A 50,057-nucleotide genomic window follows, 5' to 3' on the forward strand; every position below is an offset into this window, starting at 1 on the left:
CTTTTTTGTGAAGATTATTTCTTCACAAAATTTGTAAGAAAATTTTGACAAAGTAAATTTAATATTTTATAATTATACATATTGTATGTGCTTAGGTAGCTCAATGGTGGAGCACCCGGCTGTTAACCGGTAGGTTGTGGGTTCGAGCCCCACCCTGAGCGCCAAATGCCGGGGTGGCGGAACTGGCAGACGCACAGGACTTAAAATCCTGCGGTGGTCAAACACCGTATCGGTTCGATTCCGATTCTCGGCACCAATAACGCGGGATGGAGCAGCTTGGTGGCTCGTCGGGCTCATAACCCGGAGGTCGTAGGTTCAAATCCTACTCCCGCAACCATACTTTTTTAAAAATAATATTATATATGGCCCTATGGTCAAGCGGTTAAGACATCGCCCTTTCACGGCGGTATCCCGGGTTCAAATCCCGGTAGGGTCACCAAATGGAAGTATAGCTCAGTTGGGAGAGCATCTGCCTTACAAGCAGGGGGTCACAGGTTCGAGCCCTGTTACTTCCACCATAATATTTTTTATTAGGCTATTTTAATTATGGCTTAGTAGTTCAGCTGGTTAGAATGCCGCCCTGTCACGGCGGAGGTCGTGGGTTCGAGTCCCATCTAAGTCGCCATTTGGATTTCAATAGAGATCCAATGTGCTGATGTAGCTCAATTGGTAGAGCAATTGATTTGTAATCAATAGGTTGTAGGTTCAAGTCCTATCATCAGCTCCAATTTTATTGTGATATAAAATTGAATAAATATATAGTTTATGCTATAATGTGTTACTATGAAATACAAATTTTGGGGAAGTTCCAGAGTTGGCCAAATGGGACGGACTGTAAATCCGTTAGCTTAGCTTTCAGTGGTTCGAATCCGCTCTTCCCCACCAATTTGCGGGTGTAGCTCAGTGGTAGAGCCCCAGCCTTCCAAGCTGGTTGCGAGGGTCCGATTCCCTTCACCCGCTCCAATATGCGCCTGTAGCTCAGCTGGATAGAGCAACGGACTTCTAATCCGTGTGTCAGAGGTTCGACTCCTCTCAGGCGCGCCATGTTGGGATATAGCCAAGTCGGTAAGGCACCAGACTTTGACTCTGGTATGCGTAGGTTCGAGTCCTGCTATCCCAGCCAATTTTGATCCATTAGCTCAGTCGGTAGAGCACTTGACTTTTAATCAAGGTGTCCGGAGTTCGAATCTCCGATGGGTCACCATTAATATTTTTTAAATATTATTTAGTGGTTATACTGGCAAGCTAAATAGGCAAGAAAGGCAAATTTTTAGCCACTGTATTTCTAGATTGATCCATTAGCTCAGTCGGTAGAGCACTTGACTTTTAATCAAGGTGTCCGGAGTTCGAATCTCCGATGGGTCACCACAATTTGGAGAGGTACCGAAGCGGTCATAACGGGGCGGTCTTGAAAACCGTTAGAGTCTTACGGCTCACAAGGGTTCGAATCCCTTCCTCTCCGCCAAATAAAAAATCAATTTCTATATTGATTTTTGGAGAAGTACTCAAGTGGCTGAAGAGGCTCCCCTGCTAAGGGAGTAGATCCTTTCAAAAGGGATGCGAGGGTTCAAATCCCTCCTTCTCCGCCATATGCCCAGATAGCTCAGTCGGTAGAGCAGGGGACTGAAAATCCCCGTGTCGGTGGTTCGATTCCGCCTCTGGGCACCAAAATAGCCCGTCTAATTTATGAAGATTATTTGGTTTTCATATATAGGACATTATCATTTATTTTATTTTTTAGGATATTTGATTTAATAGGGGTTTAGTTCAGTTGGTAGAACGTCGGTCTCCAAAACCGGATGTCACGGGTTCAAGTCCTGTAACCCCTGCCATTTAAATTTTATATATGGACCTGTAGCTCAGCAGGTTAGAGCGCACGCCTGATAAGCGTGAGGTCGGTAGTTCGAGTCTACTCAGGTCCACCAAAAACAAACCTAATTATGAATTTATTTCATAAAATTTTTTTATTAAAAATTATAAGGTTTTGTTTGGGCCTCTAGCTCAGTCGGTTAGAGCGCCCGGCTCATAACCGGTAGGTCCAGGGTTCGAGTCCCTGGAGGCCCACCAGATTTAACACCAATCTTTTGATTGGTGTTTTTCTTATGAAAAAATATTTTTTTGAATTTGGATTGTAATTTTTATGAGTCTATAATAAATCGTGTTGGTAAGAGTTTATGATATTTTTCTGATGTGATTTTACTAAGAACATTTTTATCTATAATTATGTCTTTGGTATTTTTTAATTTTTATTGGCTATATGATCTTAAATATTTTCTATTTATATATGTATTTTAAAATGTTTAGCTGATAGGTTAAGGATTTTATATTTTAATATTTATAGATTTTGAAAATTTATTTGTTTACGTGTAAAGATAAATCTAAATGAATTGATTTTTGATTTCGAAAGTTTTTATTTTTTAGTTTAAGCATCTGTTATTTTAATTTCCTGTATTCTAATGTTATAATATTTTCTATTTTTTAATTATATATTTTTTTATTTTCCATAACTTTGACAAATTTACTTTGTTTTTTTTTCTAGTTATTATACAATGTTATTAGGTATTTCTACCTTTAGGAGGATTTATGAATGTTATTATTGTAGGTGCTGGTAAGGTTGGTTCTTATCTTACTAGCAAGCTCTCTGATGAGGGGCACAATATTTTAGTTATAGAGAAAAACAAGGATGTTTTGGAAAGATTGTTGGCTTCTAATGATGTTATGGGAATTTTGGGCGATGGTCGTGATCTTTCTGTTCTTGATGAGGCTAATGTGGATGAATGTGATGCTTTTATTGCAATGACTTTTAATGATGATGTAAATTTGATTTCGTCTATGATTGCTAAGAAAAAGGGTGCAAAATCTACTATTGTTAGGCTTCGTGATCCTAGATATATTAAATATGATGAATTTATGAGAAAAACCATGGGTGTTGATAGGCTTGTAAATCCTGAGTATTATGCTGCTAAGGAAATTCAAAGGACTTTGAAATATACTTATGCTGTTAATGTGGAAAATTTCTTGGATTCTAAGGTTATTTTGATCGAACTTGAAATTGATGAAAATTCTAAACTTGCTAATAAGTCTTTGATGGATCTTAATGCTGAGGGACTTTTGGGAAATACGATTATTGTTATTGGGGAGAAAGATGATCAGGTTGTTATTCCTAATGGTAATCATATTCTTGAAGTTGGCGAAAAAATTTATGTTGCAGGTCCTAGGGAAGATATTGATAAATTTTATAAAAGACAGGTTGATAATAAGAAGTCTATCAAAAATGTTTTGATTGTTGGTGGAGGTTCTATTGCTCTTTATCTTTCTGAGCTTTTGCTTAAAAGAAATTTCAATGTTACTGTTTTGGAAATTGATAAGGAAAGGGCGATTGATTTTTCTGAAAGACTTCCTGAATGTGAAGTAATCAATGCTGATGGCTCTGATCCTGAAATTCTTGATGAGGTAAGAATTGAAAATTATGATGCTGTGGTTGCTCTTACTGGAATTGATGAGGAAAATATTTTAATTTCTCTTCTTGCTAAAAAAAGAGGGATTGATAAAATCATTGCTAAGGTAAATAGGACTCAACTTCTTAAAATTACAGGTATTCTTGATGTTGATACGACTGTTACTCCAAAAAAATCTGCTTCTTTTTTTGTTTCTAGACTTTTGAGATCTAAGGAAAATTCTAGGGGAGAATCTATTTCTAATTTGTTTAGATTGTCTGATGACAGGGTTGAGGCTATTGATTTTACTGTAATTGAAAATTCTAGGGTTACTGGCAAGAAATTGAAGGATTTAAATGTAAAGGCTAATACTTTGATTGTTGGTATATCAAGGCAAAATTTGGGTGGAAAAATCGAAGTTGCAAACGGAGAAAGTACAATTGAACTTGGCGATAGGGTTATGGTTGTAACTAAAAATAAAGATTTTAAAGAAATTGACGATATATTGGAGTAGGCATGAATTTAAAAATTGTAAAATATTCACTTGGAAAACTTTTAATAGTTCTTGCAGGACTTTTGGTTTTACCATTGATTGTAGCTTTTATTTATGGGGAAAGCTTTGCGGATAAAATTAATTTTGTAATTCCTATTATTGTATCTTTAATTTTTGGAATTATTCTTAGCAAAAGAGGAGATAATAAATCCCACCTTTATACAAAGGAGGCTATGTTTATAACTGCATCAACTTGGGTTTTGTTTTCTTTGATAGGAGCTGTTCCTTTGTTTTTGACAAAATCTAATTATAATGGCTACATAGATGCTTTTTTTGAAATGGTATCGGGTTTTACAACTTCTGGGGCATCAGTTGCTATAAATGTGGAACTTTTGCCACATTCTATAATTTTTTGGAGGTCTTTGTCCCACTTTGTTGGAGGTATGGGAATTTTGGTATTTACCTTGGCAATTTTGCCAAATTCAAACAAAGAATCATCTCTTTTGATGCAAAGCGAAGTTCCTGGTCCAACTTTTGGAAAAATTACCCCAAAACTTTCTGATACAGCTAGAAATTTGTATGGAATGTATATAGTTTTGACAATTATTACAGTAATATTTCTTCTTTTTGGTGGAATGAATTTGTTTGAATCAATAATTCACGCCTTTGGAGCTGCAGGAACTGGTGGATTTTCTAATAAAGGAATTTCAATAGGAGCTTATAATTCTAGATATATAGAAATTGTTCTTGCAATTATGATGGCGGTTTTTGGTGTGAATTTTAATATATATTTTTATGCTGTAACAAAAAATGTAAGAGAAGCAGTTAAAAGTGAAGAACTAAAATGGTATATAGCAATTATTTTGATAGCATCAGGACTTATTTTTGCAAATATAGTTACTATTTATAAAGATGTCTTTTATTCGTTTGTAAATTCTATTTTTACTGTATCTTCAATAATTACAACAACAGGATATGTTTCAGCAGATTTTGGAACTTGGCCCTTGTTTTCTAAATCTGTAATAATAATGCTAATGTTTATAGGCGGATGTGCAGGTTCAACTGCAGGAGGACTCAAGGTTTCAAGATTTGTAATTCTTGTAAAAGGCGGAATTAATCAAATAAAAGAGTCCATGAATCCAAAAAAAATAACAATAAACAGGATGGATAGAAAAAAAGTTGATAGTGAAACAGAAAGATCAGTTTTAAAATATTTGGTAATATATATAATGATTTTTATTGTTTTGTTTATGATAGTATCATTAGATATGGATGATTTTGAAACAGCTTTTGCAGCAGTTTCAACAACTTTCAATAACGTAGGGCCAGGACTTGGAGCATTTGGTCCAATAACGACCTTTGCCGAAATGACAAATTTATCAAAATTTGTTCTAACCATAGCCATGCTTTTGGGAAGATTAGAAATATTCCCAATGCTTTTACTTTTGTATCCATCAACCTATAGAAAATTGAGAAATAAATAAAAAAAGAATCCTATTTTGTGTAAGTGCAAAATAGGATTTTTTATTTAATCAATCAAAATAAAGCTGTGATTAGTCCATAAATAATAGGAATCAAAATAGCAGGAATAGAATTTACTATTTTAATATCAACTAAGTCCAACATTGAAAGTCCAATGGCAATTATGCTAAGACCGCCAACACCTGAAATATTATCAAGAATTTCCTTGGTTAAAATTGGAGAAATAAGACCTGATAAAATTACTATTAGCCCTTGGTAAACTAGGATAGGAATTGCACCAAAAGCAACGCCAAGTCCCAGACTTTGTGCCATAAAAAATACAGTAACACCATCAATCATCGACTTTAGCAAAAGAATTTCGTTATTAGAATTAACAGAAGCCTCAATTGCTCCGATAATTCCCATACTACCAACACACAAAATTAAAGTTGCATTGATAAAAGCCTTTGGAAAAGTAGATCTTTTATTTTCAGAAAAAAGTCTGCCCAAAAAATAAGCAAAACTATTTAATTTATCGTCCAATTTTAAATAATTTCCAATAATTAAACCGATAACTATAGAAATAATTACAACCAAACTATCTCCTTTTCTTGCAGAATTCATACCAGTAACCATTATTAAAATTGCAAGAAATTTCATCATATCATTTTTTAATCTATCAGAAAAATGATTTCCAGTTTTTGCTCCCAAAAAACCTAAAATTAAAACAGAAATAGCGTTAATAAAAACTCCAAACATAAAAAACCTTCTTTACATATTATTCTGTTAAATTATATCAAAGCTCTGAAATAATTGCAAAAAAGCCATAAAAGGGCTAAAGAAAATTGACAAAATTACGCCTTTGACCTATGATAAGAAAAGAAAAATCTATAAAATAATTAATTGATATAAAAATTTTTTTATTTTTATATAGAAAAATAATTAGATAAAAACGATTTATTATTTAGGTTTCTACGATTATTTGAAAAATAAAATATGAAATAATATTCATTTTTGACAAAAGAAAGGAAAAATTATGAAAATTGGATTGACCATAGCAGGAAGTGACTCATCAGGTGGAGCCGGAATTCAAGCTGACATAAAAACTATGACACTAAACGGAGTGTATGCAGAAAGTGCGATCACTGCCCTAACTGCCCAAAATACCACAGGAGTTTTGTCGGTTTTAGACTCAAGCCCTCAATTTTTAAAAGACCAGCTGGATATGATATTTGATGATATTTACCCAGATAGCGTAAAAATTGGAATGGTTTCAAATTCTGATTTAATTTTAGTTATAGCAGAAAAATTAAAAGAAAAAAAAGCAAAAAATATTGTAATAGACCCAGTAATGGTTGCAACAAGCGGAGCAAAATTATTAAAAGATGAAGCAATAAAAGTTTTAAAAAATGAACTTTTGCCATTGGCAGATCTTATAACACCAAATATTCCTGAAGGCGAAATTTTATCGGGGATAAAAATAAATGATGAAAAAGATATGCAAAAAGCAGGAAAAATTATCTCTGAAAAATACAATTGTGCTTGCCTATTAAAAGGCGGACATAAAATAAATGATGCAAATGATTATTTATATGAAAATAAAAAAGGAGTTTGGTTTAAAGGAAAAAGAATAAAAAATAAAAATACCCACGGAACAGGTTGTACCCTATCATCAGCCATTGCAGCAAATCTTGCTAAAGGCTATGATATGGAAGATTCAATAAAAATGGCAAAAGAATTTTTATCAAATGCTCTTTTGGATATGCTGGATTTGGGAAAGGGATCTGGTCCAATGAACCATGCCTTTGACATAAAAGATTCCTACAAAAAATTATGTGAAAAGTAAAAGTGGATTTGATTTTGTGTTTTTGTTAAAAAGTTTTACCTTTTTTATTGGTAAATTAAAATTAAAGAATAAAAAAGGTAAAACTTATTTTTTATCAAGTATTATATTTTTCATAATAGCTCTTGGCTTTTTCAAATTTATTTATTAAATTATAATTTTTAGCAAGGCTTGCTATTAAAATTGCCTTGTCATAGTCTTCTTTATAATCCATATTTTCAAGTCTTTTGTACAAAGCTCTTGTGAAATACAAAATAGGATTAGGAATTTTATTTCTAATTAAAAAATAAGAAATAGCATCATTTATTATTTCTGGACATTTTTCATAATCTTCTACAATTATATAAGCGCTGGCTAAATTTATGCTGATAATAGGATATAATGATGAGTCTTTGTTGGTATTATCATATACAAAATTAAGTAACTCAAGATATTTTTTGTTATCAATATTTGCATAAGTCATGCCTATATCCATTAAAATTCTCAATTCAAATATAGAAAAAGATTGTATTTGGAAATTATCATATTTATTAGTAAAAGAATTTAAAGCTTTTATAAGAAATTCTCTTTCCTCTGATTCATTCAAATCATCATTCATTGATTTAAGAAATAAAATAACTTGTTTACATGAAGTTTTGATATATTCAATATCAGTAAAGTCTTTAATATAAACAATTATTTTTTCTTCATCATCAAAAGGTAATTTATTTTCTACTTTGTCAATTATTTTTTCAAAAGTTTCATTAAAAATCAAGTAATCTTTTAGGCTAGAGTGCAAATAATCTTTTATAAAATCGTGATTTAAGATATATGATATTTTATAAAGGGTAGAAAAAGAAGGCTCATTAACGCCATTTTCTATACGACTTATAGTTTTTCTGTCTATACCAGCTTCAACAGATAAGTCTAGTTGACTTATATTTCTGTTTTTTCTAACTTCTTTTATTTTTTTAGCTAATAGTATTAACTTATCCTTTTCCAAAATTTCCTCCAAATGTACCATATATGCCGTTGTTTTGATTTTATTATAGATAATATAATTAAGTTAATCAAATCCAAAGGAGGAAAAAATGAAAAGAAAAGTCTTGATTGTATTTCTAATTTTAATGCAACTATCGTGTTTTCAAAAAAAGCAAGAAGTAAAAGTTGTAGAAAACAATAATAAAATAATTATAAAGATAAAAAATTATAAGTACAATTATAATATTTAAATTAATTCTAGGAGAAAAAAATGAAAAAAAGGAATTTGATTATTATTTTATCTTTAATAGTATTTATACTTATAGGGATTTTTAGCCAAAAAGCCAAAGAGAAAGCTGAAAAAGAAAGAGAAATAAAAAATTATGAGTCTAGTGTTTCGAAATATGAAGAAATAACAGACTTACAATTCCTAAATAATGATAAAACTCTAGAAGGTTTTGTATTTATAGGAAGAAAAACTTGCTCATCATGTCGAATGTTTGTAAAAGTTATCAATGAAATTACTTTTGAAAAAGAAATAAATATAAAATATTTTGATACAGATAAATATAGAAATTCAAAATATTATGATGAAATATTAGAAAAATATCAAATAGACCAAGTGCCTTATATGGTATTAGTAAAAGAAGATGGTAGTTTTGAAACTTTTGACAAAAAAAATATTGATAAAGGCGAATTATTTAAAGATTGGTTAATAAAAAATAGGGAGAAATAAAATTAAAAAAATTCCAATTTAAAAAGGCGAAAAAATAGACAAAAAGCTTGACAAAAACACGATTTCGGTGTATTATAATTTGGTATGAAAAAAGTTCCTAATACTTTTGACATAATCGCAGATCCTGAGGGCGATTCATAAATGTCAGGACGAGTAAAGCCGCCACCTATCCGAGCGGTTTCTAAATTGATAGGCAAAATATTTAAGGAGGAACTTGATGAAAAATCAAAAGACATATGTACCAACAAAGTCAACAATTGAACCAAAATGGTATGTAGTTGATGCAACTGACATGGTTTTAGGTAGACTTGCAAGCCAAGTTGCAGCAATTATTAGAGGAAAACACAAACCAACATTTACTCCAAACATGGACACAGGTGACTATGTAATAGTAGTAAATGCTGAAAAAGTCGTTCTTACTGGAAACAAAGAATACCAAAAAGAATACAAAAGATATTCTGGATATGCAGGTGGATTAAAAACTACAACTTACCAAGATATGATGGACAAACATCCAGAAAGAATTGTAGAACATGCTGTAGTAGGTATGCTTCCACACAACAAATTAGGTAGACAAATGGCCAAAAAACTTAGGGTTTATGTAGGTGAAAATCACAATCACGAAGCTCAAAACCCAGAAGTTTTGGACTTAAAGTAAGGAGGACTTAGATGGCAGATATTATATATCAAGCTACAGGTAGAAGAAAAACTTCAGTAGCAAGAGTTACAATGAAACCAGGTAGCGGAGAATTAAAAGTTAATGGAAGAGATCTTGATGATTATTTTTCTTATGATACATTAAAAATCATAGCAAAAGCACCATTAAAATTAACAGAAAATGAATCAACTTATGACATTAAAGTTAATGTACAAGGTGGAGGATTTAACGGACAAGCTGGAGCAATCAGACACGCTATAGCAAGAGCTTTACTAGAAGTAAATCCTGATTATAGACAAGCTCTTAAAAGAGCAGGTTTTCTTACAAGAGACCCAAGAAAAAAAGAAAGATACAAATACGGTCAAAAGAAAGCAAGAAAATCTTCACAATTCTCAAAAAGATAAGAAGTATTTTACAAACAAGGAATTTTTATTCCTTGTTTTTTTGTGGAAAAAATCAAAAGATAATTTTAAAAAGGGATTTTGTTAGTAAAATAATTTTAATTTAGACTTGCCAAATAAAAGTAAAAGATTTAATTAATTTATTTTATAAAATAAATTCGGAGCGTAGACAAACCCTCAAGCACGAATATCTGACTCCAAAAATTGTTGATTTCTAAATTTTAAAATTCTAAAATCGCAAACTCGCTAACGCTCGAACAGTGCGATTTTTAACGAATTTTTAAATTTGAAATCAAATCAATTTTTTCCGTATGATATTCTTAGCATGAGGATTTGTATACTTTGGCAACAGTATGACAAGGAATTTTTATTCCTTGTTTTTTTGTGGGAAAAATTATTTTTTTGGAAAAGAAATTATATATTTATTTTCAAAAATTTTCACTCAAAAAAATCTATAGTAAAATGTAAGAAGAAAGGACTTTAGTATGGATTTTAAAAAGTTGTTTAAATTATTTTTGCACACACTTTATTTGTCTGCTTTTACTTTTGGCGGAGGTTATGTGATTTTATCTTTGATGGAATCTACTTTTGTAAAAAAATTGGGATGGATTAATAAGGAAGAGATGCTTGATATGACGGCTATTGCTCAATCTGCCCCTGGGGCTGTAGCTATTAACGCATCAATTTCTGTTGGTTATAAATTATTTGGTTTTGTTGGTGCCTTGGTTGCAACTTTGGGGACTCTTATTCCGCCTCTTGTAATTATTTCTGTAATTTCTTATTTTTATAATGCTTTTATTTCGAATAAATATATAGCTTTGATTTTAAAAGGAATGCAGGCGGGCGTTGGGGCTTTGATTATTAATGTTGTGATTGATATGACAAAAGATGTGATTATTGGCAAGGGATTTTTGATTTATGGAATATTTTTTATTTCTTTTGTCTTGAATGTTTTCTTTGATGCAAATATTATTTATATTATCACTGGACTTATCTTATTTGGTCTTATTTACTCTTTTGTTGAAAGGAAAAAATATGCTAATTAAATTATTTATAAGTTTTTTTAAGGTCGGACTTTTTTCTTTTGGAGGTGGCTATGCTGCTCTTCCTCTTATTCAAGAAGAGGTTGTGAATTTAAATTCTTGGCTTAGTATAAGTGAATTTAATAATTTAATTACAATCAGTCAAATGACTCCAGGTCCAATTGCTATTAACTCTGCATCTTTTGTTGGTACAAGGGTTTATGGTTTAAGTGGGGCGATTGTTGCAAGTCTTGGTTGCGTGACTCCTTCTTTTATAATTGTAGGAACTATTTCTTATTTTTATAATAAGTATAGAAATCTTGATACGATGCAAAGTGTTTTGGGATTTTTGAGACCTGCTGTTGTGTCTATGATTTTGGCAGCAGGAATTGATATTTTGAAGACTGCTTTTTTTGATGTAAATAAAATTTCTTTTGAAAATCTTGATATTAGTATGGTTATTTTGTTTTTTTTGATGCTTTTTGCTATTAGAAAGACAAAAATCGACCCTATAATTTTGATGCTTGGTTCTGGTTTTATATATCTTTGTATAAATTTAATTTTGTGAGGTTTTATGGGAAAAATTAATTATAATTTGAAAATGGAAGAGATAATTAAAAGTATAAAAAAAGAGGATAAAAGACCAAGACTTTTACTTCAAGTTTGCTGTGCTCCGTGTTCTTCAAGTGTTTTAACACGATTGAGAGAATATTTTGACATAGATATTTACTATTATAATCCAAATATTTATCCGGCAAATGAGCTTAACAAAAGAGTTGAAACTGTAAAAGAACTTGTTGATGAAATGAATCTTGATTCAAAGGTTATTTTCCCAGAAAATAATCCCGAAGATTTTTATAAATTTGTGGAAAATCGAAAAAATGATCATGAAGGCGGAGATTCTTGTTATAAGTGTTACCAATTAAGGCTTGAAAAATCTGCCAAGTATGCCAAAGAAAATTCTTTTGATTATTTTACGACAACTCTTTCGATTTCTCCTTACAAAAATTCAACTTGGCTTAATGAAATTGGAGAAAAATTAGAAGAAAAATATGAAATAAAATATTTGTATTCAGACTTTAAGAAGAAAAATGGCTACAAGGATTCAATAGATCTTTCTAAAAAATATAATTTATACAGGCAAGATTATTGTGGTTGTGTATTTTCATTTAAAGAAATGCAGGAGAAAAAACACGAAAAATAAATGTTATTTTTATCTTACTTTGGGTAATTTTATATAAGGAGAGATAATTATGGCTGATGTATTACTGATAAAAAATTTAAATGAAGACCAATTAAATAGTAAAAGTCTAATACCTGTAACATTTCAAACGAATATAAGCGATAAAGACAAGCTTGTAAATATTTTTAATGTTTTGAAGGACAAAAAATTAGTCGAAAATAAAAAACTAGGGATAAAAAAATCTTCAATTACCCTAGAATTATTCTCTTCAAATATAACAGAAGTAATAAAAGAATTGATAAAAAATGATTTTATGATATATGGGGTATATATATTGTATGATAATTATTTAGGAGGAAAATAATGAGTGAAAAATTACTAGATATGATTAACGAACAAATGAATTTTGAATTACAATCAGCTTATGAATACAAAGCAATGCAAATTTATGCTGATGATGAAGAATTCGAAGGATTTGCACATTGGTATGGTCATCAAGTTAGAGAAGAAATTGAACATGCAGAAAAAATGACCAAATTCTTACAAGAAGTAGGATACAAACCAGTTTATAAAACACTAGAAGCACCAAATACAGAATTCAAAGATCTTCTAGACGTTGCAAAACAAGCTTTAGCACACGAAAAAGAAGTTACAAAAAGAATTCATGAAATAGCAAAAGCTGCAAGAGAAGAAGGAGATGAAAGAGTAATTTCATTTATCAGATGGTATGTAGATGAACAAATCGAAGAAGAAGATACCTTCAACAAATTAATCACAAGACTAGAAAGAATAAATGGAAATTACGGTGGCCTTTACCTACTTGATGGCCAACTTGCACACAGAGGATAAAAAACAAGGCCAAGTTTAAGCTTGGTCTTTTTTTGTAAGAAAAAATAATATGAAAATAAATTTAAAAGAAAAAAATATGGAGCTTACAGTAAATACCTATGGGGCCTACATAGAAAAATTTACCAAAGAAAAAAAGCCTATATTTTTCCCAAAACTTCTTATAAAAATCAAAAACGAATTAAAAACAAGAGGCGGTATGCATCCATGCCTTCCAAATTTTGGAAAAAGTGAAATAAAAAAATTAGACCAACATGGATTTGGAAGAATTTCATTTTGGGATATAGAAGAAAAAACTGAAAATTCAGTAAAATTAAAATTAGAAGGTAAAGGAGAATATGAAAAATCCATCTATTATATAAAATACAAATTAATAGATACATCACTATTGGTAGAATTAGAAATAATAAATAATTCAAAGGAAAATTTACCAATAGCTCCCGGCTTTCATCCGTATTTTTACGTAGACAAAAATTTTAAAATAAAAAATCTAGACTTAGAAAAAATAGATTTAGAAAAAACATATTTTTTAAAAGAAAAAAAAGCAAGCATAGAAAGCAAATACTACAATATAGATATAGAAAACAATAATTTCCAAGAATTTGCAATATGGACAGATTTTCACGGAGATTATTTGTGCCTAGAACCTTGCTTAAACGGTCCGAGTTTTACAAAAAAAATAAACAATCCCTATATCCTAAAAGCAAAAGAAAAATTCGAAGAAAATTTTACAATAACAATAAAAGAAAAATAGCCAGCTAGGCTATTTTTTTATTTTTGAAAAAATAGATAAAATAAAGATTTATAACAAAAATAAATATAAATCAATAAAATCAAAGCAAAAAATCAAATAAATTAAAATAAAACTTGAAAAATATAAAAAGGAAGTATAATAAAAATAAGATGGGAGGAAATTATGAACCAACAAGCAGAAAGAGTACTAAGAGTTTTTGTATTAGCCATAATAGCAACAATTATATTAAAACTTTTGGGAGTAGCAATAAAAATAATTTGGTCAGTAGTAATACCCTTATTTGTTATATATTTCCTATACAAAGTTTTGATAAAAAAAGAAGACATATTTAGATAAAGGTAAAAAAATGAAAGATAAAAATCAAATTATAAAAATAATCCTAGGAATTTTAGGCATAATACTAGGGTTTAAAATTTTAAAAATAATATTTTCAATAATATTTGCCCTACTAATACCAGTTTTTATAGGAGGAGGACTAATCCTTATCCCAATCTTACTTTTAATAATTCCTCTAGGAATATTATCAGCAATAGGATATGCCATCTACAAATTTTTCCTAAAAGAAAAATCTGTGTGGTAAAAAATACCCCAAAATCAAAAAAAAGATTTTGGGGTATTTTTTTAAATTTATATTTCATTTAAAACAAATTTTTCTATCGCCTCGCCTACTGCGCCTTGGTTGTTTGTTGCTTTTGTTGTGTATTTTGATATGTCTTTTAATAAAAGATGGGCGTTTTGGACTGCGGCGGAATAGCCTGCTTCTTCTAGCATTTCTTTGTCGTTGTAATTATCTCCTATTGTTAGGACGTTTTCCATTCCTATTCCATAGTGAGCGCACAATTTTTCTAGGGCTTTTGCCTTGTTTACATTTTTTCTGTTTATTTCCATGAAGGTATCTGATGAGTAGGATATTGAAATATCCCAATTACATATTCTTGCTATATCTTCTTCTAGGCTCATTAAATAGTTTAGATTTGAATTTTTTATTATTACTTTTACTATTATTTCTTTGTCTAGATTTTTAATATCTTTTGCTTTTTGGACAAATTTATATATATTTTTGTCGTAATTTCCTTCTACTTCATTTCCGTTTACAAAAACGTAGCAATGTTTATCAGTATAAATTTCAAAATGTACTCCTACTTCCTTGCAATAATCAGAAATTTCAACTGCTTTTTTGTAATCTATTGGGGATGCTTCTACAACTTTTTTTGTTACATTGTCCATTATTATCCCACCATTACAAAGAATTGAAAATCTATCTTCTTTTACATTATCGATTTGCTCTAGTATATCAAATAGTTGGTAGGGTCCACGACCTGTTGCTGTTGTAATTATTATTCCCATTTCTTGGGCTTTTTTTATAGCGTCTATATTTCTTTTGTGAATGGTCTTATCGTCTGATAAGAGGGTTTCATCGCAATCTGTTGCTATTAATTTTATCATAAACTCTCCTTTCTAATTTTATACCCAAAGTCTTTTTTTATTTTGTAATTTTCAAATATAAAAAAACGTGCATTTAAAACACACGCCTAAAAATTTATTTATTTTTTAAAAATTCAATTATATCATTTGATTCGTACATGTATTCTCCATCATGGAAAAGACATGGTACTTGTCTTTTGCCGCCTTTTTCGATTAATTCTTTCATAGCGTCTCTATCTTCATTTATATTTACTATTTGAATTTCTATATTATTTTCTTCCATAAAATTTTCAACTTTCCTACAGTGAGGACAAGCTGTTCCTACAAACAATTTATATTCTGACATATATTCTCCTTAAAATAAATTTCAAAATTTTTCCATTTTATATTATTATACTAATAGAAAGGAAGTTTTAAAGGTGAAAAAATGAAAGATAAGATTTTAAAATTTATAAGGCTTATTCTTGTTATAGTTATAATTGTATGTTTATTTCTTCTTGGTAGAAGGGGATATGACTATTATAAAAATTATAAGAATAACAAACACATATCAGATATAGTAAAAAATGTTGAGAAAGATCAAAGTAAAAATGACTCAAATGATAATTTAGATGATTTTGAAAAATTAGAAAAGAAATATATGGCTATTTTGAAAAAGTTGCAAAAAGAAAATTCGGATATTGTAGCTTTTTTGGAAATTCCTGGAACTTATATTTCGTATCCGATTTTTCAAGCTAAGGACAATAATTTTTATTTAAGAAAGGGCATAGATAAAAATTATGATATAGCTGGTTCTATTTTTATGGATTATATGAATGATCCTAAGATGAATGATGACAATAGTGTAATATATGGGCATCATTTAGATGATATAAAATCAATGTTTACAGGTCTTGATGGCTACAGAAAAAATGACTTTGCTCAAAGCCATAGAACTATATATGTTACAACAAATGAAGGGCTTAGAGAATATCAAGTTTTCGCAGCTTATGGTATTCCATCAAATTATGATTATAGGACTTTGGATTTTGAAGATAAAGAGGAAAAACTTAAATATTTTGACAAGTTAAAATCTAATTCTGAAAATGAACTTGAAACTCGTGATTTTAAGGAAGATGACACGATAATTACCCTATCAACTTGCCAATATGATTATAAAGATCAAAGACTTGCAGTCCACGCCCTAAGAATAAAGTAAGGAAAAAAATGAATAGATATATAGAAGAAAATAAAAATAAATTAAATTTAAAAAATGAAAAGGGTCAATTGATTTTTTATCACGAATCTTTTGACCCAAAAGATATTTTTACCTGCGGCCAATGTTTTAATTTTTTTGAGGAAGAAGATGGATCATTTACTGCAGTTTTTTTGGGAAAAATTATAAATCTCAAAAAAGAAGGCGACAAGATAATTATAGAAAATGTAAGTGAAGAAGAATTTTATGATATTTTCTACGATTATTTTGACCTTGGAGTAAATTATGAAGATATAAAAGAAAAGATTTCTTTAGATAAAACTTTAAAAGAGGCTACAGAATATGGTTCTGGAATTAGGATTTTAAACCAAGAATTTTTTGAAACCCTAATTTCATTTATAATTTCAGCCAACAACCAAATCCCAAGAATAAAAAAAGCTGTAAGAATAATTTCAGAAATGTATGGAGATTATATTGGAGAATATAGAGGAAGAAAATATTATTCTTTCCCTAATCCTGAACAATTATCCAAAGCAAGGCCGGAAGATTTAAGAGAAAAAGCAAGAGTTGGTTTTCGTGATAAAAGAATAGTCCAAACGGCAAAAATAATTAATGATGGATTTTTTGATTTTGAAAAAGATATAAAAATGCCTACAGAAGATTTAAGGAAAAAACTCCAAGAGCTTCCTGGAGTGGGACCAAAAGTTGCCGATTGCATTTTGCTTTTTGCCTTTCACAAAAGAGAAACCTTCCCGGTTGATGTTTGGATAAAAAGAGTTATGGAATTTTTATTTATAAAAGAGGAAGTTCCAAAAAAACAAATTTCTGCCTATGCCGACAAATATTTTGGGGAAAATGCAGGTTATGTCCAACAATATTTATTCTATTATGGAAGAGAAAACGCAATCGGCAAATAAAACTTGCATTATTTTAAAATACTTGTATATTCATATTAGATGTTAGCAGTCAAATACGAAGAGTGCTAAAAGGAGGAATAAAATGAACTTAAAACCAATCGGTGAAAGAGTAGTTATAAAAAAATTAGAAGCAGAAAAGAAAACCCAATCTGGCATAGTTTTACCAGAATCTGCCCAAGAAAAACCACAATATGCAGAAGTTGTTGCAATAAGCAATGATATTTTAAATGACCAAGACAAAAAAGATTCCTTAAAAGAAGGAGATAAGGTTATTTATTCTCAATATGCAGGAACTGATGTGAAAATTGACGGCGAAAATTACGTGGTTTTAGCATACAAAGACGTATTAGCAGTAGTAGAATAGGAGAAAATTATGGCAAAAGATATAAATTATGGAAAAAGTGCAAGAGATGGTCTTGAAAGAGGAATTGATAAATTAGCAAATGCTGTAAAAGTTACACTTGGACCAAAAGGAAGAAATGTAGTTTTAGATAAATCTTACGGAGCACCAACAATCACAAATGATGGTGTAACAATTGCCCAAGAAATCGAACTTGAAGATAGGTTTGAAAATATGGGTGCCCAACTTGTAAAAGAAGTTGCAACAAAAACAAATGATGTAGCAGGAGATGGAACAACAACAGCAACAGTTCTTGCCCAAGCAATTATAAAAGAAGGACTAAAAAACCTAGCTGCAGGAGCAAATCCAGTAGTATTAAATAAGGGATTAAAAAAAGCAAGCAGTGAAGTTGTAGCTTATATCAAAGAATCTTCAAAAGAAGTAGAAGATAAAAAAGCAATCGAACAAGTAGGAACAATCTCATCAGCAGATCCAGAAATTGGAAAATTTATTGCAGATGCTATGGAGAAAGTAGGAAATGATGGAGTAATCACAGTAGAAGAATCCAAAACAACCGACACCTACCTTGATGTAGTAGAAGGAATGCAATTTGACAAGGGATATTTGTCCCCATATATGGCAACCGACAATGAAAAAATGGTAGCAGACCTTGATGACCCATATATACTTGTAACAGATAAGAAAATTTCAAATATTCAAGAAATCCTACCACTACTTGAAGAAATTGTTCAATCATCAAAACCACTTTTAATAATTGCAGATGATGTAGACGGAGAAGCTTTAACAACACTTGTTTTAAATAAATTAAGAGGAACCTTCAACGTAGTTGCAGTAAAAGCACCAGGCTATGGAGATAGAAGAAAAGAAATGCTTGAAGATATAGCAATTCTTACAGGTTCAAAAGTAATTTCAGAAGACTTATCAATGGAATTAAAAGAAGCTACAATTGAAGATCTTGGATCAGCTAAAAAAGTTAAAGTTGACAAAGATCACACAGTAATTGTAGAAGGAAAAGGCGACAAAGAAGCCCTAACAGAAAGAGTAGAAAAAATCAAAGGTCAAATTGAAGCAAGCGATTCAGAATATGACAAAGAAAAATACCAAGAAAGAGTAGCTAAACTTGCAGGCGGAGTTGCAGTAATAAACGTAGGAGCTGCAACAGAAACAGAAATGCAAGATAAAAAATACAGAATTGAAGACGCCCTATCAGCAACCAGAGCCGCAGTAGAAGAAGGAATAGTTGCAGGCGGTGGAACAGTTCTAATAGAAGCAATCAAAAAAGTAGAAGCTCTAGAAGAAAAATTAGAAAATGACGAAAAAACAGGAGCAAAAATAATAGAAAAAGCTCTAGAAGCACCACTAAGACAAATCGTAGAAAATGCAGGAATGGATGGATCAGTTGTACTTGAAAATGTAAAAAAATCAGACAAAAACAACGGTTACGATGCCTACGATGATGAATACGTAAATATGTTTGAAAAAGGAATCGTAGAACCAACAAAAGTAACAAGATCAGCCCTAGAAAATGCAGTAAGTATAGCAAGCATGATTCTAACAACAGAAGCAGCAGTGGCAGATATAAAAGAAGAAAAACCAGAAATGCCACCACAAATGCCAATGGGATATTAATAAAAAATTTGCTCTTGCAAGACAATAATATTGTTTTGCAAGAGTTTTTTTATTTTTAAAATTAAATTTATAATTTTTTAAGCATTAAAATAAAATGATTTTTGAAATTTAAAGCTTATAATTTATAATTAATTTATATTTATTAACAATACTATAATAAGTAAAAAAAATAATTTAATAAGCTAATTATCTAGTATAAAAAAGTTTCAAAATATGATATAATTTTGTAAATGAACAAAATATAATAATTTTTTACAAGCTAATAAAATTTTAAAAAAATTTCTTGTAAAAAACATTCAAAAACAAGTATATTTATACGGGGGGGGGGGTAGCAATCAGTTCATTGAAAATTTGTAGGATTGTTGCAAGTTAAATGTTTTTGAAAAACGTTTACAAAAACTAGCTGAAACGCAAATTTGACTTGTATTTGTGATTTATGCTAATGAAAAAGAGGAGAATTATGAGAAGGGAGAATAAAAATCCAAGAAAGATTTTGTTTTCTGTATTAATTGCTATTGCTTTTGTAGTTTTAGCTGGTATTAAATTAGGTTATGCCAATATAATATCTCCAAAACAAGGAATCAATGAGTATCATTTCTATAATGATACAATAGAAAATAAAGAATCAGCTAAAGAAATACAAAAACAAATCATTCTTGATGGAAAATCAATTTCTGATCCAGGTCATGTCTTCAAAGATAAAAGCAATGTTTTGGAGAAATGGCAAGATGAAGAAGGTAATGATATTAAATTTGATACGCCAATAGAAGTTAAAGGTAACGACAAAAAAATAATTAATGTTTACCCAGTTTTCAAAAATCAAGTAGTAATAACCTACTATATAGCTGGCAGTACAAATGATAGAGTTTATATGACTGACACTATAAGTGATGCTAGTTCTTATAAACTGCCAGTAGATCCTACAATTTATGATGCTAATAAATACTTCGTAAATTGGTCAACATCAAAAGACGGAAAATCTGGTGTTTATGATGAGGAATCATTGAAAAAAGATATTGCAGCAGGAAAAACTGACATTAAACTTTATGCAATAACAGAGTTTAAACATAAAGCAACATTTATAACAGGAGACGATGCAAGCTACCAAGACCAAATACTTGCAGACGATGGTGGCAAGCTTGACAAAATGCCAGAAGATCCTACAAGAGCAGGCTATGAATTTAGCCACTGGTCTTTGGCAGAAGATGGAGATCCTGTTGATCTTAATACTCTAGTGTTAGACAAAGACATTAATGTTTATGCTGTATGGAAACCAGTTGTAGTTGACTATAAATTTAAAGTTATGGTCCAAAATATAAATGATGATGGCTACACTTTCCATGAAATAATATCAGCAAGAGGACTTAATGGAGAAAAAACAAGCCTACCTTTTAAAGGAAGTGAAAATCCAGATCCTAAAGTTGCTCCATCTGGTCCAATAGTTGAAGATATTGCTAAGCTAACAGAAAAAGATGGACGCTTTAATGATGGCTACAATAGTAAAGATTCAAATGGAAAAATGGATCACACCTATACAAATCCTCAAACTCTAGATTATTTAGGTTTCCATTTAAACGAAGAAAAAACAAAAGAAGCTTTTGAAACAATAGCAGCTGATGGAAGCACAGTTGTACCTGTCTATATGGATAGAAATGTTCATACTATATGGGTATATAAAAATGCAAATTCAATTAGTTATTATCAACCTAATTGGGTCAATGCCACAGATCAAAATGGAAATATTCACGTAGATTTGCGTTACGGTCAAAGCTCTGATGAATGGTTTGATCAGCTAAATGAAGATTATATTTATTACAAGGACAAAAGCATAGGATCTTTTTATACTAAAGCCCCAGTAATGGGTGATGAAGATGTTTATATGTATAGAGTTTTAGCTAAGGGTAGAAAATACCAACTACGCTTTGTTGAATGGGATCCAAGTAAATTTAATGCACAAATAAATAGCGGATCGCTCGACCAATTAAAAGCTACTCTTGGAACCATGAAAGAAATTGATGAAAGAGTAAGCTTCCAAAACACAGAGTGGTACATGAATTGGAATGGACGTAAATATAGAGTCTATGAACCATACAACAATAATTATCAACAAGTCACATACTCTTGGGTAGATAAGACTGACCATGTAGATGATATAGAAGGATTCCAACCCAAAAAAGGCGACATGTCAAGTGATGGTTTGCAATCAATAAATGTAAATAATCCAGCCTTTAGAGATTATATGTTTGCTGCAGGTAATAATGTGGGAGGATATCAAAACTATACAGGAACAAAATATATAGATGATGATGGCTCTTATGTAGGCTTCTTATTCTACGAACGCAAAACTTATCATATAAATTATTACTCTGGAAGTAAGAGATTAGCTTCAAATCCATACAAATATGAAGCTGATACAAGCGACTTTGGACTTGATTATAAAGTTGGAGAAACTACAAATTCTAAAGGTCAAGTATTCCAAGGTTGGTATGAAGACTCAACATTTAGCGTAGAACACAAACATGAAGCTGGAACTAAAATGCCTGCTCATGACATTACAGTTTATGCAAAATGGGATTCTCGTCAATACGAAGTGACTTTCCACACCAACCAAGATAACTATGAAAAAGATATAGAAAAAATAGGCGAAATTCCTGAAGATGACACTCTTTATGATGGAAAATATAAAGATGGAAAAGTCAGCAAAGAGAATTTCCCTCAACCAGTTAAGCCAGAAAATGCAACAGATTTTTTGGGTTGGTATGAGAAAAATAAAAATGGTAGATTTGTAAAAGCAAATCTTCACAAACCAATTAAAAATAATGATACTCACTTATATGCTAAGTGGAAATATGATTATTTAACATTAAAATACGATTTGAACTTAAAAGATACTGACAAAGTTGAAGGAGAAGCTCCAACAGATTCAGATAGCTATATCAAAGATGCTAAAGCACAAGTTCAAGATATTGGAAAAGTTACTGTAAATGGTGGCAAAAAAGTTTTCGTAGGTTGGAGTGAAACAAAAGATGGTTCTAGCGGACTAATTCTACCAAGCGAAACTGTCCTAATGGATAAAAATAAAACTCTCTATGCTCAATGGAAAGAAATTCCAGATCTACCAACTACAAAAGTAACCTATGATGCAAACGGCGGAGAAGGTGCTCAACATGTAGTAGAAGAGATTATTACAAATGATTTTCATAAAGTTTTGGGAAACGGCGAAGGCGAAAAAATTAATTACACCCGTGAAGGTTATGTATTTAAGGGATGGAATAGAGATAAAAACGCAACAAAAGCCGAATTCCAAAAAGGCTATGAAGTTACTGTAACTAGTTTAGATGAAAGCACAAACAATTATATCTATGCTATCTGGGCTCCTATAATCAATTACACAACTGATGGAAATGGACAAGTTAAGGAAGGCGAAAACTTTGTAGATAATACAAAAGAAGAAGTCGAACTTAAATCAAATCCAAAAGGAACCGACACAAAAGCAAAAGAAGGATATAAATTTAGTCACTGGACAGCAGATAAAGAAATCACATTAAATGATGGAACAAAAATTGCTGCTGGAGAAAAAATTACTGAAGAACAATTAAAACAAGCAGTAATTACAGAACCACTTACATTTAAAGCTAATTTTGTAAAAGATGCACCTAATGAATTTAACGTAAGGCACGAATTTAAAGTTGCCAAAGATTCTCCAGTAAAAGAAATGCCGGCTGATGTTAAAAAAGCTGTAGATGCCCAACTTCCAGAAGATAAAAAAGCAGAAGATGGCAAAACAACAACTCCAGGAGAATTAAAAAATCCAAAAGACGTAGAAGACAAAACAAATGATGGAGTTTGGAAATTTGAAGGCTTTAAAGATCAAAATCCAGATACAGAAGCAGTAGACGCAAAAGTAAACGGAGCTGATGTAACATTCGAAGGAACATGGAAATTCACACCAAACAAACACAAAGTAACTTATGAATACGTTAGTGGAACAGAAGGTAAAGAATTACCAGAAGCATTAAAAGCGAAAGCACCAAAAGAAGTAACAGGAAAAGTCAAAGGTAATACAGTAACATCCCCAGTTCCAACAGGCGATGACGCTACATTTAGAGATGATAAAAACAAAGGAACATGGACATTCAAATCATACGATAAGAATGAAGTAGAAATTACCAACAAAGACGAAAACGTAAAAGGAACATGGGAATTTACCCCAGATCCAGAACCAGGAAAATACAACGTAACCCACAAATTTGTAAGTAAAGATCCAAACAAAAAACTTCCAAAAGAAGTACTTGATCTTCTACCAGCAAATCAAACTGGAAAAGTTAAAGGCGACGAAGTAAAACCAACAGAGCCAAAAACAAAAACAGTAGAAGTAAAAGATGGAACATGGAAATTTGTAAGTTACGACAAAGATAGTAAAACTGTAGAAGATAAAGATGTAGAATTCACAGGAACATGGGAATTCACACCAAAAACCACTCCTACTGATTACAAAGTAACACACGAATTTAAAGTTTCAGAAGATTCTCCAATAAAAGAAATGCCAGCTGAAGTTAAAAAAGCAGTTGATTCCCAACTTCCAGAAGATAAAAAAGCAGAAGATGGCAAAACAACAACCCCAGGAGAATTAAAAGATCCAAAAGACGTAGAAGACAAAACAAATGACGGAGTTTGGAAATTCGAAGGATTCAAAGACCAAGATCCAGATACAAAAGATGTTGACGCAAAAGTAAACGGAGCTGACGTAAAATTCGAAGGCGAATGGAAATTCACACCAAACGAACATAAAGTAACTTACAAGTTTGAAAGTGAAGATCCAACAAAACCTCTTCCTGATGAAGTGAAAAATCTACTTCCAAATCCAGAAAAAGGAAAGGTAAAGGGTGATAAGGTAACACCAACTAAACCTGTTCCAGAATCAATCACAACTAAAGATGGTGTATGGACATTTGTTGGTTATGACGAAGAAAGCAAAACTGTTGGCGATAAAGATGTAGAATTTATTGGTAAATGGAAATTCTCTCCAAAACCTGATCCTGTAACCTACAATGTTAACCATCAATTCAAATCAGCAACAAAGGGAAAAGACCTTCCACAAGCAGTAAAAGATCAACTTCCTGATCAACAAACTGGTATAGAAGACGGAAAAACTGTAACACCAACTTCTCCTAAAAAGGAAAAAGTAGAAGATACAGATAATGATGGAACATGGACTTTCAAAGGTTATAAAGACCTAGATACAACTACTGATGACGTAGATGCTAAGGTTGACGGTGCCGATGTAATGTTTGAAGGAAGTTGGGAATTCACACCAAACAAACACAAAGTAACATACGAATACGTAAGTGGAACAAAAGGTGTAGATTTACCAGAAGAATTAAAAGCAAAAGCACCAAAAGAAGTAACCGGCAAAGTAAAAGGCGATAAAGTAACATCCCCAGTTCCAGAAGGAAAAGATGCTGAATTTAGAGATGATAAAAACAAGGGAACTTGGACATTCAAATCTTTTGACAAAAATTCAGTAGAAATTTCTAACCAAGACGAAAAAGTTACAGGAACTTGGGTATTTACACCAGATCCAGAATACAAAGTAGAACATAAATTTGTATCATCAACAAAAGGAAAAGACCTTCCAAAAGCAGTAAAAGATCTAACACCAAAAGATCAAACAGGCAAAAAAGATGGAAGTGTTGTTAAACCAACAGATCCAACACAAAAAGAAGTAAAAGATACAGAGAATGATGGTGTTTGGACATTTGAAGGCTACAAAGATCAAGATAAAACTACAGACGAAGTAGATGCAAAAGTAAACGGAGCTGACGTAAAATTCGAAGGCGAATGGAAATTCACACCAAACGAACACAAAGTAACATATGAATACGTAAGTGGAACAAAAGGCATAGAATTACCAGAAGCATTAAAAGCAAAAGCTCCAAAAGAAGCAACTGGAAAAGTAAAAGGCGATAAAGTAACATCCCCAGTTCCAACAGGAAAAGACGCTGAATACAGAGATGATGTAAACAAGGGAACTTGGAAGTTCAAATCATACGATAAAAAAGATGTAACAATTTCCGATAAAGACGAAAACGTAAAAGGAACATGGGAATTCATTCCGGATGTAGTAACAGAATACGTTGACGAAGATGGTAATACTATTGCTCCAAAAGAAACTGGAACAAAAGACAAAAAAGATATAGAAGGATATGAATTTGTAAGAACCACAACTGATGATAAAGGTAATACAAAACACATCTACAAGAAAAAAACTACTCCTAGTCCATCTGTAGTTACTAAATTTGTTGATGAAAATGGAAATCCTCTTGCTATGGAAGAAAAAGGCAAGAAAGATAAAAAAGATATTCCTGCTTATGAGTTTGTAAGGACTTACACAGATAAGTATGGAAATATTGTTCATGTTTATAAGTTTAAACAAACACCAAATCCAACTGTAGAAACAAGATATGTAGATACAGAAGGTAATCAAATACTAGCTGATAAAGTAGGAACACATGATCCATCAACTATAGAAGGTTATCAATTTGTAAAAACAGAAAAAGATGAAAAGGGTAATACCGTTCATATTTACAAAAAAATCGCACCTGTTCCAAAAGTTGAGACAAGATATGTTGATGAAAATGGCAACCAACTACTCCCTCCAAAAGAAGGAACACAAAATCAAGTAAATATTGATGGCTACGATTATATAAGTACAAATAAAGATAATAATGGTAATACAATTCATGTTTACAAGAAAAAACCTACCCAAGATGTAGAAACAAGATATGTAGATACAGAAGGAAATCAAATACTTGCTGATAAAGCAGGAACACATGATCCATCAACTATAGAAGGTTATCAATTAGTAAGAACAGAAAAAGATGAAAAGGGTAATACAAGACATATTTATCAAAAACTTGCACCTACTGTAAAAGTTGAGACAAGATATGTTGATGAAAATGGCAATCAACTACTTCTTCCAAAAGAAGGAACACAAAATCAAGTAAACATAGAAGGTTACGATTATGTAAGTACAAGTAAAGATAATAATGGTAATACAATTCATGTTTACAAGAAGAAAGTTCTTACACCAGATGTTGTAACTAAGTATGTTGATGAAAATGGAAATGAAATTGCGGACACTCAAAAAGGCAAACATCCAAGCAAAAATATCGAAGGATATGAAATAATAACTACAAAATCAGATGAGAAGGGAAATATAATCTATGTTTATAGAAAGAAACCTGATCCAACAAAAGTAGTTACTAAGTTTGTAGATGAAAAAGGTAATCCTATCGCAAAAAGTGAAGATGGTAAAAAACCTAAGAAAGATATAAAAGGCTATGAGTTTGTAAAAACTGAAACAGATAAAGACGGCAATACTATTCATATCTACAAGAAGAAAGAAAATACTTCAAAAGTAGTTACTAAGTATGTAGATGAAAATGGTAAAACAATAGCACCTAATGAAGATGGTAAAAAATCTAAAAAAGATATTAAAGGCTATGAATTTGTAAGAACTGAAACTGATGATAAAGGTAATACAAAACACATCTACAAGAAAAAATCTTCATCTGCAGAAAATAAATATAAAGTAACTCACAAATTTGAATCATCTACACCAGGTAAATCTCTACCAAAAGAAATTTTAGACCTTCTTCCAAAAAATCAAGATGGAATAGAAAATGGTAGAAAAGTTTCTCCTACAAAACCTTCTAAATTAGAAGTTAAAGTAAAAGATGGTACTTGGGTATTTGAAGGATATGATAAAGATAGTAGTGTAGTTAATAATAAGGATGTAAATTTCACAGGAAAATGGAAATTTGTTCCAAACAAAATAGGCAAAATAAAAGTTTCAACTGGAGCAAATTCTAGAAGCAAATCAAATGTTAAGACTGGTATAGAAGGTTCTTCTAATCTTATATTTGTCTTAATTGGATCAGCATTTGCTTTATACAAAAATAAAAAAAATAAATATTAAAATATTTATTAATAAGGAATAAGCTAAGAGATATAAAAGTATCTAGCTATAAAAAGGCGAGGAAATTAAAAATCCTCGTCTTTTTTGTGCATAATATTTATGAAATCAATATAAAATTAAAATATTTGGAAAGTTTGATGGAATAATTGATGTATATTTTAGTATATTTTTTTGTAGATTACAAATTTTAGATGCAAATCATTTTATTTTATCTAGGTGCAGAGGGAAAACTATATCATAAATTAAATAACTGTAAAATTTTTATAAAATTTTAAAAAATAAGTGTATAACAAATAAATATAAATTTTATAATCTTTGATCTTACAAGATTTAAAATATTTTTTTGAAAAAATTGCAAAGAATAAAAATATATTTTTAAAATCATAAATAAAGTTGACATGAAAACGTAAAACTGATATTATTTAGTTGATCTTAAGATCAATATTATTCATTTCAAGGAGGAAAAATAGAAATGAAGAAACTAGGTTTATTGCCAAGACTAATTATTGCAATCATTCTAGGTATTTTAATTGGGCTTGCAGGTCAAAAAGTTGACGTTTTAAAAATCTTAGTTAGAATACTAATTACTTTTAATGGTCTATTTGGCAACTTCTTAGGATTTGTTATTCCACTAATTATTATGGGATTTGTAATTCCAGGTATAGCAGATCTTGGAGATTCAGCAGGAAAGACACTAGCAATCACAGCAGGTATTGCATATTTGTCAACAATTATCTTTGGAACTATTACATATTTTGTAGGCAGCGTTGTTCTTCCTAACTTTATTAAAAAGGGAGCAATCTCATTTGATCCAGAGAAAAACTCAGGAAAAGCTCTAGAAAAAATATTTGAATCACCAATGGATCCAGTATTTTCTGTTACAACAGCACTTATCATTTCATTTATACTAGGTGTTGGTATAGCAGCAGCTAAAGCTGAAGTTCTTAAAAAAGCAGTTCACGAATTCTCTGATATTATTACAAAATTAATATCAAATGTTGTAATTCCATTATTGCCATTCCACATTTGTGGTATTTTTGCTAACATGGCTTATGAAGGAACTGTAGCAGTAGTATTATCAGTATTCGCAAGAGTATTTATCATGGTATTGATACTACACTATCTAACAATTACTGCACAATTTACAATTGCAAGTTCAATGTCAGGTGGAAATCCATTCTCAAAAATCAAGACTATGATTCCAGCTTACATGACAGCTATAGGAACACAATCATCTGCAGCAACAATCCCAGTTACACTTAACCAAACTTATAAATTAGGTGTAAACAAAGGTATAGCAGACTTTGTAATTCCACTTTGTGCAACAATTCACTTATCAGGTTCAACAATCACATTAACATCTTGTTCATTATCAATTCTTATGCTTAATGGATCAGATGTAGGATTCCAACACATGTTCCCATTCATCCTTATGCTAGGTGTTACAATGGTAGCAGCACCTGGAGTTCCAGGAGGAGCAGTAATGGCAGCACTAGGTATTCTTCAATCAATGCTAGGATTTACAGAACCTATGACAGCATTAATTATTGCATTATATGTTGCTCAAGACTCATTTGGTACAGCATGTAATATCACAGGCGATGCTGCAATAGCTTGTATAGTAAATAAAATTTCAGGATTTAAATTAGATCCAGAAGCTAATGCAGAATACATTGATGAACTAGTTAAGCAATAAAAAAATAGAACTCTTTTGAGTTCTATTTTTGAGCTTATGATCTTAAGACAATTAATTATGAAAATTTATTAAAAAGGAGTAATTTTTATGACGATAAAGAGAAGAAAAGTTACCATGGACGGTAACACAGCAGCAGCTCACGTATCTTACGCTTTTAGTGAAGTTTCAGCTATATATCCTATAACTCCATCTTCACCAATGCCAGAATTTATAGACAAATGGGCAGCAAATGGAAGATTAAATTTATATGGAAATCCAGTTTCAGTTACAGAAATGCAACATGAAGCAGGAGCAGCAGGAGCAGTTCACGGATCACTTGCAGCAGGAGCACTTACATCTACATACACAGCAAGTCAAGGACTTCTATTAATGATTCCTGATATGTACAAAATTGCCGGCGAAAGACTTCCTGCAGTTTTTCACGTAGCAGCTCGTTCCCTATCAACATGCTCAATCAATATGTATGGCGACCATCAAGACGTTATGGCAGCAAGAGCAACAGGTTTTGCTATGCTTGCATCAGGTTCTGTACAAGAAATTATGGATCTTTCTCCAGTAGCTCATCTTTCAGCTATAAAAGCTAGAGTTCCATTTGTTAATTTCTTTGATGGATTTAGAACAAGCCATGAAATTCAAAAAATCGACGTTTGGGATTATGACCAATTTGAAGATATGGTTGATTGGAAAGCAATTGATGATTTTAAAAATGATTCTTTAAATCCACACAGACCAACTATGCGTGGTGTATTTGAAAAGAGTGGATATTTCCAAAGAACTGAAGCTCAAAACAAAGCATACAACGGACTACCTGAAATAGTTGTTGATTATATGAATAAAATCAATGAAAAAATCGGAACAAATTATTCATTATTTAATTATGAAGGTGCAGAAGATGCAACTGATATAATTATAGCTATGGGTTCTGGAACTGATACAATTCAACAAACAGTAGAAGAATTAAACAAAGAGGGAAGAAAAGTTGGACTTGTAAAAGTACATCTTTATAGACCATTCTCAACAAAACATTTACTTGAAGCAATTCCAAAAACAGTAGAAAGAATTGCAGTTTTAGATAGAACAAAAGAAAAAGGATCTGCTGGAGAACCTCTATACTTAGATGTATTAGAATCTTTCTCAGATTCAGATAGAAATCCAAAAATAATAGCAGGAAGATATGGACTTGGACAAAAAGATACAAGACCTGCTCATATCAAATCAGTATTTGATAATTTAGCAAAAGATGAACCAAAAAATCACTTTACAGTTGGAATTATTGATGATGTAACTAACACATCTCTTGAAGTTGACAATAGCTTTGTAATTTCTGATGGACAAACAACACGTTGTATATTCTGGGGAAATGGTGGAGATGGTACTGTTGGAGCAAATAAAAACGCTATTAAAATTATAGGCGATAATACAGATATGTTTGCTCAAGGATATTTTGACTATGATGCTAAAAAATCTAATGGTCTAACAATGTCTCACTTGAGATTTTCTCCAAACCCAATCCATGCAGCTTACTTTATAGATGAAGCTGACTTTGTATCATGTTCTCCTCAAGCTTATGTAAGACAATATGACCTTGTTAAAAATCTTAAAGAAGGTGGAATTTTCTTATTAAATACAATTTGGTCAGAAGAAGAACTTGAAGAACATATTCCAAATTATTTATTAAAAGAAATTGCAGATAAAAATATTAAATTCTACACAGTAAACGCATCAAAAATTGCTCAAGAAGTTGGACTTGGACACAGAACAAACATGGTTATCCAAACAGCTTTCTTCATTCTTTCAGAAGTTTTACCAATTGAAGATGCTATAAAATATCTAAAAGATTCTATTGAAAAATCTTATGGAATGAAAGGTCAAGATATTGTTGATATGAACAACAAAGCAGTTGACCGTGCAAGTGAAGAATTACAAGAAATAAAAGTTAAAGAAGAATGGAAAAACCTTGGCGAAGATAGAGAAGGTGCAAATGAAAATGAACCAGACTTTATCAAAAATATGGTAAGACCAATAATAAACTTAGAAGAAGATGATCTTCCAGTTTCAACATATCTTCCATACGATGACGGTCAATATATGGCAGGAACTTCAAGATATGAAAAACGTGGTATAGCATTATTTGTTCCAGAATGGAATATAGATAATTGTATCCAATGTAACCAATGTTCATATATCTGCCCACACGCAACAATTAGACCATTCTTATTAGACGAAGAACAAAAAGCTAAGGCACCAGAAGGATTTGAAACTAAAAAAGCTATAGGCAAAGGACTAGAAGGTTACGAATTTAGAATTCAAGTTTCTCCATACGATTGTATGGGATGTGGAAACTGCGTTGACGTATGTCCTGCTCCAAAGAAAGCTTTGGCTATGAAACCAATAGATGAACAAATCGAAAAACAAGCAGAAAATTGGGAATACGCTCATGGCGAAGTTGGATATAGGAATGATGAAATAGCTCCAACAAATGTTAAGAATTCTCAATTTAGCCAACCATTGCTTGAATTCTCAGGTGCATGTGCAGGCTGTGGAGAAACTCCTTATGCTAAATTAATCACTCAATTATATGGTGATCATCAAATCATTTCAAACGCAACAGGATGCTCATCAATTTGGGGCTCATCAGTTCCATCAATGCCATATTGTACAAATAATAATGGCGAAGGACCAGCTTGGGCATCATCATTATTCGAAGATGCAGCAGAATATGGATATGGAATGTTGCTTGCAACAAAATCAAACAAATTCTTACTAGAAACTTTGATGAAAAAATTCTTAGAATTAAAAGTTTCTACACCATTAAACGATGCATTTAACGAATGGTTAGAAAATAACGATGACTTTGAAGAAAGCAAAAAAGCAGCTATAAAAATTGAATCATTAATCGCAAACGAAACTGATAATGAAGAAGCAAATAAAATTATCGAAAGAATTAAATCACTAAAAGATTATTTAGTTAAAAAATCAGTTTGGATTTACGGTGGAGATGGTTGGGCTTATGATATAGGATTCTCAGGAGTAGACCATGTTCTAGCAAGTGGCGATGACATCAATATAATCGTATTTGATACAGAAGTTTATTCAAATACAGGTGGACAAAGCTCAAAGGCAACTCCTCTTGCAGCAGTAGCAAAATTTGCAGCAAGTGGTAAAAAAGTTAGAAAGAAAGACCTTGGTTTAATGATGACAACTTATGGTTATGTTTATGTTGCACAAGTTGCAATGGGAGCAAACCAAGCTCAAACATTAAAAGCAATAAAAGAAGCAGAATCCTACCATGGTCCATCATTAATAATTGCTTATGCTCCATGTATTAACCATGGACTAAAAGCAGGAATGGGCAAGACTCAAAGAAGAGAAAAAGAAGCTGTAGCAAGTGGATATTGGCACTTATGGAGATTTAACCCACTTCTTAAAGAAGAAGGCAAGAATCCATTTAGCTTAGATTCAAAAGATCCTACAGAATCATTCCAAGAATTCCTACAAGGAGAAGTAAGATACGCTTCCCTTAAAAAAGCTTTCCCAGAAGATGCAGACAGATTATATGCAGAAGCTGAAGAAGCTGCAAAGGAAAGATTAGAATCTTACAAAAAAATGGAAAATAAATAAAAATTAAATCCTAAAAATAGTATATGAATCACTAAGTGTTTTAATAAACCAGACTTTTAAAAGTCTGGTTTATTTTTTAATATTATTTTCTATTTAAATTTTTAAATCACTTGCTATTTAATTTTTAAAATTATTTTCTGCTTAATTTTTTGATGTTTAATTTTTGAAATTTTAAAAAATTAAGAAGTTTAAATCCTTTTGTATAGGTAAAAAAATTAAGAAATTGTATTATTTTTGCTTTTATTAAATAGCATTTTTAGCGTATGGATATTTTTAGACTTCCAAAAAATTAAATTTTCTTATTTTTAAAATTTTATTTGAAAATTTTTCAAAAATAATTAATTTTGTGGCACTTTTTTAACTCATAATTTTAGTGTATAATTAAAAAACGAGGTAAAAATATAACAAGCGCCAGATCCCTTTGGGATGACGAGGAATGGAGTTATCGAAAATTCGGCGGGTGCTCCATAGCTTTCACAGGCTCAGTATTTTACAAAAATAAGAAGCAATTCTTATGACAAAGAAAATAAAGTGATACCTCTAAAATTTAATATTAGGAGGATACTATGTGCGGAATAGTATGTTATAAGGGAAGGCTAAATGCCAGAGAAGTTATTATGGATGGTCTTGAAAGGCTTGAATATAGGGGATATGATTCGGCGGGAATTTCCCTTATTGATGGTGGTTTAATTAAAACTGTCAAAAAAAGTGGCAAGGTTAAAGTTTTAAAAGACGAGCTTTCAAAAAATCCTATCGATGGAAATATCGGGATTGGCCATATTAGATGGGCAACTCACGGTGGCCCTTCAGATATAAATTCTCATCCACATCTTTCAAATAATGGGAAAATTTCTGTAGTTCATAATGGAATCATTGAAAATTATAATGAGCTAAAGGAAAATCTCAAAAAAGAAGGATATAGCTTTAAGTCTGATACTGACACAGAAGTTGTTGCTGTTTTGATTGAAAAATATTATGAAGATGATATTTTAGAGGCTGTAAAAAAAGCAAAAAATGACTTGAGAGGATCTTTTGCTCTTGGAATTTTGTGCCAAGACGAAAGCGATAGACTTATAGTTTTAAGGGAAGAAAGTCCTCTTGTTTTGGGAAAAACAGATGACGGCATTCTTGCAGCAAGCGACCTTCCTTCAATTATAAAATATACAAAAGATGTAATTTATCTTGAAAATGGAGATTTGGTTGATATTAAGGGCGAATCTTTTACAATTTATGATAGAAATTTCCAAAAAATCCAAAGAAAAATTTCAAAAGTTGATTTTTCTTTTGAAGATTCAACTAAGGAAGGCTTTGATCATTTTATGATTAAAGAAATTTTTGACCAACCAAAGGCGATTTCTGATACAATCAGATTTAAAATGACTGATGAAATGATAGATTTTAAAGAAAATTCCTTTAGCAAAAAAGAAATTGAAAATTTCAATAAAATTTATATAGTTGCTTGCGGAACAGCTTATCATGCAGGTCTTGTTGGTGCCTATGCTTTGGAAAAATTTGCAAAAATTCCTGTAATTTGTGATATTGCAAGTGAATTTAGGTACAATGATCCTTTTATTGACGAAAATACTTTGATGATTTTGGTAAGCCAATCTGGAGAAACTGCCGATACTCTTGCAGCTTTAAGACTTGGAAAGAAAAAGGGAGCAAAAACTTTGGTTTTGACAAATGTAGTTGCATCATCTCTTGATAGGGAAGCTGACAAAACCATTTATTGTTATGCAGGGCCAGAAATTGCAGTAGCATCAACCAAGGCTTATACAACACAAATAATTTCTCTTTATATGCTTGCCCTAGATTTTTCTTTAAAACTTGGAACAATTGATGAAGAAAAATACAAGGAAATAATTTCAGAAATGAAAAAAATTCCTGAAAAAATAAAAGAAATTTTGGACGACAGTGAAAAAATAAAAGCTTATGCAAAAGAGATAAAAGATTTTGATTCTATGTTTTATATAGGACGTTGTCTTGATTATAAATCTGTAATTGAAGGTTCTTTGAAATTAAAAGAAGTTTCTTATATTCACTCTGAGGCTTTGGCTGCAGGGGAGTTAAAACATGGAACAATAGCTTTGATTGAAGAAGGAACACCGGTTGTAGTAGTGGCAAGTCAAGAAAATATAATGGAAAAAACCATATCAAATGTGAAAGAAATCATTTCAAGAGGAGCAAATATTTTTTCGATTTCAAAAAAAGATGATCATTTAAAAGAAATTTCTAATCTTACTTTTGAATTGCCAAAGACAATTGACCCTCTTTATCCAGTTTTATCCGTTATTCCTCAACAAATTTTGGCATATTATGTTTCATGTGCAAAAGGACTTGATGTTGATAAGCCTAGAAATTTAGCTAAATCAGTAACGGTAGAATAACTTGCACAAATAATTAAATACAGTATATTATAAATGAATTTATTTTACCAAAACCATGAGAAGCCTTAGGGCTTCTTTTTTTATTTTAAAATATTTTTTAATTTCGATTTTTATATAAAAAGACCGATAAATTATTTTTAATCTTTATAAAGAAAAGCTTGAAATTACGGTATTTTTATTTATAATATCCTAAATTAATTAATAAAAATTAAAAAAAGACTTGACAGGATTTTTTAATGATAGTATTATTGACTTATCAAATAGATTTTAAAAACCAGATAAAGAGAAGAGTAGTCGTATGGATTATTGTACAGAGAGCCCTGTTTAGCTGAGAGGGGTGAATAAAAAGTGTGATGAAGATGGTCTCAGATGGGATAAGTCGATATTTAGACTTATACGGGAACTCCCGTTATAGAGTTAGGATATGATAGTATCTGAAGAGGCATTTTTTAGTGCAAAAAAGGTGGTAACGCGGAAAAATTTCGTCCTTATTGTAGTTTATCTACAGTAAGGACTTTTTATTTTGCATAAATTTAGAAAGGAAAGGTTTTGGAAATGACAAACATAAGTACAAAAGAGATTAAAAATTTGGTAAAGGAAAATTTAGATTTTGCAAAAAAAATCAAAAATTATTTACACGAAAATCCAGAGCTTTCAAGCAAGGAATTTGAAACTCGCAAATTTTTAATAAATGAGTGCAAAAAAATTGGTTTGGAAGTTGAAGAAGTAGAAAATTCTACAGGCTTTGTGGCAATTCTTGATACAAAAAGACAAGGTGAAATTTTGGGACTTAGAACTGATATAGATGCTCTTCCAATTTTTGAAAATGAAGAAAATTTAAAGGGAAAAAAAGAAGTTGTATCAAAAAATCCTGGCGTGATGCACGCTTGTGGCCACGATTTTCACATGGCTCTTATCCTTACAAGTGCAAAAATTCTTTCAGAAATAAAAAATAACTTAAATGGAAAAATTTATTTTATTTTTGAAGAAGGCGAAGAAACAGGAGCTGGAATTTATCCAATGGTTAAGCATTTAAAAAATATAAAATTTGATGCAATTTATGGAAATCATATTGATACAGAAATTCCTACAGGAAAATTTGCCATTTCCAAAGGAAAAGTTTATGCAGGCTGTGCAGGGGTTGATTTTGATGTAATCGGAAAAGGCGGTCACGGCTCAAGGCCTGATTTGTTAATTTCTCCAATAAATGCCCTTGTTGCAATTATAAATAACCTAAACCAAACTTGGGCAAGCGGACTTGATCCAAATGAAATTGTAACTTTAGGAATTGGATCAATAAATGCAGGTTTTGCTTCAAATGTAATTCCTGATAAGGCAAATTTAAAGGCGACTTTGAGATTTTTTGAAGATGAAGTTGGAGAAAAAGCCTTGGAAAAATTAAAAAATATAGTAGAAAAAACTGCAAGTATTTATGATTGCAAGGTTAAATTTAACGATTATACAAGAATAGTTGCCTATCCAGTTATAAATGATGAAAATATTTCGGAATTTACAAGATTTTCTTTGGATGAAATTTTTCCAAATGCAAGAGTTGATGAAGAAATTTCTTTTGGCTCTGAATCATTTTATGGCTATGGGAAAATTGCTCCAAGTGTTTTTGTAAAAATTGGTGTAAAAAATGAAGAAAAAGGATGTGGAGCGGGAGCTCACACTGAAAAATTTGATGTAGACAACGAAGGTCTTTATTATGGACTAGCTTGTGCCTTAAATTTTTTAATAAATTTTGATAGAAAAGAGAGAAATGATGATTGAACTAAAAAATATAAGCGTAGACTTTGATGGTTTTAAAGCGGTTGATGGTGTTAGTCTTAAAATTGAAAAGGCTGATGCCTTTGGCATAGTTGGATTTTCTGGAGCTGGGAAATCAACTCTTGTAAGGTGCATAAATCTTTTGCAAAAACCATCTGAAGGAGAGGTTTTGATAAAGGGAGAAAATCTTTTGAACTTATCTGAAAAAGATTTGAGAAAAAGACGTAAAAAAATCGGCATGATTTTCCAACACTTTAATCTTTTGAACAATCTTTCAGTAATTGATAATGTAATTTTTCCAATAAGAAAGGAAAAAATTACAAAAGAAGAAAAAATTCAAAAAGCAAAAAAGCTTTTAGATTTGGTTGGTATTGGAGATAAGGCAAAATCTTTTCCAAGAGAACTATCTGGTGGACAAAAACAAAGGTGTGCCATAGCAAGAGCCCTTGCATCTGATCCAGAAATTTTACTTTGCGATGAGGCAACAAGCGCCCTTGATCCAAAAACTACCAAGCAAATTTTAAAACTTTTGGGAGAAATCAAAGAAAAAATTGGAATAACAATTGTAATAATCACTCATCAAATGGAAGTTGTAAAAGATCTTTGCAACAAGGTTGCGGTAATGCAAGATGGAAAAGTGATTGAAAAAGGCACAACTCTTGAAATTTTTTCAAATCCAAGACACAAACTCACAAAAGATTTTGTAGAAACTTCAACAAATGTAAATCAAACACTAGAAGAGGTAAAAAACAATCTGGGAGTTTTGAAAAAAGATGAATTTTTAGTAAAACTTTCTTATGTTGGAGAAGCTACAACTCAGCCAGTTATAAATGAAATTTATGAAAAATTTAAGGTCAAAACCAATGTTTTGGCAGGAAACATAGAATTTATTACAAATGTTCCAGTCGGAAATCTTATAGTAACTTTTAAGGCAGAAAGAGAAAATATCGACAAGGCGATTGAATATTTAATAGCCTGCAGAACAAATGTACAACTTTTAGGAGATAGTAATGGGATACTTTGATTATGCACTTTCAATAAAAGATAGGATTTTTGAAGATATTGGACTTACCTTTTATATGCTATTTTTATCAGCCATATTTTCAGGGATTTTTGGACTAATAATAGGAGTAATACTTGTAGTTACAAATGATGGAGGAATTTTAGAAAACAAAAAAATTTATAGCATTTTGGATAAGATAACAAATCTTTTTCGTGCAGTTCCTTTCATAATTTTACTTGCAGTAATTAGTCCTATAACAAATTTAATTGTAAGAACGAGGATTGGACCGACAGCTGCAATAGTTCCTTTAGTTTTTTCTTGCGTGCCATTTTTTGCAAAGCAAGTTGAGCAAGCTCTTGCAGAAGTTGATAGAGGAGTAATAGAGGCGGCGGAAGCTATGGGAAATTCTCCCTTTGAAATTATAACAGCAGTTTATTTAAGAGAAGGACTTCCATCGCTTGTAAGAGCTTCATCAATAACTTTGATTTCGCTTTTGGGACTTACAGCGATGGCTGGAACAATTGGAGCAGGAGGGATAGGAAATCTTGCGATAGCAGTAGGATACAACAGATACAAAAACGACGTAGTTATTATATCTGTAATAGTTATTTTGATAATTGTCTATGCCATCCAAGGCATCGCCAATTTAATTATAAAAAAGACATCACATTAAAAATATTAGGAGGAAAATGATGAAAAATTTAAAGAAAATTGCCCTAGGCTTGTCACTTGTACTAGCTTTAACAGGATGTGGAAATAAAAAAGAAGATACAAATTCAAATTCATCTGCATCAAATCAAGCAAAAAGTGAAGACAGATTTGCCGATGCAAAAGAAATCAAAATAGGAGTTTGTGGCGAAAAAAATGAAGTTTTAGAAGATGTGGCAAAAAGATTTGAAAAAGATACGGGAAAGAAAATAAAAATCGTACCATTTTCAGATTATAACCAACCAAATGAAGCGTTAAATTCTGGAGATATTGATATAAATTCTTTCCAACACAAAAAATTCTTGGAAGATTATAATAAATCACACAAAACAGATATAGTTTCAGTTGGAGACACCTTGCTTGCACCAATGGGAATATATTCTGACAAAATAAAAGATGTAAAAGAAATAAAAGATGGGGATAAAATTGCAATTCCAAACGATCCAACAAATGGAGCAAGAGCACTTTTTCTTTTACAATCAGCAGGATTAATAGAAGTTGAAGGAAAAGAAGGAGATGCAATTACTCTTGATAATATCAAAAAAAATCCAAAAAATTTGGAAATAATTGAACTTGATGCAAGCCAAACAGCAAGAAATCTTACAGAAGTTGCCGCATCAGTTATAAATTCTGGTATGGCAGTAGATGCTGGATTTATTCCGACAGAAGATTCAATTTATTTAGAAGATAAAGACGATCCAGCAAAAGCAATTTATGTAAATATATTTGCAGCAAGAAAAGAAGACAAAGATTCAAAAACATTAGAAAATTTTGTAAAAAATTATTATCAAACAGAAGAAACTAAAAAATTAATAGAAAAAGAAACAAAGGGATCAGAAATCCCAGCTTGGAAATAAAAAAAGGAGATAAAAAATGAAAAAAATAGGAAAAATTGCTTTAGGACTTGCCCTACTCCTAGGACTTAGCTCATGTGGAAACAAGGAAGAAAAAAATACATCAAATTCAAACGAAAAAGCAAAAGAAAAACAAAGCATAAAAATCGGTGTGGTTGGAGAATATAACGACGTATTAAATGAAGTTATAAAAAGATACGAAGAAAAAACAGGAAATGATGTAGAGCTTGTAGTTTTTACAGATTATAACCAACCAAATGAGGCTTTGGAATCTGGAAATATTGATTTGAATGCTTACCAACACAAAAAATTTCTAGAAGAATTTAACAAAGACCACAAGACAGACCTTGTTTCAATAGGAAATACAATGCTTGCACCACTTGGAATTTATTCCAAAAAATATAAATCACTAGACGAAGTAAAAGAAAATGACGAAATAGTAATTCCAAATGATGCATCAAATGGAGCAAGAGCCTTGTTTTTATTACAAGATGCAGGACTTATAAAAGTAAAAGGAGAAAAAGGCGATCCAGTAACAGTTGAAGATATTAAAGAAAATATAAAAAATTTAAAAATCACAGAAGTTGATGCAGCACAAACAGCAAGAAATCTTGATTCGGCTGCCCTTGCAATAGTAAATGATACATTCGCTCTAGATTCAAAAATTGCAACCGAATATCCAGCATTAAAATTTGAAGAATCAAAAGCAGATGACACAAACCCTTATGTGAATGTATTTGCAGCCAAAAAAGAAAGAAAAGACGAAAAAGTTTTAAATGATTTTGTGAAAAATTACTATCAAACAGATGATACAAAAAAAGACTACGAAAAACTAACAGGAGGAGCATGGATTCCTGCTTGGTAAAAAAATTAAATAAGACCCCCTTAAATATATATAGGCTATGAGTTTTGCTCATAGCTTTTTTATTTTCAAAACCAAAAGAAATTTTGAGAATTTAATAAAAAATTTTTTAATGTATAATGGTTGTATGAGAATAGCAGAAATTAAAGATTTAGATGAAATAATGGTAATAATAAATGATGGGAAAAAAGCCTTGAAAAAAGATGGAGTTGATCAATGGCAAAATGGACTTCCTGATAGAAAGGGGATTTTACAAAATATTTTGACGGGAGAAAGTTTTGTTTATGAAGAAGATGGAGAAATTTTAGCTTTTGCTTTTTTGAAAAAATCTTACGAAGAAGATTACAAAAATATTGAAAAGGATTTTAAAAATCATGGACCATTTTTTACTATTCACAGATTGAGTGTTAAAGAAAGTGCAAAAGGTAAGGGCTTTGCTAATAGATTTTTTGAAGAAATTATTTCTTATGGGAAAAATTCAAAAATGAATTCGATTAGGATTGACACTCATCCTGATAATTTTAAAATGCAAAGTTTAATTAAAAAATTTTCTTTTGAAAAAATTGGAATTTGTACTGTTGATGACAAAATTAAAAGGTCTAAAAGATTTGTATATGAGTTGATTTTATGATAAATGAAAAACAAAAATTGATTGTGGAAGATGCAAAATATCCTGCGGCTGTTCTTGCAGGTCCTGGTACGGGAAAAACTTTTACAATTGTTCAAAAAATTATTTCTTTAATAAAAAATGACGGGATTAGTCCTAACAAAATCCTTGTGACCACTTTTACAAAAAAGGCAGCAAATGAGCTTATTGAAAGAGTGGAATCAGGTCTTAAAAAGGAGAACATTTTTGCTGATACTTCAAATATGTTGATTGGAAATTTTCATTCTTTGGCTCTTTCTTTTTTGAAAGAATATAAATCTTTTACGAATAAAATTTTTGATCCTTTGGTTATCGACTCTCATATTGAAGGATATTTGATTGAAAAAAATATGGATATTTTTGAAAATATTTCAAATTTTTCAAAATTTATTTCTTATAATGAGGTCGGACAAATTCAGGGGATTTTTGCAAATATTACTAATAATTTGCTTTGTTTGGATGAACTTCGTAACTCTAGTAATCCTCGTGATATTTTGGCTTTGGAAATTTATTTGAAATGGGCAAATTTTCTTGATGAAAATGACCTTATAAATTATCAATTGATTTTAAAAAAATTTTATGATCTTTTAAAAGATCCTTTTTATGGAAAAAAAATTAGGGATAGGATTGATTTTGTAATAATTGATGAGTACCAAGACACAAATACTATCCAAGAAGAAATTTCTTTTAGCCTTTGTAAGGGCAAAAATCTTATGGTTTTTGGAGATGATGATCAGGCTCTTTATTCATTTAGGGGAGCAAGTCCTAAAAATTTGAGAGATTTTGACAAAACTTGCAAGATGAAGATGAAAAGAAAGGCGAATTTTTATCATCTTGATATTAATTACAGGTCTAATCAGGAAATAATTGATAAATCTAGAGAGTTTCTTGTAAATTCTAAAGCTTTTGACCTTGAAAAAATAAAAAATCTTAGGGCAAATGATGGCGAAAAAAATGAAAATTCTGTGGTAAGGGCTAGGGCAAATGAGTATGAAAATATTGAAAATATTGTAAAATTTTTAAACAAAAAAATAAATTTGAACCAAATAGCATTTTTGTTTCCGTCTTTAAATAGTGATTATCCAAAATCTTTGCAAACTTATTTTGAAAATCACGGAATAAATGTTTTAAATAAATCATCGAAATTGTTTTTTAAAAGAAGAGAAATTAGACTTTGCCTTTATGTTCTTATTTCAATTTTTTCAAAAAAACCAAAAAAACTTACTGGTTCAAATCCAGATAAGTACAAATGGACTCAAGAAACGAATTTCAAAAAATATCTTGCTAGCATTTTCGACGATAAAGAATTTACAAAAAACGAAGAATTAAATGCCTTTATAAAGGAAGAAAAATTAAATATTGAAGAAAATAAATCCTACACAGATATTTTATACAAAGCTTTTGGACTTGAAATTTTTAGGGAGATTTTGGATAAAAAAATTGACAAATTAAATTCGATAAGACAGCTTTCAAATATTGGAAAATTTACATCAATTTTATCAGATTTTACAAATCTTTGTGGCTATGATATAAATTATTACAAAAAATCAGTGGATTTAATTTATGGATATATATTTTATCTTTTCAAAAATTCAGCCATAAGTGAATTTGAAAATTTTGATGCTCCAAAAAATTCTGTAATATTTTCTACAATTCATCAAGCAAAAGGACTTGAATATGATGTGGTTTTTGTATCAAGTTTAAATGATAATCCAAGAAAGGATATGCGTGCATTTAGCCCAAAACTTGAAGCGAAAAAAGAAAGTGATTTTTTAAAAAATTATTATAGGAAGTATTATACAGCCTTTACCAGAGCAAAAAATCTTTTGGTTTTATTGGATAATTCCAAAAATTCCTACCTTAAAAATTTTGCCTTTTCATTAAATTCGTCTTCTATATTAAAAACAATAGATTTTAAATTCAAAGAAGATATTGTAAAAAAAGAAATTTTGGCATATACAACCGATATTTCAATTTACAAATCTTGTCCATTAAAATATAAATTTATAAGAGTTTTGGATTTTAAAAAAGAAAAATCTAAATCTTTGGAATTTGGTTCAAAAGTTCACAGTCTTACCGAATATCTTACAAATTTAAAAAAAGAAAATCTTTCTTACCATGCAATAAATGACTTTATAAAGGAAAACAAAGAATTTCAAAAGCCAATTGAAAATTTTGTAAATAGAAATTTTCCGATAAAATATTCGGAAATGAACATAAAACTTGATAGATTTTCCTATATTTTGCAAGGAAATATTGATATAATCCTAGAAGATGGAACAATTATCGATATAAAAACTGGAAAGGTAGATGAAAATAATTTAATTTCCTACAAAAACCAACTACTTACTTACTACAATTTGTTAGTTTATAATAATAAAAAAGTAAACAAAATGATCTTATATTTTATTGAAGAAGACAAACTTATAGAAGTAGAAAAATCGGATTTTGATATGAAAAATATAGACGAAATAGGAAAAAATATAGTAGAAAAAAATATTGAAATAAAAACGCAAGATAAAAGACAATGCAAATTTTGCCCTATGGCGCATTTTTGCAAAAGAACTTGATTAAGTCCAACTAAAGAATACAATTTTTTTAGGTGATAAAATGAAATCTCAAATGTTAAAAGGAGTTATCGAAGGGGTAATTCTAAAAATAATCAAAGACAAAGAAACTTATGGATATGAAATTGTAGAAACCCTAAGACTTAACGGTTTTTATAATATGACCGAATCTACAGTCTATCCTATTTTGCAAAGATTATCAAAAAAAGGTCTTATATTTTCTTCAAAAGAAAAATCAAAAGTTGGACCAAAAAGAAAGTATTATTATATAACAGCAAAAGGCGAAGAATATTTATTAGGATTTATAGAAGATTTCCTAGAATTAGAAGAAAATGTAAGAAATATTTTAGGAGTTAAAAATGATAATGAGAGTAGATAAAATGATTGGAAACGCCAATCTTGATACTAGAAAAAATATAAAGAAAAATGCAAAAAAAGGCGGACTTGTAATAAACGGAGAAATTATAAAAGATTCATCAGTAAAAGTTGATCCAAATATTGACGAAGTAATCTATATGGGAGAGCTTGTCGATTATTTTGAAAATATTTATATAATGATGAACAAAAGAGAAGGATTAATTTGCCAATCAAACGAACTTGATGGAACTGTAATGAGTGACTTGGATGAATTTTATTTAAATTTAGATTTGGCAATAGCAGGTCGTCTTGATAAAGATACAACAGGACTTTTGTTAATGTCAACCGATGGAAAATTTATCCACAGAGTAATAAGTCCAAATTCAAATATTTGGAAAAAATACGAGGTAGAAACATCAAAAAAAATAGACCCAGACCTTGTAGAAATTTTTAAAGAAGGCGTATATATAAAAGAAGATGATTATTACGCAAGAAGTGCAAAGCTTGAAATAATTGAAGATAAAAAAGCCTACGTTTACGTAACAGAAGGAAAATTTCATTTAGTAAAAAGATTATTTTCAAATAACGATAACGAAGTAGTAAAACTAAAAAGACTTGCAATAGGAAAATTGCAATTAGATAAGACCTTAAATCCAGGAGATTACAGAGAACTTACACAAGAAGAAAAAGAATTATTTACAAAAGAACAATAAAGATGGATTATTTCCATCTTTTTTATTTGAAAAATTTAAAATTTAAAATGATTTCAAGATTTTATTTTAAAAAATAACAATTAAAAAATAAAAAAATCTATGAATTTACAATGGTAAGAGAAAAATTTAAAAAAATAAAAAATATTAGATGAAATTGTTTGCATTTATAAATTTTATGTGCTACAATGAGGTTGTAATAAATATATTTGGAGAAGCGAGCACTTATTTTTTTATAGGGCTCGCTTTGTGTATTTGGAGGAAAAATGATTGATATAGTGGATTTGCTTTTTGATAATCCTTGTATTATGGCAATAAAAGATAATACGGATTTGAAAGAATGTATTAAAGATGATTACAAGAATAATAAAATAGTTTTTGTTCTTTATGGAAATATTGAAAATATAACCAATATTGTTGAAAAATTAAAAGACCATGACAAGATTGTTTTTGTTCATGAAGACCTTATTGAAGGACTTTCTTCATCATCATTATCTTCATCATTTATCAAAAAATACACAAATGCCGATGGAATTATTACAACAAGAAGTCAAAATGCTGCTTACGCAAGAAGAATAGGACTTTTATCCATACTAAGATTTTTTGTACTTGATTCCTTGTCCTATAAAAATGTAAAAGAAACTTTAAAAAAAGCAAATTGTGATCTTGTTGAAATACTTCCTGGTATTATGCCAAAAATACTAGATGATATAGAAAAAAGAACATCTATCCCAATTATTGCTGGAGGGCTTATTAGAGATAAAAAAGATGTTTTTGATGCCCTAAATTCAAAGGCGATTGCTGTATCATCATCAAATTATAATGTTTGGAAAATGTAAAAGGAGTTTGTATGACAAAGTATATTATGGCGTTGGATGCTGGAACTACAAGTAACAGAGCAATTATTTTTAACAAAAAAGGCGAAATAATGTCTGTTGCTCAAAAAGAATTTACTCAATTTTTCCCACACCCTGGTTGGGTTGAACATGATGCTACAGAAATTTGGTCTACTCAACTTGGAGTTTGTACTGAAGCAATTGCAAAATTAGGTATTGAATCAAAAGACATTGAAGCTATAGGAATTACAAACCAAAGAGAAACAACAATAGTTTGGGAAAAGGCTACAGGCAAACCAGTTTATAATGCAATCGTTTGGCAATGTAGAAGAACAGCTGATATGGCTGACAAATTAGTAGAAGATGGTTACAGAGAAACAATTCAAAATAAAACAGGTCTTGTAGTTGACCCATATTTTTCAGCAACAAAAATTAGATGGATTTTAGACCATATTGAAAATGGACAAGAAAGAGCAGAAAACGGGGAGCTTTTATTTGGTACTGTTGATACATGGTTAATTTATAATTTAACTCGTGGAAAAGTTCATGTAACAGATTATACAAACGCATCAAGAACTATGATATTTAATATTCATACTCTTGAATGGGATGATGAACTTCTAGAAATTTTAAATATTCCAAAATGTATGCTTCCAGAAGTTAAACCATCAAGCTATGTTTATGGAAATACTTTTGCTGGATATTTTGATGGCGAAATTCCTATAGCAGGAATCGCAGGTGACCAACAAGCAGCTTTGTTTGGACAAACATGTTTTAACAAAGGTGATGCAAAAAATACTTATGGAACAGGTGCATTCTTACTTATGAATACTGGCGAAGAAGCTGTAAAATCTGACAATGGACTTGTAACAACAATTGCTTGGGGACTTGAAGAAGGAAAAGTAAATTATGCTCTTGAAGGTTCAATCTTTGTTGCAGGTTCTGCAATTCAATGGTTAAGAGATCAATTAAGAATTGTTGATGCAGCTGATGATACTGAATATATGGCTACAAAAGTTGATGATACAAATGGATGCTATGTTGTTCCAGCTTTCACAGGACTTGGTGCTCCATATTGGGATGCTTATGCAAGAGGAGCAATCGTAGGAATTACAAGAGGAACTAGCAAATACCATATAGTAAGAGCAACTCTTGAATCACTTGCATATTTAACAAACGATGTATTAACAGCAATGGCAAAAGATTCTGGCGCACCACTTAAAGAATTAAAAGTTGATGGTGGAGCAAGTGCAAATAATTTCTTAATGCAATTCCAAGCTGACATGATTCAAACAAAAGTAGAAAGACCAGAAACTCTTGAAACAACAGCTCTAGGTGCTTGCTATTTGGCAGGACTTGCTGTAGGATTCTATCAAGATCTTGAAGAAATTAAAGAAAACAGACTTGTTGATAGAGAATTTACACCAGAAATTTCTGTTGAAGAAAGAGATAAAAAAGATAGAAACTGGCAAAGAGCTATGCAAAGAGCCTTTGGTTGGGCAAATCATTACGAAGAATAATTTTACAAAGATTATATAATGTAATATAATAGATATAACAATAAAATAAGACGATGAGAAAGCGAGTTAAAGTAGGTCCTACTTTAACTTGCTTTTTTTCATTTAAATTTATTTGAAAGGAAGAAATATGTTTGATGCAATAATTATAGGAGCAGGAGTAACGGGTACTTCTATTGCCTACCAACTATCAAAGAAAAAAGGAAAATTTCTAGTTTTAGAAAAAAATGAAGATGTGTGCACAGAAACTTCAAAAGCAAATTCAGCAATTTGCCATGGCGGTTATGACGCAGAACCTGGAACAATGAAGGCAAAAATGAATGTAAGAGGAAATCACATGATGGAAGATGAAGCCAAAAAATTATCTTTCCCTTACAAAAAAATTGGAACTTTTGTTCTTTGTCATAGCGAAGAAGATATGCCAAAATTGCAAGCTCTTTATGATCAAGGAATTGAAAACGGCGTTTCTGGCATGGAAATTTTAAATAGAGAAGAAGTTTTAAAAATGGAACCAAATATAACAGATGATGTTGTGGCTGCTTTGTATGCAAAAGAGGCGGGAATTGTTGATCCATTTTTGATGAATATTGCCTTTGCAGAAGTTTCAAATATAAATGGTGTTGATTACAAATTTTACGAAAAAGTTGTAAAAACTGAAAAGAAAGATGGATATTGGGAAGTTTCAACTGAAAATAATACATACCAAACTAAGGCAGTTATAAATGCAGCTGGAATTTATTCGGATGAAATTCACAATGCTGTTTCAGATGAAAAATTTGAAATAAAAGCAAGACGTGGAGAATATTTACTTTTAGATAAGGATACGAAAGGCTTCGTAAACCACGTTATGTTTAATCTTCCTACTGAAAAAGGTAAGGGAATTTTGGTATCTCCAACAATCGATAACAACACTCTTGTAGGACCAACTTCTGACTTTATAGATGATAAGCACGACAGACGTTCAACAAGAGAACACATTGAAGAAGTTATAGAAAAATCAAATCACACTGTAAAAAATGTTCCTGTAAGAATGGTTATAACTTCATTTTCTGGAAACAGGGCTCATGAAGTGGGCGGAGATTTTATTTTAAAGGAAAGCCTTGATGGATTTTTTGACTGTGTAGGAATTGAATCCCCTGGTCTTACATCAGCTCCAGCTATTGGAGAATATATGGCAAATCTTGTAAGTGAAAAATTAAATCTAGAAGAAAACAAAGATTTCACTTATGACAGAAAACCAACTCCAAAAACTAGCGAATTAAGTCTAGAAGAGCACGACGAATTAATCAAAAAAGACAAGAGATACGGAAAAATTATTTGTAGGTGTGAATCTATAACTGAAGGCGAAATAGTAGATGCAATCAATCGTCCTCTAGGTGCAAGAACTGTTGATGGAATCAAAAGAAGAGTAAGAGCTACAGCAGGAAGATGCCAAGGAGGATTCTGTTTGCCAAGAGTTATGGAAATACTTGCAAGAGAATTGGGCGAAGACTATGACGATGTAGTAAAAAATGGAAAAGATTCTTACTACATAAAAGGACATGTAAAGTAAGGAGCATTTAAATGAAAAATTATGATTTAGTAATAATAGGTGGAGGTCCTGCAGGACTTGGAGCTGCTGCTCGTGCCTATGATGAAGGAATTGAAAACATACTTATAGTTGAAAGAGATGAAATGCTTGGAGGAATTTTAAATCAATGTATCCACAATGGTTTTGGTTTACACAGATTTAATGAGGAACTTACAGGTCCAGAATATGCTCAAAGATTTATAGATGAAGTTGAAAAAAGAGATATTGATGTTTTATTAAATACAATTGTAATAGATTTTGCAAATGATAAAACCATAACTTTGATGAATGAAGAAAATGGAATGTTTACTTTAAAACCAAAGGCAGTTATTCTTGCAATGGGTTGTAGGGAAAGACCAAGAGGAGCATTAAATATTCCAGGAAGCAGACCAGCAGGAGTATTTTCAGCAGGAACAGCCCAAAGAATGATAAATCTTGAAGGCTATATGCCAGGAAAAAAAGTAGTTATTTTGGGCTCTGGAGATATTGGTTTAATTATGGCAAGAAGAATGACCCTAGAAGGAGCAGACGTTCAATGTGTTGCTGAAATTATGCCATTTTCTGGAGGATTAAAAAGAAATATAGTTCAATGTTTAGATGATTTTGACATTCCACTTTATTTTAATACAACAATTTCATCAATCGAAGGAGATGAAAGAGTTACAGGTTGTACTCTTTCACAAGTAGATGAAAATATGAAAGTAATTCCTGGAACAGAAAAACATTTTGACTGCGATACAATTTTACTTTCAGTAGGACTTTTGCCAGAAAATGAACTTACTAAAGAAGCAAAAATTGAAATTGATCCTAAAACAAAAGGAGCAGTAGTTTCAGATAGGCTAATGACAAATGTTGATGGAGTATTTGCAGCAGGAAATGTATTGCACGTTCATGATTTGGTAGATTATGTAACAGAAGAAAGTGAACTTGCAGCTAAAAATGCAGCAGATTATATTAAAGATAATTTCCAAAAATCTCAAAAAGAGCCAATTTATTTAAAGGCAGGAGATGGAATTTCTTATACACTACCACAATATATAAATCCAGACACCATGCAAGATGAAGCTATAATTAGGTTTAGGGTAAACAATGTTTATCAAAATAGAATTTTAAAAATGTTTGTTGACGGAAAAGAAGTAACAAAGAAAAGAAAATTAGTTTATGCTCCAGGAGAGATGGAAAACTTAATTTTAAAGAAAAAAGATATAAATGAAGATACAAAAGAAATAGAAATAAAATTGGAGGAAATATGAAAAAGGATTTAACTTGTATAAATTGTCCTCTAGGCTGCCTTGTGACAGTAACAATGGATGAAGAAGGAAATATAACCGATGTTACAGGAAATACCTGTAAAAGAGGAGAAGTTTACGCTAGAAACGAAGTAAAAAATCCAGTAAGGGTTGTTACATCAACTGTAAAACTTGATGGTGGAAAAGAATATTCAGTTTCAGTAAAAACTGCCGATGCAATTCCAAAAAATAAAATGAACGAAGTAATGGATGAAATAAATAAGGCAAGTATAACAGCTCCAGTTCATGTTGGAGATATAGTTATAGAAAATATAGCAGATACTGGAATTTCATTAATAGCTACAGCAAATAGAAAGTAAAAGCAAATTAAATAGCATTAACTAAGAAAAAGTGATGAGCAT

The 50,057-nt window shown here is 30.8% G+C and carries 41 protein-coding genes, 19 tRNA genes and 1 other annotated feature; of the genes, 56 read left to right on the forward strand and 4 right to left on the reverse strand.

What is annotated here, in order from left to right; translation table 11 throughout:
* Positions 1–89 precede the first annotated feature (89 nt).
* The 21 genes from HMPREF0078_RS00010 to HMPREF0078_RS00110 all read left to right on the forward strand — a co-directional run bounded on the left by HMPREF0078_RS00010 (position 90) and on the right by HMPREF0078_RS00110 (position 5,414).
* Positions 90–164 (forward strand) — tRNA-Asn (locus HMPREF0078_RS00010).
* A gap of 3 nt (positions 165–167) precedes the next feature.
* A tRNA-Leu gene (locus tag HMPREF0078_RS00015) sits at positions 168–256 on the forward strand.
* A 4-nt stretch (positions 257–260) separates the two neighbouring features.
* Positions 261–337, forward strand: a tRNA-Met gene (locus HMPREF0078_RS00020).
* Positions 338–364: 27 nt separating this feature from the next.
* A tRNA-Glu gene (locus HMPREF0078_RS00025) sits at positions 365–439 on the forward strand.
* Positions 440–442: 3 nt separating this feature from the next.
* A tRNA-Val gene (locus HMPREF0078_RS00030) sits at positions 443–518 on the forward strand.
* A 30-nt stretch (positions 519–548) separates the two neighbouring features.
* Positions 549–625 (forward strand) — tRNA-Asp (locus HMPREF0078_RS00035).
* 26 nt (positions 626–651) lie between these two features.
* Positions 652–727: transfer RNA gene (locus HMPREF0078_RS00040), tRNA-Thr, on the forward strand.
* A gap of 72 nt (positions 728–799) precedes the next feature.
* Positions 800–885, forward strand: a tRNA-Tyr gene (locus HMPREF0078_RS00045).
* Between the two features lie 4 nt (positions 886–889).
* A tRNA-Gly gene (locus HMPREF0078_RS00050) sits at positions 890–963 on the forward strand.
* A gap of 4 nt (positions 964–967) precedes the next feature.
* Positions 968–1,044, forward strand: a tRNA-Arg gene (locus HMPREF0078_RS00055).
* Between the two features lie 3 nt (positions 1,045–1,047).
* Positions 1,048–1,123: transfer RNA gene (locus HMPREF0078_RS00060), tRNA-Gln, on the forward strand.
* A gap of 5 nt (positions 1,124–1,128) precedes the next feature.
* A tRNA-Lys gene (locus HMPREF0078_RS00065) sits at positions 1,129–1,204 on the forward strand.
* Positions 1,205–1,292: 88 nt separating this feature from the next.
* A tRNA-Lys gene (locus HMPREF0078_RS00070) sits at positions 1,293–1,368 on the forward strand.
* A 6-nt stretch (positions 1,369–1,374) separates the two neighbouring features.
* Positions 1,375–1,465, forward strand: a tRNA-Ser gene (locus tag HMPREF0078_RS00075).
* A gap of 30 nt (positions 1,466–1,495) precedes the next feature.
* Positions 1,496–1,589 (forward strand) — tRNA-Ser (locus HMPREF0078_RS00080).
* 3 nt (positions 1,590–1,592) lie between these two features.
* Positions 1,593–1,668, forward strand: a tRNA-Phe gene (locus tag HMPREF0078_RS00085).
* Between the two features lie 88 nt (positions 1,669–1,756).
* Positions 1,757–1,832: transfer RNA gene (locus tag HMPREF0078_RS00090), tRNA-Trp, on the forward strand.
* 16 nt (positions 1,833–1,848) lie between these two features.
* Positions 1,849–1,925 (forward strand) — tRNA-Ile (locus HMPREF0078_RS00095).
* 65 nt (positions 1,926–1,990) lie between these two features.
* Positions 1,991–2,067 (forward strand) — tRNA-Ile (locus tag HMPREF0078_RS00100).
* Positions 2,068–2,583: 516 nt separating this feature from the next.
* On the forward strand, positions 2,584–3,951 hold the full coding sequence (gene trkA / locus HMPREF0078_RS00105; RefSeq protein WP_004837971.1) for a Trk system potassium transporter TrkA: 1,368 nt from the start codon (positions 2,584–2,586) through the stop codon (positions 3,949–3,951).
* 2 nt (positions 3,952–3,953) lie between these two features.
* Positions 3,954–5,414 carry a TrkH family potassium uptake protein gene (locus tag HMPREF0078_RS00110; RefSeq protein ID WP_004837972.1) on the forward strand — a complete coding sequence of 487 codons (1,461 nt, stop codon included), beginning with the start codon at positions 3,954–3,956 and terminating at the stop codon, positions 5,412–5,414.
* 52 nt (positions 5,415–5,466) lie between these two features.
* On the opposite strand, the gene HMPREF0078_RS00115 is transcribed toward HMPREF0078_RS00110, so the two are convergent.
* Complete coding sequence (locus HMPREF0078_RS00115) at positions 5,467–6,150, reverse strand: DUF554 domain-containing protein (RefSeq protein WP_004837973.1); 684 nt, start codon at positions 6,148–6,150, stop codon at positions 5,467–5,469.
* A 277-nt stretch (positions 6,151–6,427) separates the two neighbouring features.
* Between HMPREF0078_RS00115 and thiD the strand changes: the two genes are divergently transcribed.
* Positions 6,428–7,237 (forward strand): bifunctional hydroxymethylpyrimidine kinase/phosphomethylpyrimidine kinase, encoded by an 810-nt coding sequence (gene thiD / locus HMPREF0078_RS00120; RefSeq protein WP_004837974.1) that lies wholly within the window; start codon positions 6,428–6,430, stop codon positions 7,235–7,237.
* Positions 7,238–7,331: 94 nt separating this feature from the next.
* On the opposite strand, the gene HMPREF0078_RS00125 is transcribed toward thiD, so the two are convergent.
* Positions 7,332–8,216: a helix-turn-helix domain-containing protein gene (locus HMPREF0078_RS00125; protein ID WP_155811425.1), complete on the reverse strand. Its 885-nt coding sequence runs from the start codon at positions 8,214–8,216 to the stop codon at positions 7,332–7,334.
* Positions 8,217–8,304: 88 nt separating this feature from the next.
* Here HMPREF0078_RS00125 and HMPREF0078_RS09050 point away from each other — a divergent pair, with 88 nt between their 5' ends.
* The 12 genes from HMPREF0078_RS09050 (at position 8,305) to HMPREF0078_RS00175 (ending at position 14,374) form a co-directional block, all read left to right on the forward strand.
* On the forward strand, positions 8,305–8,445 hold the full coding sequence (locus HMPREF0078_RS09050; protein ID WP_004837976.1) for a hypothetical protein: 141 nt from the start codon (positions 8,305–8,307) through the stop codon (positions 8,443–8,445).
* A 20-nt stretch (positions 8,446–8,465) separates the two neighbouring features.
* Positions 8,466–8,930, forward strand: coding sequence for a conjugal transfer protein TraF (traF, locus tag HMPREF0078_RS00130; RefSeq protein WP_004837977.1), 465 nt, complete (start codon positions 8,466–8,468; stop codon positions 8,928–8,930).
* Positions 8,931–9,147: 217 nt separating this feature from the next.
* Positions 9,148–9,588 carry a 50S ribosomal protein L13 gene (gene rplM / locus HMPREF0078_RS00135; RefSeq protein ID WP_004837978.1) on the forward strand — a complete coding sequence of 147 codons (441 nt, stop codon included), beginning with the start codon at positions 9,148–9,150 and terminating at the stop codon, positions 9,586–9,588.
* 11 nt (positions 9,589–9,599) lie between these two features.
* Positions 9,600–9,992 carry a 30S ribosomal protein S9 gene (gene rpsI, locus HMPREF0078_RS00140; RefSeq protein ID WP_004837979.1) on the forward strand — a complete coding sequence of 131 codons (393 nt, stop codon included), beginning with the start codon at positions 9,600–9,602 and terminating at the stop codon, positions 9,990–9,992.
* A 482-nt stretch (positions 9,993–10,474) separates the two neighbouring features.
* Complete coding sequence (locus HMPREF0078_RS00145) at positions 10,475–11,035, forward strand: chromate transporter (RefSeq protein ID WP_004837981.1); 561 nt, start codon at positions 10,475–10,477, stop codon at positions 11,033–11,035.
* A complete protein-coding gene (locus HMPREF0078_RS00150) occupies positions 11,025–11,579 on the forward strand; it encodes a chromate transporter (protein WP_039920325.1) in 555 nt (184 codons plus the stop codon). The genes HMPREF0078_RS00145 and HMPREF0078_RS00150 overlap by 11 nt, the downstream gene beginning before the upstream one ends.
* 6 nt (positions 11,580–11,585) lie before the next feature.
* Positions 11,586–12,215: an epoxyqueuosine reductase QueH gene (locus tag HMPREF0078_RS00155; RefSeq protein ID WP_004837983.1), complete on the forward strand. Its 630-nt coding sequence runs from the start codon at positions 11,586–11,588 to the stop codon at positions 12,213–12,215.
* 49 nt (positions 12,216–12,264) lie between these two features.
* Positions 12,265–12,558 carry a hypothetical protein gene (locus HMPREF0078_RS00160; RefSeq protein WP_004837984.1) on the forward strand — a complete coding sequence of 98 codons (294 nt, stop codon included), beginning with the start codon at positions 12,265–12,267 and terminating at the stop codon, positions 12,556–12,558.
* Complete coding sequence (locus HMPREF0078_RS00165) at positions 12,558–13,043, forward strand: ferritin (RefSeq protein ID WP_004837985.1); 486 nt, start codon at positions 12,558–12,560, stop codon at positions 13,041–13,043. Before HMPREF0078_RS00160 ends, HMPREF0078_RS00165 begins: the two co-directional genes overlap by 1 nt.
* Positions 13,044–13,092: 49 nt before the next feature.
* The gene (locus tag HMPREF0078_RS00170) at positions 13,093–13,794 is read left to right on the forward strand and encodes an aldose epimerase family protein (RefSeq protein ID WP_004837986.1); all 702 of its coding nucleotides are present in this window, start codon (positions 13,093–13,095) and stop codon (positions 13,792–13,794) included.
* 162 nt (positions 13,795–13,956) lie between these two features.
* Positions 13,957–14,130 carry a hypothetical protein gene (locus tag HMPREF0078_RS09140; RefSeq protein WP_004837988.1) on the forward strand — a complete coding sequence of 58 codons (174 nt, stop codon included), beginning with the start codon at positions 13,957–13,959 and terminating at the stop codon, positions 14,128–14,130.
* Positions 14,131–14,140: 10 nt separating this feature from the next.
* Positions 14,141–14,374, forward strand: coding sequence for a hypothetical protein (locus HMPREF0078_RS00175; RefSeq protein ID WP_004837990.1), 234 nt, complete (start codon positions 14,141–14,143; stop codon positions 14,372–14,374).
* A gap of 47 nt (positions 14,375–14,421) precedes the next feature.
* Here HMPREF0078_RS00175 and HMPREF0078_RS00180 read toward each other — a convergent pair whose 3' ends face one another.
* Positions 14,422–15,240: a Cof-type HAD-IIB family hydrolase gene (locus HMPREF0078_RS00180; RefSeq protein WP_004837991.1), complete on the reverse strand. Its 819-nt coding sequence runs from the start codon at positions 15,238–15,240 to the stop codon at positions 14,422–14,424.
* Positions 15,241–15,334: 94 nt separating this feature from the next.
* Complete coding sequence (locus tag HMPREF0078_RS00185; protein ID WP_004837992.1) at positions 15,335–15,565, reverse strand: glutaredoxin family protein; 231 nt, start codon at positions 15,563–15,565, stop codon at positions 15,335–15,337.
* A gap of 81 nt (positions 15,566–15,646) precedes the next feature.
* Here HMPREF0078_RS00185 and srtB point away from each other — a divergent pair, with 81 nt between their 5' ends.
* From srtB to HMPREF0078_RS00295, 22 genes are all read left to right on the forward strand, one after another.
* Positions 15,647–16,417: a class B sortase gene (srtB, locus tag HMPREF0078_RS00190; protein ID WP_004837993.1), complete on the forward strand. Its 771-nt coding sequence runs from the start codon at positions 15,647–15,649 to the stop codon at positions 16,415–16,417.
* Between the two features lie 8 nt (positions 16,418–16,425).
* Positions 16,426–17,331, forward strand: coding sequence for a DNA-3-methyladenine glycosylase family protein (locus tag HMPREF0078_RS00195; RefSeq protein ID WP_004837994.1), 906 nt, complete (start codon positions 16,426–16,428; stop codon positions 17,329–17,331).
* 82 nt (positions 17,332–17,413) lie between these two features.
* Positions 17,414–17,695: a co-chaperone GroES gene (locus HMPREF0078_RS00200; RefSeq protein ID WP_004816894.1), complete on the forward strand. Its 282-nt coding sequence runs from the start codon at positions 17,414–17,416 to the stop codon at positions 17,693–17,695.
* A gap of 9 nt (positions 17,696–17,704) precedes the next feature.
* Positions 17,705–19,321 (forward strand): chaperonin GroEL, encoded by a 1,617-nt coding sequence (gene groL, locus HMPREF0078_RS00205; RefSeq protein WP_004837995.1) that lies wholly within the window; start codon positions 17,705–17,707, stop codon positions 19,319–19,321.
* A gap of 460 nt (positions 19,322–19,781) precedes the next feature.
* Entirely contained in the window at positions 19,782–27,302 is a 7,521-nt protein-coding gene (locus HMPREF0078_RS09235) for an SHIRT domain-containing protein (RefSeq protein ID WP_232618475.1), read from the forward strand.
* Positions 27,303–27,774: 472 nt separating this feature from the next.
* Entirely contained in the window at positions 27,775–28,998 is a 1,224-nt protein-coding gene (locus tag HMPREF0078_RS00215) for a dicarboxylate/amino acid:cation symporter (protein WP_004837997.1), read from the forward strand.
* An 87-nt stretch (positions 28,999–29,085) separates the two neighbouring features.
* The gene (nifJ, locus tag HMPREF0078_RS00220) at positions 29,086–32,619 is read left to right on the forward strand and encodes a pyruvate:ferredoxin (flavodoxin) oxidoreductase (RefSeq protein ID WP_004837998.1); all 3,534 of its coding nucleotides are present in this window, start codon (positions 29,086–29,088) and stop codon (positions 32,617–32,619) included.
* A gap of 566 nt (positions 32,620–33,185) precedes the next feature.
* On the forward strand, positions 33,186–35,006 hold the full coding sequence (glmS, locus tag HMPREF0078_RS00225; protein WP_004837999.1) for a glutamine--fructose-6-phosphate transaminase (isomerizing): 1,821 nt from the start codon (positions 33,186–33,188) through the stop codon (positions 35,004–35,006).
* Positions 35,007–35,275: 269 nt separating this feature from the next.
* Positions 35,276–35,499 (forward strand) — a binding site (T-box leader).
* A 62-nt stretch (positions 35,500–35,561) separates the two neighbouring features.
* Positions 35,562–36,779, forward strand: coding sequence for an amidohydrolase (locus HMPREF0078_RS00230; protein ID WP_004838000.1), 1,218 nt, complete (start codon positions 35,562–35,564; stop codon positions 36,777–36,779).
* Complete coding sequence (locus tag HMPREF0078_RS00235; RefSeq protein WP_039920328.1) at positions 36,772–37,800, forward strand: methionine ABC transporter ATP-binding protein; 1,029 nt, start codon at positions 36,772–36,774, stop codon at positions 37,798–37,800. The genes HMPREF0078_RS00230 and HMPREF0078_RS00235 overlap by 8 nt, the downstream gene beginning before the upstream one ends.
* A complete protein-coding gene (locus tag HMPREF0078_RS00240) occupies positions 37,787–38,452 on the forward strand; it encodes a methionine ABC transporter permease (RefSeq protein WP_004838002.1) in 666 nt (221 codons plus the stop codon). The genes HMPREF0078_RS00235 and HMPREF0078_RS00240 overlap by 14 nt, the downstream gene beginning before the upstream one ends.
* A 19-nt stretch (positions 38,453–38,471) precedes the next feature.
* A complete protein-coding gene (locus HMPREF0078_RS00245; RefSeq protein ID WP_039920330.1) occupies positions 38,472–39,344 on the forward strand; it encodes a MetQ/NlpA family ABC transporter substrate-binding protein in 873 nt (290 codons plus the stop codon).
* A gap of 16 nt (positions 39,345–39,360) precedes the next feature.
* Positions 39,361–40,206, forward strand: a complete 846-nt coding sequence (locus tag HMPREF0078_RS00250) for a MetQ/NlpA family ABC transporter substrate-binding protein (protein WP_004838004.1) — start codon at positions 39,361–39,363, stop codon at positions 40,204–40,206.
* Positions 40,207–40,330: 124 nt separating this feature from the next.
* Positions 40,331–40,834: a GNAT family N-acetyltransferase gene (locus tag HMPREF0078_RS00255; protein WP_232618476.1), complete on the forward strand. Its 504-nt coding sequence runs from the start codon at positions 40,331–40,333 to the stop codon at positions 40,832–40,834.
* Complete coding sequence (locus HMPREF0078_RS00260) at positions 40,831–43,419, forward strand: ATP-dependent DNA helicase (RefSeq protein ID WP_004838006.1); 2,589 nt, start codon at positions 40,831–40,833, stop codon at positions 43,417–43,419. The genes HMPREF0078_RS00255 and HMPREF0078_RS00260 overlap by 4 nt, the downstream gene beginning before the upstream one ends.
* A 40-nt stretch (positions 43,420–43,459) precedes the next feature.
* Positions 43,460–43,795 (forward strand): PadR family transcriptional regulator, encoded by a 336-nt coding sequence (locus HMPREF0078_RS00265; protein ID WP_004838007.1) that lies wholly within the window; start codon positions 43,460–43,462, stop codon positions 43,793–43,795.
* Positions 43,776–44,486, forward strand: coding sequence for a pseudouridine synthase (locus HMPREF0078_RS00270; RefSeq protein ID WP_004838008.1), 711 nt, complete (start codon positions 43,776–43,778; stop codon positions 44,484–44,486). The genes HMPREF0078_RS00265 and HMPREF0078_RS00270 overlap by 20 nt, the downstream gene beginning before the upstream one ends.
* 263 nt (positions 44,487–44,749) lie before the next feature.
* Positions 44,750–45,322: a glycerol-3-phosphate responsive antiterminator gene (locus tag HMPREF0078_RS00275; protein WP_004838009.1), complete on the forward strand. Its 573-nt coding sequence runs from the start codon at positions 44,750–44,752 to the stop codon at positions 45,320–45,322.
* An 11-nt stretch (positions 45,323–45,333) separates the two neighbouring features.
* A complete protein-coding gene (glpK, locus tag HMPREF0078_RS00280) occupies positions 45,334–46,839 on the forward strand; it encodes a glycerol kinase GlpK (protein ID WP_039920331.1) in 1,506 nt (501 codons plus the stop codon).
* A gap of 127 nt (positions 46,840–46,966) precedes the next feature.
* A complete protein-coding gene (locus tag HMPREF0078_RS00285; RefSeq protein ID WP_004838011.1) occupies positions 46,967–48,388 on the forward strand; it encodes an NAD(P)/FAD-dependent oxidoreductase in 1,422 nt (473 codons plus the stop codon).
* A gap of 11 nt (positions 48,389–48,399) precedes the next feature.
* Complete coding sequence (locus HMPREF0078_RS00290) at positions 48,400–49,659, forward strand: NAD(P)/FAD-dependent oxidoreductase (protein ID WP_004838012.1); 1,260 nt, start codon at positions 48,400–48,402, stop codon at positions 49,657–49,659.
* Complete coding sequence (locus tag HMPREF0078_RS00295; RefSeq protein WP_004838013.1) at positions 49,656–50,015, forward strand: DUF1667 domain-containing protein; 360 nt, start codon at positions 49,656–49,658, stop codon at positions 50,013–50,015. The genes HMPREF0078_RS00290 and HMPREF0078_RS00295 overlap by 4 nt, the downstream gene beginning before the upstream one ends.
* The last annotated feature ends 42 nt before the right edge of the window (positions 50,016–50,057 follow it).

The organism is Anaerococcus vaginalis ATCC 51170 (assembly GCF_000163295.1).
GTDB classification, from domain to species: Bacteria; Bacillota; Clostridia; order Tissierellales; family Peptoniphilaceae; genus Anaerococcus; species Anaerococcus vaginalis.

What these genes read in the sequence shown, in the direction of transcription:
- HMPREF0078_RS00245 (WP_039920330.1), top strand. Translation starts at nt 38,472, where the DNA reads ATGAAAAATTTAAAGAAAATTGCCCTAGGCTTGTCACTTGTACTAGCT.
- glmS (WP_004837999.1), top strand. Translation starts at nt 33,186, where the DNA reads ATGTGCGGAATAGTATGTTATAAGGGAAGGCTAAATGCCAGAGAAGTT.
- HMPREF0078_RS00170 (WP_004837986.1), top strand. Translation starts at nt 13,093, where the DNA reads ATGAAAATAAATTTAAAAGAAAAAAATATGGAGCTTACAGTAAATACC.
- HMPREF0078_RS00240 (WP_004838002.1), top strand. Translation starts at nt 37,787, where the DNA reads ATGGGATACTTTGATTATGCACTTTCAATAAAAGATAGGATTTTTGAA.
- HMPREF0078_RS00195 (WP_004837994.1), top strand. Translation starts at nt 16,426, where the DNA reads ATGAATAGATATATAGAAGAAAATAAAAATAAATTAAATTTAAAAAAT.
- traF (WP_004837977.1), top strand. Translation starts at nt 8,466, where the DNA reads ATGAAAAAAAGGAATTTGATTATTATTTTATCTTTAATAGTATTTATA.
- nifJ (WP_004837998.1), top strand. Translation starts at nt 29,086, where the DNA reads ATGACGATAAAGAGAAGAAAAGTTACCATGGACGGTAACACAGCAGCA.
- HMPREF0078_RS00180 (WP_004837991.1), bottom strand. Translation starts at nt 15,240, where the DNA reads ATGATAAAATTAATAGCAACAGATTGCGATGAAACCCTCTTATCAGAC.
- groL (WP_004837995.1), top strand. Translation starts at nt 17,705, where the DNA reads ATGGCAAAAGATATAAATTATGGAAAAAGTGCAAGAGATGGTCTTGAA.
- thiD (WP_004837974.1), top strand. Translation starts at nt 6,428, where the DNA reads ATGAAAATTGGATTGACCATAGCAGGAAGTGACTCATCAGGTGGAGCC.
- rplM (WP_004837978.1), top strand. Translation starts at nt 9,148, where the DNA reads ATGAAAAATCAAAAGACATATGTACCAACAAAGTCAACAATTGAACCA.
- srtB (WP_004837993.1), top strand. Translation starts at nt 15,647, where the DNA reads ATGAAAGATAAGATTTTAAAATTTATAAGGCTTATTCTTGTTATAGTT.
- HMPREF0078_RS00145 (WP_004837981.1), top strand. Translation starts at nt 10,475, where the DNA reads ATGGATTTTAAAAAGTTGTTTAAATTATTTTTGCACACACTTTATTTG.
- rpsI (WP_004837979.1), top strand. Translation starts at nt 9,600, where the DNA reads ATGGCAGATATTATATATCAAGCTACAGGTAGAAGAAAAACTTCAGTA.
- trkA (WP_004837971.1), top strand. Translation starts at nt 2,584, where the DNA reads ATGAATGTTATTATTGTAGGTGCTGGTAAGGTTGGTTCTTATCTTACT.
- HMPREF0078_RS00115 (WP_004837973.1), bottom strand. Translation starts at nt 6,150, where the DNA reads ATGTTTGGAGTTTTTATTAACGCTATTTCTGTTTTAATTTTAGGTTTT.
- HMPREF0078_RS00235 (WP_039920328.1), top strand. Translation starts at nt 36,772, where the DNA reads ATGATTGAACTAAAAAATATAAGCGTAGACTTTGATGGTTTTAAAGCG.
- HMPREF0078_RS00275 (WP_004838009.1), top strand. Translation starts at nt 44,750, where the DNA reads ATGATTGATATAGTGGATTTGCTTTTTGATAATCCTTGTATTATGGCA.
- HMPREF0078_RS09235 (WP_232618475.1), top strand. Translation starts at nt 19,782, where the DNA reads ATGAGAAGGGAGAATAAAAATCCAAGAAAGATTTTGTTTTCTGTATTA.
- HMPREF0078_RS00295 (WP_004838013.1), top strand. Translation starts at nt 49,656, where the DNA reads ATGAAAAAGGATTTAACTTGTATAAATTGTCCTCTAGGCTGCCTTGTG.
- HMPREF0078_RS00250 (WP_004838004.1), top strand. Translation starts at nt 39,361, where the DNA reads ATGAAAAAAATAGGAAAAATTGCTTTAGGACTTGCCCTACTCCTAGGA.
- HMPREF0078_RS09050 (WP_004837976.1), top strand. Translation starts at nt 8,305, where the DNA reads ATGAAAAGAAAAGTCTTGATTGTATTTCTAATTTTAATGCAACTATCG.
- glpK (WP_039920331.1), top strand. Translation starts at nt 45,334, where the DNA reads ATGACAAAGTATATTATGGCGTTGGATGCTGGAACTACAAGTAACAGA.
- HMPREF0078_RS00265 (WP_004838007.1), top strand. Translation starts at nt 43,460, where the DNA reads ATGAAATCTCAAATGTTAAAAGGAGTTATCGAAGGGGTAATTCTAAAA.
- HMPREF0078_RS00165 (WP_004837985.1), top strand. Translation starts at nt 12,558, where the DNA reads ATGAGTGAAAAATTACTAGATATGATTAACGAACAAATGAATTTTGAA.
- HMPREF0078_RS00150 (WP_039920325.1), top strand. Translation starts at nt 11,025, where the DNA reads ATGCTAATTAAATTATTTATAAGTTTTTTTAAGGTCGGACTTTTTTCT.
- HMPREF0078_RS00285 (WP_004838011.1), top strand. Translation starts at nt 46,967, where the DNA reads ATGTTTGATGCAATAATTATAGGAGCAGGAGTAACGGGTACTTCTATT.
- HMPREF0078_RS00260 (WP_004838006.1), top strand. Translation starts at nt 40,831, where the DNA reads ATGATAAATGAAAAACAAAAATTGATTGTGGAAGATGCAAAATATCCT.
- HMPREF0078_RS00200 (WP_004816894.1), top strand. Translation starts at nt 17,414, where the DNA reads ATGAACTTAAAACCAATCGGTGAAAGAGTAGTTATAAAAAAATTAGAA.
- HMPREF0078_RS09140 (WP_004837988.1), top strand. Translation starts at nt 13,957, where the DNA reads ATGAACCAACAAGCAGAAAGAGTACTAAGAGTTTTTGTATTAGCCATA.
- HMPREF0078_RS00215 (WP_004837997.1), top strand. Translation starts at nt 27,775, where the DNA reads ATGAAGAAACTAGGTTTATTGCCAAGACTAATTATTGCAATCATTCTA.
- HMPREF0078_RS00110 (WP_004837972.1), top strand. Translation starts at nt 3,954, where the DNA reads ATGAATTTAAAAATTGTAAAATATTCACTTGGAAAACTTTTAATAGTT.
- HMPREF0078_RS00185 (WP_004837992.1), bottom strand. Translation starts at nt 15,565, where the DNA reads ATGTCAGAATATAAATTGTTTGTAGGAACAGCTTGTCCTCACTGTAGG.
- HMPREF0078_RS00230 (WP_004838000.1), top strand. Translation starts at nt 35,562, where the DNA reads ATGACAAACATAAGTACAAAAGAGATTAAAAATTTGGTAAAGGAAAAT.
- HMPREF0078_RS00255 (WP_232618476.1), top strand. Translation starts at nt 40,331, where the DNA reads ATGAGAATAGCAGAAATTAAAGATTTAGATGAAATAATGGTAATAATA.
- HMPREF0078_RS00160 (WP_004837984.1), top strand. Translation starts at nt 12,265, where the DNA reads ATGGCTGATGTATTACTGATAAAAAATTTAAATGAAGACCAATTAAAT.
- HMPREF0078_RS00175 (WP_004837990.1), top strand. Translation starts at nt 14,141, where the DNA reads ATGAAAGATAAAAATCAAATTATAAAAATAATCCTAGGAATTTTAGGC.
- HMPREF0078_RS00270 (WP_004838008.1), top strand. Translation starts at nt 43,776, where the DNA reads ATGATAATGAGAGTAGATAAAATGATTGGAAACGCCAATCTTGATACT.
- HMPREF0078_RS00155 (WP_004837983.1), top strand. Translation starts at nt 11,586, where the DNA reads ATGGGAAAAATTAATTATAATTTGAAAATGGAAGAGATAATTAAAAGT.
- HMPREF0078_RS00290 (WP_004838012.1), top strand. Translation starts at nt 48,400, where the DNA reads ATGAAAAATTATGATTTAGTAATAATAGGTGGAGGTCCTGCAGGACTT.